This is a genomic window from Enterobacter cloacae complex sp. P15RS (assembly GCF_014895905.1).
GTDB classification, from domain to species: domain Bacteria; phylum Pseudomonadota; class Gammaproteobacteria; order Enterobacterales; family Enterobacteriaceae; genus Enterobacter; species Enterobacter quasihormaechei.
On record NZ_JADBQL010000002.1, the window covers coordinates 56329 to 112970 of the forward strand.

Genomic DNA, 56642 nt, shown 5'->3' on the forward strand with positions numbered 1-56642 from the left:
CTGCTTTTGCCCTCGACGTGGCTGATGCCTTTGATGGCCGCCTGCATGGTCAACACCCCCAGATTATTCACATTGAGCTTCGTCCACGACTGCGAAATTTCCATATAGCGGAGCCAGTTGATCGCCGCCCCGGCAACCACGTTGTCTTTCACAATGGCATCCGCCGTGTCCTGGTCGATGCGCAGCGTCATCGGCCCCGGGTTGGTCAGCCAGCCATCTTTAATGATCCATTTTTCATTGTCCAGCCAGAACGGCAGCGCGCCGCTCACCGGGCCGGACATGGCAAACTGCTTCGGATTTACCGCGCTTATCAGTTCGCTGGAGGAAATATTATCCACGCGCAGCAAAGCCGGATCGTGCTGCGGCATTCTCAGCTGCTGCATGGTGATTTTCCCGCCGAGCGCTTCGACCTTCACGTTGGTGAGCAGGAGCGGGTTTGCTTCGGTCCACGGATAATCGCCCTGGAGATCCGCAGTGATATTTCGGGCCGTGACCAGGTTTTTCACCTCGCTGATACGTAACGTTACCGGCCCCCGCGTGCCCAGCGACCAGGTGCCCTGGCTCAGGCGGAACGGCAGGACAAAGTCAACGCCGTTAATCTCGTTATCCGGCATCCACGCGCTGCCCGCTTTCAGCACCCCGTGCCCACCTGCCTCAAAGCCCTGATCGGGCGCCGCCGAGAAGGCCACCTGAGCGTACATTTCGCCGCCGCGCAGGGTCATTTTCCACTCTGGCGGGATCAGCGGCTGGAACACCGTAAGGGACTGTTTTGGCCACCAGGCCTGACCGCGAAGGCGTTCGCCATCCCAGCGGCCATTTACCCGTACCGGGCCGATGTCGTCCGCGTGAAGATCTCCTTTAAACTGGAACACCGTCGGGTCTGTCCCCTCAACGCTGAAGGTCAATACGGACGGGGGCAGCACGCTTCCGCCCGAGAAGCTCGTTTGCCCGGCATTGAGCGCGAGCGCGCCGCTAAAGCCAGGGTTAGCCGGGTCGCGCGACCAGCGCACCGGGCGATCCAGCACCAGGCGCGGTTTGCTGACCAGCATCGTGCCATACTGCAATTTGTCAAACCCCGTGGAAAGATCCGTCAGCTCAATAACGTTGTCGCGCCACTCCCCGGTTCCCCGGACATCCCAGCGCGCGTTCATCGGCGTGAAGTTCCCTTTCCCCCAGTAGCGCCACTGCCACAGACCATTATCGGGTAAAAAGTCGTTAGCCTGCCCGTCCAGATGCAGTTCAAAATCGCCCATTTCGTTTTCATGCGCCCGCAGAATGGCTTGCAGGCGGCCATCCACGCCCTTTTGGGTCAGCTTCACGCCCGCCAACGGCCAGCGGATCTCATCGATATCCAGCGAGTCAATGATGCGCCCGCGCGAGCGCAATAATGCGCCGGGCTCAAACGTAAGCTGCGGATCGTAAAGGCTGCCGGTCAGTTTCGCCGGGAGTCTGGCATACAGGATCAGATCGTTTTGCTTGGCTTCCCCGCTCAGATGCAGCGGCATCGCGCTGTTTTCCATGCTGAGGGAGCCGGGACCGATATTCAGCACCGCGTTGCCCTTACCCGCATCCCCCTGGGTCAGCACGTTGAGGCGCCCCGTGAAGGTGGCGTTCTCCAGCCCCTGCTGCCAGTTATCCACCTTCAGACCGACGCGTCCGCTCATCGGCATACCGGAGGCTGACAAGTTCCAGCGTCCGTCGCTGATCGTTAGCTGCTGGGCGGTAATCTGCCACGGTAAATCGAGCAGCGGCTCGGGGTTCTCCCGCGCCATCACTACCAGCTGGCCCTGATTGCCCTCCCAGTCCAGATCGGCATCGACCAACGAGGATAACTGTGGCACGTTAAAGGTGGCGACCGTATGCCCCTTCACCGGCACGCCGTCCGGCACCAGCGGCAGGGTAAATTCACCCACCAGCTTCACGGGCTGAGGCTGGTCCGGCAGCTGTATATCGAACTGGCTTACAGAAAGCGTCTGGCCGCGCAGCTGCCCCTTAATACTCACCTGCTCCCCCTTATAGGTGATGTCCTGGCGGGCTGGGGTCAGGGAGGCATGCAGCTCACCTTCCCACTGCTGCCAGGGGGAAAGGGTAAAGCGGTGGATGGTCAGCCAGGTGTTGGGCAGGATGGCCTGCCACTGTGCCAGCGTTTTCGGCGCCACCGTCGAAGGCGCTGATTGCGGTATTTTGCTCAGGCAGACAGAGTTGAGTTCAAGCGCGCCGATATCCAGATCCCAGCGGCTTGGATGTGACAGGGTCACGTTTTCGACGCGGGCAATTTCGCACTCTTCTACCAGATAGCGAAGATCGGGAATAATCAGGGCGTGGCGCGTTAGCCGCGGGCTTTTTTCAAATGCGATGCGCGTTCCAACGGGAAGCCAGATCCCGGCGAGCGTGGGCACCCACTGGGCGAGCGTCATCAGCAGCGTCAGCGGCACGATTAACAGCAGCAGTAATAGCGCGATTGCGGCTTTGTATTTACCCTTCATGGGCAGTTAATATCCTGATTTTGCGAAATAAATAAGCCGTTCTTGCCGCTCATTGTCGCATGTTTAGCCAGTCAGTTGAAGGTTATGCCATTTTTAAGAGTAGATGCTCTACAATAATTCATAGAACTTATTGATTTCAATGAATTTTGAAAAATTGTAAGATAATTTTAAACATGCTAACGTGGTTCCAAAATCACTGGAGAAAGTCTTATGAAACTCGCGGTATATAGCACAAAGCTGTACGACAAAAAGTATCTGCAACATGTTAACGAGACGTACGGTTTCGATCTTGAATTTTTCGACTTTCTGCTGACTGAAAAGACGGCTAAAACCGCCCACGGCTGCGAAGGCGTATGTATCTTCGTTAACGATGATGGTAGCCGACCGGTGCTGGAAGAGTTGAAAAAACAGGGCGTGAAATACATTGCCCTGCGCTGCGCGGGCTTTAACAACGTCGATCTTGATGCCGCCAAAGAGCTGGGCCTGAAGGTCGTGCGCGTCCCGGCCTATTCTCCGGAAGCGGTGGCAGAGCACGCCGTCGGCATGATGATGTCGCTCAACCGTCGTATTCACCGCGCCTATCAGCGTACCCGTGATGCTAACTTCTCTCTGGAAGGGCTGACCGGCTTCACCATGTACGGTAAAACCGCTGGCGTGATCGGTACCGGAAAAATCGGCGTGGCCGCCCTTCGCATCCTGAAAGGTTTCGGCATGCGCCTGCTGGCGTTCGATCCGTACCCAAGCGCCGCTGCGCTGGAGTTGGGGGTGGAGTATGTCGATCTGAAAACGCTTTTCTCCCAGTCGGACGTCATCTCCCTGCACTGCCCGCTGACGCCTGAAAACTATCACCTGCTTAACCAGTCGGCGTTCGACCAGATGAAAGACGGCGTGATGATCATTAACACCAGCCGCGGCGGACTGATCGACTCTCAGGCCGCTATCGAAGCGTTGAAAACGCAAAAAATCGGCGCGTTGGGTATGGACGTGTATGAGAACGAACGGGATCTGTTCTTTGAGGATAAATCTAACGACGTGATCCAGGACGACGTATTCCGTCGCCTGTCGGCCTGCCACAACGTGTTGTTTACCGGACACCAGGCGTTTCTGACCGCCGAAGCGCTGATCAGCATTTCGGAAACCACGCTGGGCAATTTACAGCAGCTTGATAAGGGCGAACCGTGCCCTAACGCGATCGTTTAAGACCTTCAGGCCGGGCGGCGGTGACCTCTGCCCGGCCAATAATAAGCCCATCGGAAAAATAACAGTGCCCCGGCGTGTATAGGGGCTATTTCGTTTGAAATAAATAATGACCCTATAAAATAAACCTATAACTGTTTTCAGGAACCCTTCTACACTTTAAGCGGATATATCGGTAATAAGATTAATATAAGTCAATTTTATTACGTTCTTAAATGCTGGGCTATTTACTTAGCCTTCACACATTTTTGCCATTAGCAGAGGAGTCTGAAATATGGCATTCGTAACAACGAAAGATGGTGTCAGTATTTATTACAAAGACTGGGGTCCGAAAGAGGCGCAGCCTATTGTTTTCCATCACGGCTGGCCGCTGAGCGCCGATGACTGGGATAACCAGATGCTCTTTTTCCTTGCCGAAGGCTTCCGCGTCATCGCCATCGACCGTCGTGGTCATGGTCGTTCCGATCAGGTGAGTGAAGGTCACGATATGGATCATTATGCCTCCGACGCATCGGCCGTGGTTGAAAGCCTCGATCTGCGTAATGCCGTGCACGTCGGCCACTCCACCGGCGGAGGTCAGGTCGCCAGATACGTGGCGAAGTACGGTCAGCCTCAGGGGCGAGTGGCCAAAGCGGTACTGGTTAGCGCCGTTCCACCGCTGATGGTTAAAACCGACGCTAACCCCGGCGGAACGCCCATTGAGGTGTTCGACGGCTTCCGCCAGGCGCTGGCAGCTAACCGCGCCCAGTTTTACCTCGACGTCGCCAGCGGTCCGTTCTATGGATTTAACCGGGACGGAGCAGACGTTTCGCAGGGCACGATCCAGAACTGGTGGCGTCAGGGTATGATCGGTAGCGCCAAAGCCCACTATGAAGGCATTAAGGCGTTTTCAGAGACCGACCAGACGGACGATCTCAAAGCCATCACGGTTCCTGTCCTTGTGTTGCAGGGTGACGACGATCAGGTCGTACCGTATAAAAATGCCGCCCTTCTACAGGACAAGCTGCTCGCAAACAGCGAACTTAAAATTTATCCAGGCTTCCCGCACGGGATGCATACCACGCATGCCGATACCATAAACGCCGATATCCTGGCATTTATTCGCTCATAAAGACGATGATTCTCCATAAAAAACCGGGCGCTATGCCCGGTTCTCTTTCACGGTTATAGAAAAGGCCACATGAGCGACCATTTCAGGAAAAGACGATTACAGGAGTTTGATTTTAACCTCATACCCCTCAAGGCCTGTCATGGCCTTACGCGCAGTAAACTCAATTTCAGACACTTCCTGCCCTGTTTTTTTTCGTAGCTCTGCAATTTTTTTGGCTATAAGCGCTGAAATTTCTTCTTCTGCCTTTTGCGTCATTGCGTCAACTTTCATGTTTACCTCTTGCGACCGTTTACTGTTTCCATTTTCTAACTGGCTTTTACCATAAGCTTATGTAAAGCGTAGACTATCTGCGTTACGTCTGCTGCCTTCACCTCCAGGTGAGCCTTGCATTTAAAATATGCATTTAGATTGCATTATTTCTTCAAGGTGTTATTGTCCCAACGCCTTAGAGCACATAAACATAAGAAAAGATTTGACTCAAACTCGCCCCGCATCAGGGGCATTTTTTTGGGAGTAAATAAGCAAAAACCCGCCATAAGCGGGTTTGCGTGTTAATCGTAAAGATTATTTGAAAACTTCCGCTACGGCCTGGAAGTTCGGGCCATGCTCACGAGCAGCAATGATGACGTAGTATTTCCCGCCCTTCTCGTCTGCCAGTTTTGAGAGTTTTTCATGAAGATCTGAAGGTGAAGAAATTTGTCCACCAGAAGCCCCTACAGATACGTTACCCAGATATTCCAGTTTGAAGTGGTGCGCTTCATCCTTGGAAATCATATCTGCCGCAGATGCGCCAAAGCTTGCTACCGTTAAAGCCAATACAGTCCCTAATAGTGCTTTTTTCATATCATTCCTCCTGTTGATGAATCTATATATTTAACATTAGCACCAAATATGTAAATGATCCGTATCAATTTTGTAGATGGAATGAGCGATAAGAAGCGCGCCATTGATCATGATTACCGGCCATCGCTGACGCGTAAACTGCGGGCGCAGCAGGTTCATCTACTATACTGACCGGGGTAGTTATCACTTATCTGCCCGGTTGCGCATAAAGCAACTCAAACTCACCTGTACCATGACCATCAGGAGAACAATATGCACACGAGTAAAACCCTGAAAAGGCTGCTAGCCGTATCAGCAGTTGCAGCAATGTTCAGCACCGTTGGCGTACACGCTCAGACGACAGGCGCCGCGCAGACTAGCGCTGCGGGCCAGGCTCAATCAGACGCCAAACTCAGCGCCGACGACGAAAATGCGTTGAAGGACATGGCGCAGGCAAATATCAACGAAGTTGCCGCCGCCAGGCTCGCCCTCGACAAGGCTCAAACCAGCGACGTGAAAACATTCGCCCAGAAAATGGTCGACGATCACGGCGCCGCCCTGACCAAAGTCCAGGCCGTGGCCCAGAAAAAGGGCGTAGAGCTGCCGACCGAGCCCGACGCCGCGCATAAGGCCCTGACGTCGAGGCTGGAAAACCAGCGCGGTGACGCCTTTGACAAGATGTATATGGAATACGCCGGTGTGAAAGACCACCAGAACGTGCTGTCGAAGCTACAGAGCGACGCCAGTAAAATCAGCGATCCGGATGTGAAGGCCCTGGCCAATGAGCACACTCCGGTCGTTGAGCAGCACCTGAAGTCCGCAGAGCAGATGTCCACGCGCGCCGGGGCATCAGCCGATAAATAAGCGCGCCGGTAAAACGGCAGAGGCAAAATAAAGTGGGGCCCGCAGGCCCCACGCTTATTTCCCCCTTCCCGGGCAACACTATTCAGGCAGCGCGTAAACCACTACCTGGTCTCCTACCTGGTCCTTCAGGATCGTGTTTCCGCCCGCCACGAATGCCACGTACTGGCGGCCTTTATATTCATAGACGGACGGGTTCGCTACCGCCGGGGCTTCTGCCTGATCGGACCACAGCTCTTCACCGGTTTCCACCGAGTAGGCGCGCACTTTGGCATCCATAGAGGCACCGATGAAGATCACGCCGCCCGCCGTCACGGCCGGGCCACCAATGGTAGGCGAACCCCAGCTTTCCGGCATGAAGAAGCCATACTGCTGGGAGGCGCCAACCGGACGACGCCATTTCACATCGCCCGTGTGCATATCCAGCGCCACGATTTCGCCAAACGGCGGCTTCCAGCACGGCATGCCCAGCCAGTTGCTCGCCACCAGCAGACGCATGCCGTACGGGGCGCCTTCCTGTGGGGCAAAACCGCTTTCGTTGCCGGAGTCTTTGTCTGCGTTATCGTAATCTTCACGGCTGTAAAGCTTCACGTACTGGACGATATGCGAAGTATTGACGATGGCGATCTGTTTTTGCGGATCGAACGCCACCCCGCCCCACTGCACGCCGCCGGCGCTATCGGGATAGGTGAGCGTGCCTTCGCCTTTGGTGGTCGGCGGGGTGTACATTCCCTCATAGGTCAGGTTATCCCACAGGCGGGAACACTGGCCGCCACCGACGATATCCGCCAGCTTCCAGATTTCCGGCTTTTTCGACTGGTCGAGCAGCGGCGCAGGTTTGGTCGGGAACGGCTGCGTAGGCGAGAGCACTTCGCCCTGCACCGAACCATCGCCCTGCGGAACCGGACGCTCTTCGATAGGCCATACGTCCTCTCCCGTCAGGCGGTTAACCACAAACAGGAAGCCCTGCTTGGTGGCCTGAACCAGCGCCGGGATCTGTTTGCCGTCTACGGTGATATCCATCAGCGTTGGCGCGGAGTTGATGTCGTAGTCCCAGACGTCGTGGTGTACCCACTGGCGAGACCAGACCACTTTACCGGTGTTGATGTCCAGCGCGGTGGTGGAGGTGCCAAGCGGAATAGCGTCGACGCGGTTACCGCCCCAGTAGTTGGGAGACGGAGACGAGACCGGGAGATAGACCAGGCCGTTGGCCTCATCGGCAGACATGTGCGTCCAGACGTTGGCCGTACCGGTACGCTTGCGGATCTCTTCCGGGATCGCGTCAAAGGTCCATTCACGCTCGCCGGTCTGGGCGTTGAATGAAAATACGGTACCAGGAGGCGCTTCGGCATAGGCCCAGTCTTTCCCGGCCCAGCCTACCAGCAGATGGTTGCCGACGACGGTTGGCGGTTGCAGGACTGAGAGCGGATACTTGGCGTTAACGGTGTTCCACTGGTTCAGATCCAGCACGCCGTTGTCCGCAAAGCCGCTGCACGGTTTGCCTGAATCGGCGTCCAGCGCAAAGAGCTTGCCGTCAACGGTACCCATATAGACGATTTTCTGGCATGCCTGACCGTTCACCGGTTGTTTTGCCTGCCAGTAGGAAACGCCGCGGTTTTTAAGCACCGGCTGGGTCAGCGCCTTGCGCGACGATTTGGTGTCATAGTGCCACTTCTCTTTACCCGTGCCCGGATCCAGCGCAATCAGGCGATCGAAAGGGGTGCCGATATAGAGCGTGTCATTAGCGAAAATGGGCGTTGCGGACCATACGGTCGCCGGCGTATCGCCTTTGCCATCCGAGACGTCGCCGGTATGGAACTCCCACACTTTCGTTAATTTACCGACGTTATCCGCCGTGATCTGGGTTAATGGGCTGTATTTCTGCGCGTTAAGCTGCCCATGGAAGCTGTCCCAGGTGGCGGTGCCGGGCACCAGCGGCGTTGCTGGCTGGCTCGCCGAGGCGACTTTTTGCCCGCCACCGTTGCCGGTTGAGGCATCGTCTGTGGTTTTTGTGGTCCCGGGTGCCTGCTGATCGGCGGCATCAATGTTGAGCGAGTCCTGGGTCCCCTGAGAGGCCTCAGCGGCTTTATCCTGCGCCTGAAGCGCGAACGGAGCGACCAGCAGCGCCAGCGCCGTCATACCGACTTTTATGAAGGGATAATGCTTATCGTTATGCACGGGCGGCTCCTCAGGTTCGGACGGAATGTTTGTAACGGGCGGAATTGCTGCTCAGCATAATCAGACCGATCAGGCCGACCACCATGGCTGCCGTTATGATGTACTGGTGCAGCAGCGCGGCGGCAAAACCAATACCCACTAACACGACCAGGGTGATAATCATCATGAAAACACGCGCCCCGCGCCCCGATGCCGCACGTAACATAAAGGTCAGTATCGCCAGCACCGCGCTGGCAATGGCCACGCCCAGTGCGCCAATGGTGCCTGTGACGCCGGTGAGCGGCGTCCACCAGGCGTATAGCGCCACCGCGAAGCCTATTATCGCGGCCAGCAGCAGCAAAATACTGCCGACGCGCGAAGATTGAGAATGCAACATACCAGGGATCCCCCTCTAAAAAATGCAAAATGGACCAACGTAAGGCGTTTTCGTGGATATATGCCCCTGCGGTTCGCGCGTGCAATCGCTATTAAAACAATGCGGCGTGAAGAACGGCGGCATATTTCACTAAACGTTACTGAGTATAGAAGAGGATTTTTTTAAGGGACGTTTATCCGACGCGTGAACATGGCCTCCTGAGTATTTGCAGGGTGTTTTCCGCGGCTGGCACAAAGTGGACAGGCTCATGCTGAAGGTCCGCTATGAGCGGGAAGCGGAGCATCAGTCGCGATATGTTGTCATTATTCCGGTTGGCAGACTTTATTAAGGCATGACTTGTGTTAATTTCAATTATCCCTGCTACTGCTTAGGTTAAATTATGCAATCAAACTATGAAGTAATTGAAACAGTACCTCTTCCAGAAGATTTTTGCCGTTTACGCATCATCGCCGGATTGACTCCCCGACCACTTGAATTGGCAAAACGCGCACTTCCTGCAAGCTGTTATGGAGTACACATTGTGTGTGCCGGAAATGCTGTAGGGATGGGGCGTATTGTTGGCGATGGTGCCCTGAACTTCGAGATCGTTGATATTGCTGTTGACCCGGAGCATCAGGGAAAAGGTTTGGGACGAGAAATCATGCAAAATTTAATGTTATGGTTTGAACAGCATGTGCCCGCCGGTGCCTATATTACCCTGATAGCCGATGTTCCCGCGCTATATGAAAAGTTCGGTTTTAAGAACGTTCGGCCTGAAAGCGAAGGCATGGCTCTGATTTGGGGACACTAGTAGTCATCCCCATTTGGAAATTTAACGGAAATGGTTAAGCTTTTTAGAAACATGCTTAAGGGATAGCCAAAAAAATGATTGTTAACTGTATGGTCTACCGTTCAGGCCGCCCCGCCGAAACCGTGGATATCGAGGATATCAGCGAAATCATCCAGGATACCGATGCGTTTATCTGGCTGGGGCTTTGGCAGCCTGAACCGGCGTTTATGTATAAAGTCCAGGAGGAGTTCGGTCTGCACGATCTGGCCGTTGAGGATGCGCTTAACGCGCATCAGCGGCCTAAGATAGAGCGTTATGGCAGCTCGGCATTTATCGTTGTAAAGACCGTCAGTGGACAGGGTGACAACATTGAGTTTGGCGAAACGCATTTATTTGTGGGGCGAAACTTTCTTGTTACGGTGCGCCACGGTGCTTCAGAGAGCTATGCGCCTATACGCGCCCGTGCTGCTGACGCCCCGGACATGCTTTCGTACGGTCCGGCGTATCCGCTTTACTGTATTCTGGATTTCATTGTTGACAGTTATGCAGAGCTGACTGCACGCCTCAACACCAAAATTGGTGATATAGAAGCGACACTTTTTCACAGTGAATTTGACCGTGAAGCTATTCAGGACGTGTATTCCCTCCGCCGTAATCTGCTCGGGCTTCGCAACGCCGCTCAGCCAGTAGAAGAAATCTGTACCGAGCTTATCCGCATACATGAAGAACTTATTCCAAAACCCCTCAGGGCGTATTTCAGAGATATTCAGGATCACGCAAGCCATGTAGTCACGGATGTAAATGACATGCGTGAACTGCTTAGCAGCGCGATGCACGTTAACCTGGCACTGGTTTCAGTGCAGCAAAACGAAGTTGTGAAGAAACTGGCCGGCTGGGGGGCCATACTCGTGATCCCGACGGTAGTCTTCAGCATGTATGGTATGAACTTCGACAATATGCCGGAACTGAAGACGCTCTATGGCTATCCGGCTACGATCGCTGTCACGCTGGGCGCCTGTGTATTACTGTGGCTACGACTTAAACGCTCTCGCTGGCTTTAATTGATAAGCCGTCCGATCGTTTTTGGTGCCGTGGAGTAACGTAAAGCCTCACGCTTATGTCGATTATGCCACGGCACCAGACCCTATCCGTTAATTCCCCTGCATATGTCGGTACATTCCTGTTCATTGAGATCCGGGTTCGCCCGCTCCATCGTTTATAAAATCCTGAAAAACGAGGCTATCACAGGGCAAGTTCACTCGTTATTCTAAATTATCAAGCCGCATCGATAATTATTATATTCGTTTATGATTTATTGAGCTCAGGTGTGAATTTATATTGAGGAACGTAAGCAATACTTTTTTAGACAAGGATGATTAATATGAAAAGGGTTTTTATGACGGCTGCATTAACGGGTTTATTTGTCAGTAATAACCTGTATGCAGGCGAAAGCTATCTGGTCTATAACCCACACAATATTGCGGTATTTGAAGTGCGTTTCTTTAATGTTGGCGACGGCCCCTTTATGCCGGACTGGCCGAATGCGTCTGAGTCAACCTGGGATCTTGGCCAGCAGCAAAAAGAAAAAATACTTGATGCCATGCGTTACTGGGCTGAGGTTATTACCCCCAGCCCAGGGCAACTGCCCGCCATTATCAATGTGGGGACGTTTAACGATGAGAATGCCGCAGGTTCCAGCGATTCAGTTACCGACGGCATCATGAGTCTGACGCAGTTGCAGGGAGCATTGAACGGCATTGATACCGGAGAGCTGACCTTTGGCTCCCATGCCCAGTTCATCATGGGCAAACTGGATTTTGATAACGTTCCCTATGTGCCTGCGCAGCTGCCGCGCACTGGAAAGGCCGATCTGGTCAGCGTCGCTGTCCATGAGCTGGCCCATGGCCTGGGAATATCCAATATGGTTACCGATCTGCGAGGCAGTGGGACATTCACGCCCGCTTTTGATACCGTGCCTTTTGGCTCCTGGACCAGCCATCTGCGTGATGACCGTGGCAATCCTGCCCGACCAGGGCAGGTAATATTGTGTAATGGATGCAATAACACCTGGGATCCACAAGGCTTTGATGTACGGCGCGATAAAGGCTATTTCACCGGCAGGCACGTGGATGAAGTACTTGCAGGCGCCATGCCTGGCGTACCGGTGAAAATGTTAGCAGACGACGGTTCCGTCGATGATAACTACATGAGCCATATCGAGCTGAAAAACAGCATGATGAGCCATCAGAACTACCGCAATTACACAACGTTTATGGAAGCGGAACTGGCATTGCTGCAAGATATGGGATATCAGATTGACCGTCGTAACTTTTTCGGTTTTTCGCTGTATGGCAACGGGCAAACTCTCATTAACCGCAATGGTTATTTTCTGCGTAATCAGCAGGCGGATGGCTATCTGGCGGGGCAATATAATACCGCTAATCTGGGGGTTGGCCTGCATGTGTATGGCAGTAATAACCATATCTTTCAACAAGCGGACCTGTTGACATCAGGGAGTGGCGGCGCGGGCATCCGTATAGATGGGCAAAATAACACCCTGAGCATTGAACCCGGAGTACGGGTGTATGCCGATGGCGAAAATGGCCGTGGGGTGATGTTTGCCTACGGTAAACAGCACAACCTTATTCAACGTGGCGACGTTCAGGCACTGGGAGCCCGTGGCGTCGCTATCAGTTTTGATTTTGGCAATAACCTCCTGGGTAACGACGTGGATTATCGTGGATCCTGGCTTCATATCGTGGACGGCTATTACGATGCGTTATTACCCGAGTTGCAGGGAGCGCTGGTAGATAATGCCGACATCAGCGGACGGGTTGCCGGTAAAGGCGCGGCGATTTATATTTCACCGAACGCGCTGGTCGGTAATATAAATATATTAACGGGTGCCCGGCTGGAAGGTGATATTTATTCGGACTACGCCCAGCGGGATGACGATGGCCAACAGCGGTTAACACAGCTTTCCTTCGGTCGGAAGGCCAATGTGTATGGCCAAGCGACGGAAGCTGCTGATGCTGATTTCAGCTTTACTTACTGCGGAAACATTGAAGGTATCAATAATCTGGCTCTGGACGCGCACGGAGGGAAAACCTCGCTTAATGGCGATTTTCAGATTTACAGCATGACTATCGCGCCAGGTGCCAGCCTGTCCGGCAACGCCAGCTACACGCTTAATGAGGAAGGCCGCTTTGTAAATAACGGGATCCTTGCGCCGGGTAATTCCCTTGGGCAAATCACTATATCCGGTGCTTATCAACAGGGTGATACCGGACAGTTGTTGTTGGAAGTCGACGGACGCGGCAGACATGATACTCTGCGAGTGAACGGCCACGCACAATTTGACGGTCAACTGACGTTTGCGCCGCAGCCGGACTGGTACGCCACAAACTGGCGTCTGAATACGCAAGATTTGCTAAAAACAGACTCTTCCGGCGGCAATTTCAGTGCCGTGAACAGCGTGCTCCGCTCACCCACGCTAACGCTGCAAACCACGCCTCAGGGAAAGAATGGCTGGCAGCTCTCAATGCTGCGCGCTTCAAACGCATACAGCCGGTATGCGCAGGACGCTAATGCGCGGCAGGTAGGGCAAGCACTGGATAAAATTGTGGCAGAAGCTAAGTCGGATATTCAACCGCTGTACCGTACTCTGGATTTCTCCGCCACTGATGGCAGGAGTATCAGCAATGCCTTGCCGCAACTTTCTGCGGGCGCCTACAGCGCCATGTTCGCAAGTTCCCTTCACCGTGAACAACAGATAGCGCGGATCGTTGGCGGGCCGAATCCTGTGGCTATGCCGAAGCAACTGGCGGCAGGCGAATGGCGCAGCTTTGCTATCCCCTTTGGCGGCGGCTTCTGGCAACAACGTCAGGGTGACAGTGTAGGGTATGACGCCAGCAGTTATGGCATTGTATTCGGTGCTGAAAAACAAAACGATCAGAATCTCAACTGGATTTATGGCTTCCATGGTGCGGTCAGCGGCCAGTCGGTGACGGTGAAATCACCGGAAACCGCAACCGGAAAAACCACTGCTTTCGATCTGGGTATTCATGCTCGTTACGGCGCCGAAAGGTCCGAAGGAATGTATTTATTCGGCACTGGCCGATTGGGTATTGAAGACAGCTGGCTGGACAGAAACATTCATGTAGAAACTTACGGAGCAAGCCACCATGCCACCTGGACCGGATTGTCAGGCTCTGTTTCGGCCGGCGGGGGCTATCGATGGGCGCTAAATAATAATGTGAACGCCGGACCGGTAACTTCATTGAATTACACCACATTACATCGTCCCGGCGTGAAGGAAAGCGGCAATGACGGCAGCCGACTGATGCTGGGTTCGCAGACCTTCGATTCTCTGAGATCAAGTATCGGGGTGAATAGTAACTGGAATGTCCCCCTCGCTTCAGGGGCGTCGATAGCAGCTGAGTTGCAGCTTACCTGGGATCATGAACTGCTTGATGGCAACGTAGTGCAACACGCCTCTTTCGCCAACTATCGAAGCTCAGGGTTTAGTACCCGGAATCAGGTGACTGGCCGTGACGCTCTGGGCGTTAAGGCGGGTATGAGCTATAAAATCAACGCTGATGTCGAATTGGGCATCGGGGTTGAAAGCGAAATGTTTCGTTCTGGCTATGACTCGATCGCAGGTAATCTTTCAGCCACCTGGCGTTTCTGATGTCTGAGGACGAGAAAATAACAGGGCTGGTAATTTAACTCACCGTATCCCCGGCGTTGCCGGGGTATTTTTGAAGGTTTTTGATATCAGAAATGGCTTGTGTCTCCCTGGCCATGCTCACCTGAGCCTTCAACCCGCTTAAGCTGGATCTCTTCACCACGTTGCCAGGCATCAGCTCCCTTAGCAACGGGATGCGCCACAATACCCTCACGTTCTTGTTTGATGGCTTGCGTGCTCACGTCAAAGCGTCGATCTCTGTCCGCCAGGAGTTTGGGGTCTAACTGCCCTTCCCCGGTAAAGCCCATCATCAGAGCCGGAATGCCGAGCGGCAGCTTTTTATCGCGGTCGGTATGCCAGGTATGCCAGGTCTTCCCGTAGGTGTTCACAATTTTGCTCATCAATGCTTTGTCAGCCACTGCCGGTAAGCCGGGAGCAATCAGACTGCCGGATTTCACTTCATATTGATGGCTGTGCCACAATTTTTTTTCTTCCGGCGGTAGTGTGTTAAACAAACGCTCACTAATGATGTACTCAACGCCCATTAAACGGGCATCTTTGGTGTTTCCGTCATAGATCACCGCCTGCATCACGTCTTCATTCAAGACGGTTACATAATGATGGGCTTCCATCTGGCCATTTTTATCCCCGCTATAAAAATGGAAACCGTCCAGGTAGGCACTCATTGCATCAATGGGCGGACGGGACTGGATAAGCTGCGCACCGGCTTCAAGCGTGCTCGTCCCGACGGAGGTTTTTACACCCGGAACAGGCGTATTTGAAGGGGTGTTGTTCGCGCCGCAACCCACTAAAGTCAGGCTCGACAATAATAAAAGCGATAATGGTTTCATTGACCCTCCCTGTAAAAGTCACTTTACTGAAAGTAGTACATTAGCGCAGACACGCCAGGCGAATTTTTATTAAACCACCGGGCAAACTGGCGTACCTTCCGTTTAAACTGATTTTCTGAAATAAATAATGTAGAGCTGTCAGTTACCCTACGAAAATAAACATCATGCGTCATCTGTTCAGGAATGCATCAACGGCGTTCTGTTGTGAATGTCCTTTTATTGGCACAAAACAGCCGTTAACATTCATCGAATCCTCAGTAAATCTGAATAGCGGGTCGTGTACCGCGGCGAAAGCATTTCACGCTTCATCTGCCATTGCTGCTGTATGCCCTGCCCGGCAAAGTAAAGCGTTCCCTTTCCATCTTTCGCGTTCAGGCGATCCAGCACTTCCATCAACTTTTCACTTCCGGCACGCGGCGCGCTGTTGTCAAACAAATTGAGCTGGGCAACCCCCTGGCTGAAGAAGTCTCCGAGCATAATGCCGGCTTTCTGGTAGCGGTGCCCCTCCTTCCAGATTTTGTCGAGGCACTTTACCGCAGCGCTGATAATGTCGCGGGAGTCCTGAGTGGGCGTGAGAAGCGTCATTGAGGCACTGTTGCCGTAATAGGGTTCGTTCAGCGCGAATGGGGAGGTCTTTACGAACGCCGAGATAAAGCGGCAATACTGGTGCTCGCCGCGTAACTTCTCAGCGCCACGGGCCGCATAGCTGCATATAGCCTGACGCACCTGCTCATATTCTGACACGCGTTCACCGAATGACCGGCTACAGACGATCTCCTGCTTTGCCGGTGCAAACTCTTCCAGGTCGAGGCACGGCTCGCCGCGCAGCTCCCGGACCGTTCGCTCCAGCACCACATTGAAGTGCTTGCGGATAATCCATGTGCTCTGCTCTGAGAGATCCAGCGCCGTTTTGATGCCCATCGCGTTGAGCTTCTTGCTGATGCGCCTGCCCACGCCCCACACGTCCTCTACAGGCACGATAGCCAACAGCCGGCGCTGGCGGTCGATATTGGATAAGTCAACTACCCCACCCGTCTGCTGCTGCCATTTCTTCGCCGCGTGATTTGCCAGCTTCGCCAGCGTCTTCGTCTGGGCTATACCCACGCCGATCCTCAGGTGCGTACGCTTCAAAACCGTTTCGCGGATCTCCTTGCCAAAATCAGTCAGGTCCCGGCAGTTTCGAACCCCGGTGAGGTCACAAAAGGCTTCGTCAATGGAATATATTTCGACGCGCGGGCTTATTTCTTCCAGCGTGGTCATAACCCGGCTGGACATGTCAGCGTAAAGTTCATAGTTACTGCTGAAGCAAACCACGCCGGCGCGCCGGAACAGGTCTTTCTGCTTAAAGTATGGCGCCCCCATAGTAACGCCAGCGGCTTTGGCCTCTGCGCTGCGCGCTATCACGCAACCGTCGTTATTTGAGAGGACAACCACCGGTCGACCTCTCAAATCTGGCCTGAATACCGTCTCGCATGATGCATAGAATGAATTCACATCACAGAGCGCAAACATATCAGCTGGCCGATTTAACAATAAAAGTGACCACGCCGAAGACGTCCAGCGTGTCTTCACTGCCAACGATAATCGGCGAATAAGCGCTGTTCATCGGATTGAGTTGAACATGAGGCCGCAGTTGCAGGCGCTTAACGGTAAATTCCCCTTCTACCGCGGCGATAACAATATCTCCGTGCTCGGCCGTTCGGGAACTATCGACCACCAGCAAATCGCCGTCGCTTATTCCCCCTTCAATCATCGAATCACCCGCGGCTTTAACGAAATATGTCGAGCTGGGGTGGGCAACCAGAAGTTCATTAAGATCAATGCGCTGCTCCACATAGTCGGCAGCCGGGCTTGGGAATCCGCACTGAACTAAATCGCTGAAAAGTGGAAGCGCGACAATCTCACGCAGTTCTGTAGGTCTGATAAATTCCATTACGCATACCTCTACTACTGTTTTTATATACAGTAGTTTTGTTTTGAAGCGCACGCAAGCCAGCTGAACCGTAGCGACTGTTTAAACCTTCACCGTTTCGTTTGTAAGTTTCTCTCTGGCTTCAAATTATAGTTTTTGTAAATTTTACGATTAAACGCTTCGACTGCTCGTTTTAAACGCTAAATGAATAGATTGTCATCAACTCAGACAAAATGAAGAGCGGCATGGCATTTCTTTAGCCAGAATGCTGTTTGACTGTACCCATATACAGTAGTATTTTTACGTGCAGGCAGAATCGCACAATTAATATTCATAGGGAAAAAATAATGTTTGTTGAACTGGTTTATGACAAGCGAAACGTACAGGGGCTGGAGGGAGCCAGGGAGATAATTCTGGCTGAACTGACAAAACGTGTGCACCGGATTTTTCCTGATGCCAGCGTGACGGTTAAGCCGATGCAGGCGAACGGCCTGAATAGCGATGCCAGCAAAAGCGACCGGGAAAAGCTGAACCGTATGCTTGAGGAGATGTTTGAAGAGTCGGACATGTGGCTGACGCAAGAGTAACCAGCGTTTAGCGACAGGGAAACCGCTATGGCATATGGCCAGGTTTCCCTCTCATCGACGTACAATAAACGCAGGGCAGGTGTTTATTAATATTGCTTCATTGTGTTGACTGGCGCCCTTTCTGACCAGTCAGGCTTTTCACCAGACATAAAAAAACCCGCCAAAGCGGGTTAAGTAGTGGTGACAGCTCAAAGGTATTTTTTCTTTAAATCTTCAAGCCTGCTGTTATCTTGCTCTGTAAAACCAGATGCATCAAACAGCGCCTCTTTATCTGCACCATTCACTCTCGTTACCGTAACTGTGAAGACGGCGTCAGCTGGAGCATCAACCTGACCCCATTCAGAGAACTTATTCGGAGCCAAAGCCCAGGTAGCTTCTTCATTCGGTTCCAGCCCACCAGCAATTTCGTAGTTGAAATCTTTTTCCAGCCACGGGACTGAGCGTCCATCACTGGCTATAACCCCATGGAAGAACACCCGGGAAATCGCTTTATCAGTATTGTTTTTCACAACAAGTTTAATTACAGGCTGTGGTTTGCCGTACTCCTCAGGCTCCAGGGTAAATCGAGATGATAAAACCTGCACTTTTTTTAGCTCTTCTTTGGCCTTTCCGGAGTCAGCTTTTTTCTGTTCCAGCTCTTTGATTTCCTGAAGCGCCTGCTCTTTCTGCTTGAGTTCTCGCTCGGCAGTTACTTGCTGAGCATAAGAGATGATTTCCTCAGCTGTTTTGCCAGACAAAGGTTCGCGCATCTTCTTACTTAAGTCTTCTTTGTCACTCTCTGAAGATGCATGCATTAGGTCAGCCATATTGATGTTACTAAAAGCGACAACTTTTAAGGCACTATCAAATTCCTCCCGTTTATTCTCCGGAAGTGACTCTCTGACTTTTGCTATTGATGATTTCATTGCGTCATCAGTTGATGAATCAATTTTGGGTTTATCGCACCCAGCAAGTAGGCAAGAGAGTAATAAAACGCCAATAATTTTTTTCATGTCCCTATTCCATCAGTAAATATTCGGAACAATCCTATCAGGAATTAACTCAACGACAAAACATGCATAACGAGCATTAATGTGATTTCGCGGCATTCCAGCTAAGGCCGCCCGGTTCTGTTTCCACCCTAAAAAGCCCTTAAGCACTTAATCCACGGTTCTCCAGCATCGGTTCAATCTTCGGATCGTGCCCACGCCAGTTCCGGTAAAGTTCAGCTAAATCAGTACTATTTCCGCGCGACAAAATCGCCTCGCGGAATGTCTGTCCGTTTTCGCGCGTCAAACCGCCCTGCTCGACAAACCACTGGTAGCCATCGTCCGCCAGCATCTGCGTCCACAGGTAGGCGTAATACCCCGCCGCGTAGCCGCCGCCGAAGATATGGGCGAAATAGCTGCTGCGATAGCGCGGCGGTACGGCAGGAAGATCCAGCCCCTCTTTTTTCAACGCGGCGGCTTCAAAGGCTTCCACGTCCTCAACCGGCGCCTGAATGCCGTGCCAGTTCATATCCAGCAGCGCGGCGCTCAGCAGCTCCGTCATGTCATAACCCTTGTTAAACTGGGTCGCGTTGAGCATTTTTTCCCGCAGCGCATCCGGCATCGGCTCGCCGGTTTGGTAGTGACGGGCAAAGTGTGCAAACACCTGCGGATGGCTGGCCCAGTGTTCATTGATTTGCGACGGGAATTCAACAAAATCACGCGGCGTGTTGGTGCCAGAAAGCGTGGCATAGCGCTGGCTGGCAAACAGGCCATGCAGCGTGTGGCCAAACTCGTGGAACAGGGTAATCACATCGTCCCAGGAGATCAGCGCGGTCTGCCCGTTAGCCGGTTTTTGATAGTTGCAGACGTTATAAATCACCGGACGCGCGGCAAACTCGTAAGATTGCTCAACGAAATTTCCCATCCAGGCGCCGCCTGCTTTGGAATCACGCGCGAAGAAGTCGCCGTAGAACAGCGCCATGCCTTCACCCGTATGATCGAAAATCTCCCACACGCGCACGTCCGGGTGATAGACCGGGATATCGAAACGCTCGACAAAGCGAATGCCGAACAGCTGCGTGGCGGTCCAGAATACGCCATCCTCCAGTACGGTATTAAGCGCGAAATAGGGTTTAATCTGCGATTCGTCCAGCGCATATTTCGCTGAGCGCACGTGTTCGGCATAAAACGCCCAGTCCCAGGCCTGCACCGAAAAACCGCCCTGCTCGTCGTCAATAACCTTCTGAATATCTGCCTGCTCCAGCGCGGCCCTGTTGCGCGCCGCAGGAACTATCCCGCGCATGAATTCGAGCGCAGCATCCGGCGTTTTCGCCATCTGGTCGGCAATGCTCCAGCTGGCATAGTTTTCAAAACCGAGCAGCTGCGCCTGCCTTGCCCGTAATGCGGTAAGCCGACGGATCAGGTCGCGCGTATCGTTTTCGTCGCCTTTCTGAGTGCGTTCCCAGCCCGCATTAAACAGCTTTTTCCGCGTCTCGCGCTGCGTGAGTGCTGCCAGCGCGGGCTGTTGCGTGGTATTCAAAAGCGGGATCAGCCAGCGATCCGTCAGCCCTTTTTCTGCGGCAGCGTGAGCGGCGGCGTCTCTCTCCTCCGCGCTGAGCCCGTCAAGATGTTGAACATCGTCCACCACCAGCCCGCCCGCCTTGTTTGCAGCCAGCAGGCGCTGGTTGAACTGGCTGGTCAGGGTGGCGGCTTCGGTATTCAGGGCTTTCAGCTCGGCTTTTTCATCGGCGTTCAGTCGCGCGCCCGCCAGAACAAAGTGCTGATAGGTCTCCTCTGTCAGCCGACGGGATTCAGCATCCAGCGTGTCGCGATCCTGCCAGACGGCTTCCACGCGGGCGAAAAGCGTATCGTTTAGCCAGATATCGTTCGCCAGCCCGGCCAGTTCGGTAGAGAACTGCTCGTCCAGCGCCTGGAGATCATCGTTGGTGTGTGCGGACGTCATGGCGAAGAACACGCTGCTAACGCGCGACAGCATGGCCCCGCTCTTTTCCAGCGCCAGCACGGTGTTATCGAAATCCGGCGCGGCGCGCTGCGCGATAATCGCGTCAATGTCAGCACGCTTGAGGCGCATTGCTTCATCAAACGCTGGGCGATAGTGGCTGTCTTCTATCACATCAAAACGCGGGGCCTGATAAGGCAGCAGGCTCACGTCAAAGAAAGGGTTGTTGACCGACATCGTTTACTCCTGAGCACGGTATTTCTCACCAGAGTAGGCCAGCCTGCCCCGGCCTGCAATGACGTCATACAAATGTTGCCTTAACGACCCGCCCGAGAGCGTGCTATGGTAGTACAACACAAAAAGCGTTGAGGAACAGTGAGATGATTATTTTAGTTACCGGGGCGACGGCAGGTTTTGGTGAAAGCATCACGCGTCGCTTCGTCGCCAACGGACACAAGGTGATTGCAACGGGTCGTCGTCAGGAGCGTTTGCAGGAGCTGAAAGACGATCTGGGCGACAGCATCCTGACCGCGCAGCTGGACGTGCGCAACCGTGCCGCCATTGAAGAGATGATTGCAAACCTGCCTGCCGAATGGCGTGACATCGACGTGCTGGTCAATAACGCCGGCCTGGCGCTGGGCATGGAGCCTGCCCACAAAGCCAGCGTGGAAGACTGGGAAAACATGATCGACACCAACAACAAAGGCCTGGTGTACATGACCCGCGCCGTGCTGCCGGGCATGGTTGAACGTAATCGTGGTCATATCATTAATATCGGTTCCACCGCAGGCAGCTGGCCTTACGCGGGCGGCAACGTCTATGGCGCAACCAAGGCCTTTGTACGCCAGTTCAGCCTGAACCTGCGCACCGACCTGCACGGTACCGCCATCCGCGTGACCGACGTTGAGCCGGGCCTGGTAGGCGGAACGGAATTCTCCAACGTGCGCTTCAAGGGTGACGACGCGAAAGCGGATAAAACCTATGAAAATGCAAATGCGCTGACGCCGGAAGATATCACCGAAACCGTCTGGTGGGTCGCGACGCTGCCGAAGCATGTCAACATCAATACTGTTGAGATGATGCCCGTCAGCCAGACCTATGCCGGACTCAGCGTACATCGCGGGTAATTCACCCTTCCCGGCCTGCGGGCCGGGTATGTGATGACGGGTAAAAGAATGGTAGTATGTTCAGGTTAACTCTCTGAGAAATCACAACCCATGGCCGCTGAATCGCAACTTAATCCTACCCAGCCCGTTAATCAGCAAATTTATCGCATCTTACGCCGTGATATTGTTCGCTGCCTGATCCCGCCGGGAACGCCGCTCTCAGAAAAAGAGGTTTCGGTACGTTTTGACGTTTCCCGTCAGCCCGTGCGCGAGGCGTTTATTAAGCTTGCAGAAAACGGCCTTATTCAGATCCGCCCTCAGCGCGGCAGCTACGTGAATAAAATTTCGCTTTCGCAGGTGCGTAACGGCTGTTTTGTTCGCCAGGCCATCGAGTGTGCCGTTGTGCGCCGCGCCGCGTCGCTCATCAACGACAACCAGTGTTACCAGCTGGAGCAAAACCTGCATCAGCAGCGCATTGCTATCGATCGCAAACAGTTAAACGACTTTTTCCAGCTGGACGATGAGTTTCACCAGAAACTGGCGCAGATTGCCGAGTGCCAGCTCGCGTGGGATACCGTCGAAAACATCAAGGCCACCATCGACCGCGTGCGATATATGAGCCTCGACCACGTGTCTCCGCCAGAAATGCTGCTGCGCCAGCATCACGATATTTTCAGCGCGCTGGAAAAACGCGACGCGGAAGCCGTAGATAAAGCAATGACGCTTCACCTCCAGGAAATTAGCGAGTCGGTTCAGTTAATTCGTCAGGAAAACAGCGAGTGGTTTAGCGAAGAATAAAACCTCGCCGCCCCCTTTCGGTTGCGGCGAAGCAATTAGCGAACCACTAATACCGGAATAGTGGCGTAGCGCAGGATAGTTTCAGCATTCGAACCCAGCAGATGCGTTGTGATACTCGGATTTTTCGATCCGATAACGATAACATCATATTTCCCCTCTTTGCTGAGCTTGATGATTTCATCCCGTACGTTGCCGAAGCGTACTTCACAGTCAATATTGTCCGGGGACATATCAAAGAGCCGTTTCAGCGCTTTCATTTTCTTATCAGACTCGGCGGTCATATACTCTTCGAATTTCTTAATATCGGCATTGAACCCCCGCAGTAACGAACGGCTGCTGTTAGGAAGAATGTTGACCAGGGTGATGGTCGCGCCTTCCGTCTTCGCGAGGTTGGCCGCATGGCGTACCGCTTTGTCGCTCAAGTCCATTTCAAACACGTCAACAGGCATCAAAATTTTCTTATACATAAGCCTGACTCCTTTTCCAGTGAAGGGTTATTTTCTGCTTCCAGAATGGCATTGCGGAGATAAACAAAGCCTAAACACTTGCATCCTGAAATTATCAATTAAGGAAAATAACTGTCCGCTTTGTAAAGCGGTGTCCTGAACCGTCAACGCCATCATGAAATAAGAAAAAAGTGTGAGCTTGATCAAAAGCAAATAATTTCGTTTAAGAGAGGCGTATTAATAGTGCCCCGTGAACGGCAGTCGTTGAATTAGCGCCGTAACGGATAAGTGAGAGAGGAGAAAATACCATGATGACATACGACCGTAACCGAAATGCAATCACCACCGGCAGCCGCGTCATGATTAGCGGCACAGGCCAGTTCGGCGTGATTAAAGCGATCCACAGCGACGGTCTTAATGCCGAGCAGGTGCGTCGTAATAAAACGGTTGAAGTGGACGGATGCGAAGGTAAGTTCGAACCGATTGAGCTGATTCGCCTGGGGATGCACTAAGCCGTGCCCCGACATGCCGCCGCGAACGGCGGCATGTCATAGCGTTAAAGCTGAGCGGCGTACTCCGCAACCGTAGCCTTCGCGCCTTTTTGCAGCAACATCTGATAGGCCTGCATGACCGCCGCCACAAACACCGCGTCCTTCGGCAGCTCGTTACCGAAAATAGACTCAATGCCCAACAGCGCATTAACGCGGCTTTCCCCTTCAGGGCTACCGTTTACCGCCGCCTGAATCACCGCCAGCTGCGGATCGCTCACCTCAATCGCGTTACCCTGCTCATCCACACCGCCGACATAACGCATCCAGCCCGCCACGCCCAGGGCCAGCAGCGGGAAAGGCTTCTGGTGGACAAGGTGCCAGCGCACGGAATCGAGCATGCGCTGCGGCAATTTCTGGCTGCCGTCCATGGCGATCTGCCAGGTGCGGTGGCGCAGTGCCGGATTGCTGTAGCGCGCGATCAGCTGGTCGGCATAACGACCTAAATCCACGCCTTTCACTTTCAGCGTCGGCGCCTGCTCTTTCAGCATCAGCGCATGCGCGGCGATACGGTAATGTTCATCTTCCATGCAGTCATTAATGTGCTGATAACCGGCCAGGTAGCCAAGATAGGCCAGGAACGAGTGGCTGCCGTTAAGCATTCTCAGCTTCATCTCTTCAAACGGAATGACATCAGAAACCAGTTCCGCACCGGCCTTTTCCCACTCAGGACGGCCTGCAACGAAATTGTCTTCAATCACCCACTGGCGGAACGGCTCGCAGGCCACGCCTGCCGGATCGCGTACGCCAGTCAGCTGCTCGATTTTATCCAGCGTGTCGGCCGTGACGGCGGGTACAATACGATCCACCATGGTTGACGGGAAGGTGACGTTCGCTTCGATCCAGTCTGCCAGTTTGCCATCAACAGCGCGCGCGTAGGCACAGGTCACATTGCGCATCACGTGGCCGTTCTCCGGCATGTTATCGCAGGACATCACGCTGAATGCCGGTAGCCCCGCCGCCTTGCGACGCGCCAGCGCTTCCACCACCACGCCCGGTGCAGATTTTGGCTGATGCGGGTTTTGCAGGTCTGCAACGATTAACGGATGATCGAGCATCAGTTGTCCGGTTGCCGGGGAGTGGCAATACCCTTTCTCGGTGATAGTGAGCGACACAATGGCAACCTGCGGCTCGCACAGGGCCGCCAGCACGGTTTCCAGCCCGTCGACCTGCGCATGGAGCGCGGTTTTAACGACGCCGACCACGCGTGCCGTCCAGGCATCGGCAGACATTTCTGCCACGGTATAAAGATTATCCTGTGCCTTCAGATCGGCGATCTGCTGTTCGCCGCCAATCAGGTTAACTTCGCAGTAACCCCAGTCGCTGCCCTGTTCTGCGGCGAGTATGTCGGTGTACACCGCCTGGTGCGCGCGGTGAAACGCGCCAAATCCTAAATGAACAATGCGTGCCTTAAGGCTGCTGCGATCGTACTGCGGACGCGTTGCCTTCGCCTGTAATAACCGGTTTTCCATGATTGAGACTCGTTAATTAATGAAAGCTGTGATTCGCTGCCGCTTGCTTAACAAAGCGGCAGCGCCTGCTGACTACACCAACTAGAATGGCAGCCGGAGTCAAAAAACGCTGCCATTAACCATACTGATACGTCGTTTTCAGATCTTGATTTACATTAACTTTTCGCCATGTGGTGTGACATCAGATAAAAGTTGTGTGACAGGTAGCGCAAGATGTAAACCATTAGCGACGGGAAGAGAGCGCGCCGTAGGCTACCGACCCCTTATGAGACGCTTCTGCCGCATCTTCCGCTTCACTCAGATCGCGATCGCGCACTTCCGGCATCAGCAAAGCGGAGAGCAACCCAATCAGCGAGTACGCCACCAGCATCGCCACAATCGGCCACCAGGACCCGGTCATGTTGCAGAAGATCCCCGCCAGCACCGGACCAAAGCCTACGGCCACCAGCCCACCCGCCTCTTTCGAGATCGCCATGCGGGTAAAGCGGTTCCGCGAACCAAACATCTCTGCCATGGTGATGTTTTCCAGCGCAAACAGCCCGAGCACCGCAAAGTTATGAATAACGATGATAGAGAGCATGATCACGCCCGGCGCGTAACTTTTATCGACGATGATCGACAGCATCGGATAAGCCAGTATGATGGCTGAAATATTAAGGAGGATATACGGCAGACGGCGCCCCACTTTATCGGACAGCCAGCCCAGCAGCGGGATGGTGAGGAAGCCGAGAATCGAACTGATCATCAGCGCATCGGTTGGGATCGCCTTATCAAACAACAGCGTCTGCACCAGATACCCGGCAAGAAACGTCTGAATCAGACCTGAGTTCCCGGCCTGACCAAAGCGCAGCCCCGTCGCCAGCCAGAACGATTTGCTCTTAAACATCGCGCCTAATGAGGTATCCTGCGCCGCCGCCGGCGCAACGGTTTCGGCGTCGTTAACCTTCTCAAACACCGGACTCTCTTTAAGGTTCATACGCAGCCAGATGGCGAAGATCATCACCACGACGCTGGCGAGGAACGGCACGCGCCAGCCCCAGGCAATAAGCTCTTCACGATCGAGGGCAAAGAACATGACGGCCCAGATCGCCGTGGCGCTCAGCGTTCCGCAGTTGGTTCCCATGGCGACCAGCGAGGAGATGATGCCGCGTTTCCCCTTCGGCGCGTACTCCGCCAGCATGGTCCCTGCGCCGGAGATTTCCGCCCCCGCGCCCAGCCCCTGAATAATACGCAGCGTCACCAGCAGCACCGGTGCGAAAATCCCGATCTGTGCGTAGGTTGGCAATACGCCAATTAAGGTGGTGCAGATCCCCATCATGGTGATGGTGATAAACAGCACCTTTTTACGGCCAATTCTGTCCCCCATTCTGCCGAAGATAAATGCCCCGACGATACGCGCGATGTAGCCAGCGCCGTAGGTCCCCATCGCCAGGATCAGCGCCATGGCCGCAGACTGTTCAGGGAAGAAGATTTCATGGAACACCAGCGCGGCGCCAAGGGAGTAGAGCTGGAAATCCATAAACTCCAGGGCGGTGCCCAGCCAGCCAGATACGGCGGCCTTCACCAGGTCTGACGTACTTCTTTGAGGTTGTGCTTGAGTCATAATGGCTATCTCTGAAAGGTAAGATGCGTACCACTTAGAGCCTGTCTTCGCAGGCTCTTAACCGCGTGATTTTTATTGGTCGAACGTGAGCAAGACTTTGCAGCACTGCCGCTGATCTTTTTCAAACAGTTCGATGGCGTCTGTAACGTGGTGATAGTCAAATGTGTGGGTGACCAGTTTTTCAGGGTCGATCAGCCCTTTTTCCAGCCAGTCGATAACGACCGGGAATTTGTTGGCATTCAGGCGCGACGAGAAAATTGACAGCTCTTTGCCGGTGATCCCCTGCTGCACGATCTGGCTCGGGTCGCTGGAGAAGCCCATCAGCACGATGCGTGCCGCCGGGGAAGCCAGCATAATCGCTTCCTGCAAAATGGAGGGATGACAGGCAGCATCGATGATCAACGTCGGCTTGATCCCTTTTTCATCCAGCGCGGCCTGTAGCGATTGCTCTCCGTTGTTGAAGACCCAGTCTGCACCGCTGCGCTGCGCCATCGCCAGCCGCTCATCAATACGATCCACCACGATGACCTGCTTCACCTTGTAAACGCCCTTCAGCGCCTGCACGGTGACGAGCCCCATTGGGCCTGCACCGTAGATCAGCGCCACGTCCTGTTCGGTGGGTTTCGCCTGCCCCGTGACGTTAGCGGCAATGGTGAAGGGCTCAACCATCACCGCGTGTTTGTCTGGGATCGCAGCCGGAATGTGCCAGGCGTTTTTTGCCGGCACAACGGCGTATTCGCTGAAGCCACCGTCGCGATGGACGCCCAGCACCACCAGCGAGGTGCACACGTTCGGTTTTCCGACGGAACACGGGTAGCAGTGCCCGCAGCTGATCACCGGATCAACCGAGACGCGCTGGCCCAGCCGGGAGCTTTCCACGCCTTCGCCAATCGCGTCTATTTCGCCAAAGAATTCGTGACCAATGACGCGCGGATATTTCGCAAACGGGTTATGCCCGCGATAGATATGGCTGTCAGAACCACAGATCCCGGCCAGCCTGATTTTGACGCGGACTTCCCCTGCGCCCGGCAACGGGAGGGGACGCTCTTCAATCACCAGCGCATTGGGCTGTTGGATCACTACGCTTTTCATCATTCGCTCCTCGTTTACCAGTTCCATAGGGTGCCGTCTTCCAGGCGGGCCACCGGCAGATAGGCCGGATCGTACGGGTATTTCGCCGCCAGCTTCTCGTCGAACTCGATGCCCAGCCCTGGCTTGTCACCCGGGTGCATATAGCCGTTATCAAAGCGCCAGCTGTGCGGGAACACTTCCAGCATCTGCTCTGAGTACCCCATATACTCCTGCACGCCGAAATTCGGTACCCACAGGTCAAAATGCAGCGCCGCGGCGTGGCAAATCGGCGACAGATCCGACGGGCCGTGTGAACCGGTACGCACCTGATAGAGTGAGGCAAAATCCGCAATACGACGCATCCCGGTGATACCGCCCGCGTGGGTTATGGTGGTGCGGATATAGTCAATGAGCTGCTCTTCAATCAGCTGCTTGCAGTCCCAGATGCTGTTAAACACCTCACCCACGGCAATCGGCGTGACGGTGTGTTGGCGGATAAGGCGGAAACATTCCTGGTTTTCAGCGGGAGTCGGATCTTCCATCCAGAACATGCGGAACTCTTCAATACTCTTGCCGAACCGCGCCGCTTCGATTGGCGTCAAACGGTGGTGCATGTCGTGGAGGAGATGTTCGTTGAAGCCAAACTGGCTACGCACGGCATCAAACAGTTTTGGCGTGAAATCGAGATATTTCTCGGTGGACCACAGCTGCTCGTCTGGCCAGTCGCCTTTGGTTGCAGGCTCATACGCCAGCCCTTTTCCTTTAGACATACCATAGGTGGTTTTCATCCCCGGCACGCCGCACTGCACGCGGATGGCCTTAAAACCCATCTCTTTATGGCGGGCGTAGTCTTCCAGCACGTCATCAATGGTGTGCCCGGTGGTGTGACAATAGACCATCACCCCTTCGCGGGATGCGCCACCCAGCAGCTGGTAGAGCGGCATGTTCGCGGCTTTCGCTTTGATGTCCCACAGCGCCATATCCACGGCGGAAATCGCGGACATGGTGACCGGACCACGGCGCCAGTAGGCCCCTTTATAAAAGAATTGCCAGATATCTTCGATGCGGTGCGCATCGCGGCCAATCAGCTGTGGGCAAAGGTGATCTTTCAGGTAGGAGGCAACGGAAAGTTCACGTCCGTTCAGCGTGGCATCACCCAGGCCGACAATGCCCTGATCGGTCGTGATTTTAAGGGTGACAAAGTTACGCCCCGGGCAGGTGACAAATACTTCAGCCCCGACAATCTTCATAATCCATTTCCTTACATCTTCGTTGTGATGCAGGAAATTTACGCAACTACACTACTACCATACAAGTATAATGATCATAAAATCAGCGGACGATCACATTATAAGGACGCTTATGCGCGTCCCCAGCCGGCCACGATGATCAACATGCCGCACAGGGCAACCACTGCGCCAGCCCAGTCGTACAGGCTTAGCCTGACGCCATCGACAATGCGCAGCCACAGCAGCGCGGTACAGACGTACACCCCGCCGTAGGCCGCGTAAACCCGCCCGCTGGCGGCCGGATGCAGGGTTAGCAGCCAGACGAAAAGGGCCAGCGCCACTCCGGCAGGGATCAGCAGCAGTGCGGAAGCGCCCCGCTTCAGCCAGAGCCACGGCAAAAAGCATCCGATGATTTCACACAGCGCGGTCGCGAAAAAAAGCAGCGTCGTTTTGAACATTTTTCTCGTTTCGTGAGGATTGATTTAGATATCATACGCGATAATGCTCTCATCGTTCCCATACCTGCGGCGCGGGTATGACACCCTTTCGGATTGGTGTAGAATCCAACGGGGTAATCCGATTTTCTGCACCCGTTTAAAGGAAACGCTATGACTACATTAAGCAAACGCCTTTGTCTGACAGCCGCACTGGCGCTGTCCTCGTTCGCCTTTGCCGCAACGGCATCAGCCGAAACCAGCAAGCTCATCATTGAGTCTGGTGACAGCGCGCAAAGCCGTCAGAACGCCGCCATGGACAAAGAACAATGGAATGACACCCGCAGCCTGCGTCAGAAAGTGAATAAACGCGCTGAAAAAGAGTGGGATAAAGAGGATGTGGCGTTTGACGCGCGCGATAAGTGCCAGCAAAGTGCCAACGTCAACGCTTACTGGGAGCCTAACACCCTGCGCTGCCTGGATCGTCGTACTGGCCGCACGGTAGCACCGTAATGTCGAGGCTGTGTGACGTGAAGCTCCGTCCGCTGGAGCGCGAAGATTTACGCTTTGTTCACCAGCTCGACAACAATGCCAGCGTGATGCGCTACTGGTTTGAAGAGCCTTACGAGGCCTTTGTTGAGCTGTCCGATCTTTATGACAAGCATATCCACGACCAGAGCGAACGCCGGTTTGTGGTGGAGTGCGAAGGTGAAAAAGCCGGGCTGGTTGAACTGGTTGAGATCAACCACGTCCACCGTCGGGCGGAATTTCAGATCATTATTTCACCGGAACACCAGGGGAAAGGTCTTGCTTCGCGGGCGGCAAAGCTGGCGATGGATTACGGATTTAACGTCCTGAATCTCTACAAGCTTTACCTGATCGTCGATAAAGAGAACGAAAAAGCGATTCATATCTACCGTAAGCTGGGCTTTATGGTAGAAGGTGAACTGATCCATGAGTTCTTTATTAACGGCGAATACCGTAACACCATCCGCATGTGCATTTTCCAGCATCAGCATCTGGCCGGACATAAGTCCTCCTCTGCCAGCCTGCTTAAACCGACCGCGCAGTAACCTGCGCGGTTTTATTCTCAATAATATTCAATGCTGTTTTTGATGGTGTACTTGCGCTCAACGGCAGGTTTGACGCTGTCGTCGACGATCGCCAGTTCACAGCTCACCGGGTTGTTGTGGCGATCGTACTCGCAACTCTGCTTTACATTGCCCATCGGTTTATCGTTCAACAGGCTTACCGCCGTATAATCCATACGCTTGTGCAGATCTTTCGACGGCGTTGCCTGGACCGATAAACGCTGGTTGCCGGACACCGTGGTTTTACCCAGCGGGTAGCCGTCAGCGTCATACTGATACTTTACTTCCATCTCTTTGCTGTGCGCGGCAACCACAAACCCGTTATCGTCGGTGTCCCACGTCACCCCGGCCGATGGCAGTTCCGCCAGCTGACATTTCCCCTGCAACTTCACCTTCTGCTGCTGGGTTTCAGCATCGACGTAGTAGTTCGCATCCAGCACCAGCGCAACGCCCGTGTTAGCCTCCAGATCGTGCAGTTCAAGCGTATCGAAACACCCTTCCGTCGACATCGTGCCGGTCACGCGTTTGGAGACTTCACCTTTGTCGTTGAACAGCGTCTGGGTAAAATCTTTCACCGGGCCGCGAAGAGGATCAAAGTCAAACTCGTTTGAAAAACTCGCCATCTCCGGCGTAAATGACAGCGGCGCGGTGTTGTTGTCGCATCCCACCAGTACCGTTGCCAGTAGCGTTATCGCTGCGTATTTCTTCACATCATTTACCGTTCAGAGAGAGATACAATCATATTAGCAAATACAGGAACTTACATAACAGCACTTCATCTGCCTCTTTGCGCTGTGTGAATCCCTCATTTGCATTGACGAGCCTTGTCAAAGTGGCTACTTTGAGCGCGCAAGATTCCACACAATTATAAAATCAGATTAATAAATTTCGGGTTAACATCATGATTTACGACTGTTTTTTGTACTATGACGAAGATATGTTGCTCGACATCAGATTACATACGCTCGCTGATGTCGTTGACCGTTTTGTCATAGTTGAAGCAACACACTCTTTTACGGGCATACCGCGAAAGTTGCATTTCGATATGACTAAGTTTGCCAAATTCAAAGACAAAATTATTTACGTGCCTTTTGACGCGCAGCCTATTTTAAACAGTGCAGACAATACCCAGGTTGATGCCTGGGCAAATGAAGCAGCGCTTCGCAACTCCATTATGAACGGATTAAAAGACGCGGCAGACAACGACCTGATTCTGGTGTCAGACGTTGACGAAATTTTCTCTCCCGACACGGTCAGGGCCATTAATCCTCGCGCGCTCTGCACGACTATTCATCAAAACGTATTCAACTATCAGTTTAATCTACAGGTTCACAACACGGATGGCACGCCGAGAAAATGTACGTTGCCCCGCGCGACGTCCTATTACAACCTGAAGCATTTCTTCCACGGTGAGCCTGAATCTTTCAGAAACTGGAAGCGTGCCCGCAAAGATAAAAACTGGTCATGGTTTAAATGGAACTGGTTAAAAATCAATAATAAGATTGTGAAAGATGGCGGCTGGCATTTCTCATGGGTAATGACCCCAGAAAGAATTTCCGAAAAAATGTCTACCATTTCTCACACCGAATACGATCTGCCGGAATTTAATAACCCGGAACATATCATGAAGGTTATCAGCAACGCTGAGGATATCTGGGGACGAGACCGAAAACTGGTCAAGCAAGAGGTATCAAAACGCAACCTGCCTGCTTATCTGGTAGACAATCAGCAGCAGTATTCGCAATTTATTTTATGAAGCAGGCAGGGCTCCAGGACAATTCAGAAAGAGACACACTAAAACAAAAGCTTACCCTAATCCTGCTATGCTTATTATCTACACAGTGAAAAGGAGCTACAGATGAAACGGTTACCCTGGATTACCGCCCTGCTGTTAATGAGTGCTTCACCTGCGATTCTTGCGGCCCCGGACTCCTGCGAGCACGTGAAAAGCGACATTCAGCAGAAGATTATCAACAACGGCGTGCCGGAGTCTGGCTTTACCCTGAACATCGTTCCGAACGATCAGGCCGATCAGCCGGATGCGCAGGTCGTTGGGCATTGTGCCAACGATACCTTCAAAATTCTGTACACCCGTACCAGCAGCGGCAATTACCCGGTAAGCGGGGCGGGAACGCAGGAGAATGCGCCTACTGAGCCGCAATGATTTTGCCACTCAATTCCCCTGATTTGACGAGGATTAATATTTAATACCTCCAAATAAGTAACACTCCCCCCATCATTAGCCCAGTTGTAGTCACGGGTGAAAATAATTATTACCAATGATGGGGTGAGTCATGTCCGAAGTTGAACATCACGGCGGGATAAGCCGTCGAGCTCTGGTTAAATCCACTGCCATAGGATCGCTGGCGCTTGCCGCCGGTGGGATCGCATTACCTTTCGGTTTGAAAAGCGCCGCCGCCGCAGTGCAAACCGCCGTGCAGCCCGCGGAAGACAAAGTCGTTTGGGGCGCCTGCTCGGTGAACTGCGGGAGCCGCTGCGCGCTGCGTCTGCACGTACGCGATGACGAAGTTTATTGGGTTGAAACGGATAACACCGGCGAGGATATTTACGGCAACCATCAGGTTCGCGCCTGCCTGCGCGGTCGTTCTATCCGCCGTCGTATTAACCATCCTGACCGTCTGAACTATCCGATGAAACGCGTGGGCAAACGCGGAGAAGGTAAGTTTGAGCGTATCACCTGGGAAGAAGCGCTGGACACCATCGCCGCCAGCCTGAAAGGCGTGGTCGAAAAATACGGCAACGAAGCGGTCTACATTAATTACTCCTCAGGGATCGTAGGCGGAAATATCACCCGCTCCTCCCCTTACGCCTCCCTGGTAGCGCGCCTGATGAACTGCTACGGCGGCTTCCTTAGCCACTACGGCACCTACAGCACCGCGCAGATCGCCTGCGCCATGCCCTACACATACGGCAGCAACGACGGCAACAGCACCTCGGATATTGAAAACACCAAACTGGTGGTGATGTTCGGCAATAATCCGGCGGAAACGCGCATGAGCGGCGGCGGGATAACCTACTACCTCGAACAGGCACGCGAACGCTCTAACGCGCGGATGATCGTTATCGATCCGCGCTACACCGACACCGCCGCAGGGCGTGAAGACGAGTGGATCCCCATTCGTCCGGGCACCGATGCCGCGCTGGTGGCGGGTATTGCGTGGGTGCTGATTACTGAAAACCTCGTCGATCAGCCTTTCCTCGATAAATACTGCGTGGGTTATGACGAAAAAACCCTGCCGGAAGGCGCACCTGCTAATGGTCATTACAAAGCCTATATTCTCGGCCAGGGTGATGACAAAACCGCGAAAACTCCGGAGTGGGCGTCGCGCATTACGGGCATCCCCGCCGATCGCATTATTAAGCTGGCCCGTGAAATCGGTTCGGCGAAACCGGCCTACATTTGCCAGGGCTGGGGCCCGCAGCGTCAGGCCAACGGGGAGCAAACCTCCCGCGCCATCGCCATGCTGCCGATCCTGACCGGCAACGTCGGCATTAGCGGCGGCAACAGCGGCGCGCGCGAATCGACCTACACCATCACCATCGAACGCATGCCGCTACCGGAGAATCCGGTGAAAACGCAAATCTCCTGCTTTAGCTGGACGGATGCCATTGTCCGTGGCCCGGAGATGACCGCCCTGCGCGACGGCGTGCGCGGCAAGGATAAGCTCGATGTGCCGATCAAGTTTATCTGGAACTACGCGGGTAACACCCTCATCAACCAGCACTCCGATATCAACAAAACCCACGACATTTTGCAGGATGAGAGTAAGTGCGAAACGATCGTCGTCATCGACAACTTCATGACCTCGTCCGCGAAGTATGCCGATATTGTTCTGCCGGACCTGATGACCGTTGAGCAGGAAGATATCATCCCCAACGATTACGCCGGCAACATGGGCTACCTGATTTTCCTCCAGCCGGTTACCGCCCCGAAGTTCGAGCGCAAGCCCATCTACTGGATCATGAGCGAAGTGGCGAAACGCCTCGGACCGGATATCCATCAGAAATTCACCGAAGGCCGTTCGCAGGAGCAGTGGCTGCATTATCTGTACGCCAAAATGGTCGCCAGAGATCCCCAACTGCCGTCCTACGACGCGCTGAAGAAAATGGGTATTTATAAGCGCAAAGATCCGAATGGACACTTTGTGGCCTATAAAAAATTCCGTGACGATCCGGACGCCAATCCACTCAAAACCCCGTCGGGGAAAATCGAAATCTACTCCAGCAAGCTGGCGGATATTGCGGCAACCTGGGAGCTGCAAAAAGACGAAACCATTACCCCGCTGCCGGTTTATACCTCAACTTTCGAAGGCTGGGACGCGCCCGAGCGCAGTAAATTCCCGCTGCAACTGTTCGGCTTCCACTTTAAAGCCCGCACCCACTCCAGCTACGGCAACGTGGATGTACTCCAGGCCGCCTGTCGCCAGGAGGTGTGGCTTAACCCCGTGGACGCCGGGAAGCGCGGCATTAAAAACGGGGACATGGTGCGCGTGTTTAACGACCGCGGCGAAGTGCGCATTGCCGCCAAAGTCACGCCGCGCATCATGCCCGGCGTGAGTGCGATGGGCCAGGGCGCCTGGCACGATGCCAACATGAACGGCGATCGCGTCGATCGCGGGTCTTGCATCAACACCCTGACCACGCACCGCCCGTCACCGCTGGCGAAAGGCAACCCGCAGCACACGAACCTGGTGCAGATCGAGAAGGCATAAGGAATAGACAATGACAACCCAGTATGGATTTTTTATTGATTCCAGCCGTTGCACCGGGTGCAAAACCTGCGAGCTGGCCTGCAAGGATTACAAAGACCTGACCCCGGACGTCAGCTTCCGTCGTATTTATGAATACGCGGGCGGCGACTGGCAGGAGGATAACGGCGTCTGGCATCAGAATGTCTTTGCCTATTACCTGTCGATTGCCTGCAACCACTGCGAAGATCCGGCCTGTACCAAGGTCTGTCCGAGCGGGGCAATGCACAAGCGCGACGACGGCTTTGTGGTGGTGGACGAGGACGTCTGCATCGGCTGTCGCTACTGCCACATGGCCTGCCCGTACGGCGCACCGCAGTACAACGCCGCCAAAGGCCATATGACCAAGTGCGACGGCTGCCACAGCCGCGTCGCGGACGGCAAAAAGCCCATCTGCGTCGAGTCCTGCCCGCTGCGCGCGCTGGACTTTGGCCCGATTGAGGATCTGCGCAAAAAACACGGCCAGCTTGCTGCCGTCGCGCCGCTGCCGTCTGCACACTTCACGAAGCCGAGTATTGTGATCAAACCTAACGCCAACAGCCGTCCGACGGGTGACACCACCGGCTACCTGGCAAACCCGAAGGAGGTGTGAGATGGGAAGTGGATGGCATGAATGGCCGCTGGTAATCTTCACCGTTTTCGGGCAGTGCGTGGCCGGCGCGCTAATCGTGATGGGTTTCGCCTGGCTGAATGAAAAAGAGGAAGCGGCTAAACGGCGCATCGTGCGCAGCATGTTTTTTCTCTGGGTAGTGATGGGTATTGGGTTTATGGCCTCGGTACTGCACCTCGGCTCCCCGCTGCGCGCCTTCAACTTGCTTAACCGCGTGGGAGCGTCAGCGCTGAGTAATGAGATCGCAGCGGGTTCGATCTTCTTTGCCGTGGGCGGTTTCTGGTGGCTGGTATCGGTTATCGGTAAAATGCCCCCTGCTTTAGGCAAAATCTGGCTGGTGGTCAGTCAACTCCTGGGGGTCGTTTTTGTCTGGGCGATGACCCGGGTCTATCAGATTGATACCGTTCCGACCTGGTATACGGGCTACACCACGCTGGCCTTCTTCCTGACGATGGCGCTTGCTGGTCCGCTGCTGGCCGCGCTGCTGCTGCGGGTTGCAAACGTGACATATAAAGGTACCGTTGCCGCCTCCGTCAGCGTGCTGGCGCTGCTCGTCTGCGTGGCGGTCGTCGTGTTGCAAAGCAATGCGCTGGCGACGATCCAGAGTTCCATTCAGCAGGCCAGCGCCCTGCTGCCGGATTATGGTTCGCTTCAGGTCTGGCGCATCGCGCTGCTGACGGCGGGCTTAGGCTGCTGGATCTGCCCGCTGATTCGGCGTCAGGAGCCGAAAACGCTCGGTCTGTTGACAGGTTTTGTGCTGGTGGCGCTGGGTGAACTTATTGGCCGTGGGCTATTTTATGGTCTGCATATGACCGCAGGGTTAGTGATTGCAGGTTAACACAGGCGCGCGGGACCGCCCGCGCGCAAGTAAGGAAAGTTGTAATGAATGACGTCTCACATCGCGAATCGTTCGCGTTCAGCGCCCGGGTACTGGGCGCGCTGTTTTATTTTGCCCCGGACAGCGAACAGACTGCGCCGCTGGTGAGCGCCCTGACCGCCGGTGACTGGGTGCAGGACTGGCCGCTGCCGGAAGAAAGCCTGCTGCCCGTCGCCGCTGCGTTTAAAGCCCCGTCGGACGAAGCGTTGAAGCACGCGTGGCAGCGTCTGTTTATTGGCCCATATGCCCTGCCCGCTCCTCCGTGGGGCTCCGTCTGGCTCGATCGCGAGTCCGTGCTGTTTGGCGATTCGACCCTCGCGTTGCGTCAGTGGATGCGTGAAAACAATATCGCCTTTGAAATGCAGCAGAATGAGCCGGAAGATCACTTCGGCACGCTGCTGCTGCTGGCGGCGTGGCTTGCCGAGAACGGTCGCGACACAGAACGCGACCAGCTTCTGGCCTGGCATCTGCTGCCGTGGAGCACGCGTTTCCTGACCGTATTCGTTGAAAACGCGGCCCATCCTTTCTACGCGGCGCTGGGTAAACTGGCTCAACTGACCCTGGCAGACTGGCAGTCCACTTTGCTGATCCCGATTGCAGAAAAAACGCTGTACCGATAACAGCGCCTGGCTTGCACATCCGTTGTGCTAGCCAGTTTCGCACATTTTTGCTGCAACACCACGTCGCAACTGCTATACTGTATATAATTACAGTACCGGAGGCGCAAAATGGCTGTTGAAACAAAATTTGTTGTCGTAAGAAAGGGTGAAGAGAAAATGACATTTGCCAGTAAGAAAGAGGCTGACGCTCACGACAAACTGCTCGATATGGCAGAAGCGTTCACCGACTGGCTGTTGCAAAGCGAAATGCAATTGGATGAAACGCAGGCGGAGAACCTTGGGCTGTATCTCGCCGAGCAGAAAGAAGCTGTTCAGCATATCCTGCGTACCAGCAAGCTTCCCGAGCGCGATGCTGCAACGGATAAAACAGCGGCGGATGCGGATGGCAGTAAAAAAATCCGTGCCGTTAAAGCGGCCTGATCGTCAGAATCCCCATCACTTGTCCTGCCACCGTGAGCTGGAAACGGCTCACGGCTTTAATATTATCGGCTTACAGAACGTCGCGCTGGATATTTTGCCTTTAATTCATCCAGCGTCACCATGAGAAGGGCCTGTTATCTCGATTTGTCCGCCTCAACATTTACGCTAACGTTCAGCCTTTTTGCTTCAATGGTTAACATTTTTTGGGCCAAAGCCATATCACCCCCGTGCACTTTATCTATAAGATTTTGTACAAGGGTCATCATCAGGAAATGTTTATTCGCGGGACAGAAATCTGTCATAGTGATTCCGTTATCCTTCAGGCGTTGATGCGCAACCGTCTCTGTCTCTGCAATTATTTCAGCAACTTTCTCATGCATGATGTCGATCTGCTCGAAAACAATGCCGTTAATCATTTCAATCTGTTCTGGCGTAAAATTCGGTTCCATCAATTCCCCTCGTCAGGCGTAGGTTAAAAACACGTGCATCACACGGTGAGCGCTTCGGAATGGCGCGGTAAATTATCACATAACTCTTGCAACTCATTGATCAGCCTTGCCAGGTGGAAACCATCGCACACGGAGTGATGGACCTGAACGGCGAAAGGCAACAAGACTTTTCCATCCTGGTTATAGTATTTTCCAAAGGTGAACATGGGTGCAAAAAAGTTCTGCATGTTAGCCACGTTGATATTAAAACTGGTAAAGCTCGCCCATGGAATATCCGATATGAAGAATATATTTTCCCGGGACTCTTCCTTAGGCCAGTAGGCAAGATTATCACCATAGCGAGAAACGTCTTCTGCATAAACGTTCTGAAAGTGATGAATATTCCCGTCGAAGTGACTCCACAACGATGAAAACGTCTCCGTTTCTTTATGGAAAAGGGTATAGCTTGGATGCACCTCCTTCCATATTACAAGTTCATTATCCTTCATAGCCATACGGAACTCAGAATGGCGGTTAACGACTGTGGCAATAATAGAAATAATCGAAGGATAAAATTTCCAGCCAACCTGTTTGATATGTTTCAGCAGCGCCGTAATATCCAGCTGAACCGTTTGGTTAATCGTGCATTGAGCAAAGCTCTGAAAGACTTCAAAATGCTCTTTCCTTGCCCAACTTGATAAATCTACAGCCGTATATTCTGGCGTTAATTTTGTCATTTCTTAGCCTTAATTGAGCAGCGCTATATAAAAGAGTAGCGTAACACAAACCCAGGAGCTGTATAGACGGCAGCGCAGAGGCACCCCTAAATTTTCAGCGTATCGATTACCGCTCTCAGCGCCGGGGAGACGTTGCGGTGCGGGTAATAGAGGTAAAGCCCGTCCATCCGCAGACTGTAGCGCTGCAAGACCCTTATCAGCGTCCCGCGCTCCAGATCGTCAGCCACCAGCTCTACCGGGACATAGGCCAGCCCGAGTCCCAGCCGCGCGGCTTCGGCTTCCATATAGCTGTCCGAAAAGGCCCATTGTCCTTCCGGGCGGTGAGCAATACTTTTTCCGTCCTGAATGAGCTCCCATTGATAGTGGCGACCGTCGGCGAACTGATAGGCAATGCAGGGATGCGAAGTCAGATCAGCAGGCACCTGCGGGAAACCATAGCGCCGGAAATGCGCCGGGGCGGCAACCACGGCCATCTCCATATCGGGCGTAATGCGCACGGCAATCATACCTTGCCCCACCTCCGGCCCCAGCCGGACGCCCGCATCGAACCGTTCGGCAATAATGTCCACGAACCGGCTTTCATTCATTAATTCCAGTCGAATATCCGGGTAACGCTGTTTGAATATAGCGAGCTTTGGCAGCAGACATTTTTCAATGGCGTGCTGGCTGGCATTAATGCGCACCGTGCCGGAGGGCGTCTGGCGGTAGTGTGCCAGTCTGGTTAGCCCGGTATCGAGCGCATCAAAGGCGGAGCCGGCAGTCTGGTAAAGCTGTTCTCCGGCGTGGGTTAGCGACAGCTTGCGCGTGGTACGCACCAGAAGCTGAACGCCCAGCCGCTCTTCCAGCTCCCGAACCGATCGGCTGATCCCGGATTGTGCCAGCCCGAGCCGCTGTGCGGCTGCCGTGAAGCTCCCCTCCCGCACCACCTGGATAAACAGATACAGCTCATTGTAGTTCTCTCGCTTTGCCATTACGCCTCGCGAACCTATAACAAAATGATATTAATTCTAGCAGACCCTGGCCTCTAATCAGCACTATTACTGCTAATTATAATGACCGCATAACAACAACACACGGTATCTCTTATGAAAACATTCACCCAAAAACTATCCGTTGCGCTGCTGCTATGCGCATCATTAAGTGGAGTGACAACAATGAGTTATGCAGAAACGCTAAATCCAAACGCCCCCGTTTCCATGGTGACTACCTGGGATAAAACCTTCGCCGAGAGCGATAAAGTCATTCACCGCAAGGTGACGTTCCAGACCCGATACGGGATCACTCTGGTGGGCGATCTGTATCTTCCTAAGAACCGCGGCGACCAGAAGCTGGCGGCGATTGCCGTCAGCGGGCCGTTCGGTGCGGTTAAAGAGCAATCCAGCGGTCTGTACGCCCAGACCCTGGCTGAACAGGGGTTCGTAACCCTGGCCTTCGACCCATCCTATACGGGTGAAAGTGGCGGCCAGCCGCGTAACGTTGCCTCCCCTGATATCAACACCGAAGACTTTAGCGCCGCAGTTGATTTCCTGGGGCTCCAGAAAGAAGTCGACCGTAATCGTATCGGCATTCTCGGCATTTGCGGCTGGGGCGGTATGGCGCTGAACGCGGCATCCATGGATACCCGCGTGAAGGCGGTCGCCACCAGCGTAATGTACGATATGAGCCGCGCGATGGGTCACGGCGTGGGCGACGGGAAAGATCGCTATTCAGCGGCTGACCGTCGGGCCGTGTTGGAGTATCTGAACGCCCAGCGCTGGAAAGATGCCGAGAGCGGCACTTTCGCCCATGGCGGTCATGATATTAATGTCGATAAGAACGGTAAGGTGACGGCAGCCGAGCGTATTCTGCCGGAAGCATTGCCCGCCGATCCGCATCCGGTACTGAAAGAGTTCTACGACTACTACCGTATGCCGCGCGGCTTCCATGCCCGTTCCGTAAACTCCACCGGCGCATGGACCGCGACCATGCCGTTGTCCTTTATGAATATGCCGCTGCTGAGCTATGCCGGGGAGATCGCCATCCCGACGCTGATCGTGACCGGTGAAAACGCGCATTCTCGCTATTTTGCGGAAGATGCGTTTAAGGCCATTGGCAGCAAACAGAAAGAGCTGGTGATTGTTCCGGGTGCAAACCATTTTGATCTCTACGATAACGTCGCAGGAAAAATCCCGTTCGCGCAGTTTGAGCAGTTCTTCAAAACCAGTCTGAAATAAGCTCCCAGCCCCCGGCAATCACGGGGGCGGTATTTTTGCCCGTCAGTCTGCTCGCGACATCAGCAGTAAGGCATTATATTAACAGGGTTATTTTATTTAATTACAAAACCGCGAATATCTCCCGTTGAATTAATAATTAAGCAATATCCTGGTCAGCCAGCGATATCGCTTTGTTAGCTTGAGGAATCAGGCAAAGCTCAAACCGGAGGTATTCTTTGCTGATTAAGTTAAAGAAAGAACGAACGCATCAGGAGGATCGCCGTCTTGCTCTCTGGCTGGCCACCTCCGCAGGACTGCTGAATGCCATTGCGCTGGGCGCGTTTGGCTTTTTTCCCTCACACATGACCGGCAATACCTCACAACTCTCCAGCGAAGTCTCCTCCACCGACCTCAACGATATTCTTTTTTTTGGCGCCATTATTCTGTCGTTTGTCACGGGTGCCATCGTTGCGCGGATGATTGTTATCTGGGGAATTATCCATAACGTCAGGCTGGTATTCAGCCAGGTTCTTTTTGTTGAAGGGATATTACTGGCCGGGGTATCTCTGTACGAAATGTATTTTCACTCCTTCGCCACGAATCAGGAGATTATTATTTTCCTGTGCGGGCTGATGGGCATCCATAATTCCACCTCCACTCAGCTCTCCGGTGGTCGGGTGAGATCCACGCACATTACCGGCACGCTGACCGATGCGGGCATTTCGCTGGCCTCCGTTATGGTCGCCATGCTACGCCGGGATTATTCTAAAGACACGGCTGCGCAAAAGAGCCAGCTCAAGACCCATTTAACCACCCTTTTCTCGTTTATTACCGGAGGGATCGCAGGGCTGATCCTGTTCAGAGAATTTGGATTCCACGCGATGCTGGCGCTGGGGCTAATGCTGGTATTCATCGCCGCCTTTTCGATCGTTCGCATCTCCTGGCGCGTGCGAAAGGTGCGCGCCGCCCTCGGTCGTTAAAGTTTATTAATGAGTCTTAGGTGACATTGTCACTTAAGACTCGCTTCTTTAAGACTATTCTGCCTGCCCGCTGACAGCCCTTATGCCATAAGGCTTAACCCAGGTTGTCACTAATTTCATAGGGTTACTGTTTTACCCCCTTCGCTGGAACCCTTCCGCTTCGCTTGCTATAGGTGAAGTACCCCTGCCGAAACATGGCATAACAACAGGCAACCGCAACCGGTGGTTGCTATAACGCATGCGCACAGGGAGACACACCGCAATGCACCCACTACTCAAACGTTCTCTGCTTTTTGTCGGCGCCATAATCGTGGTTCTCGCTCTCCTCACCTGGGGAATTGGGCTGGATACGATCAAGGCGCGCCAGGTTGACCTGATCTACCTCGGGCAACAGCATTTAATTTTGGTTTTCTCCTCAATGTTCTTTGCCCTGCTGGTCGGTATTCCAAGCGGCATCCTGCTGAGCCGTCCGGCGGCACGGGGTATCGCCGAATACGTGATGCAAATCTTTAACGTGGGCAACACCCTGCCGCCGCTGGCCGTTCTGGCGCTGGCGATGGTGGTGATTGGCATCGGCGATAAACCGGCCATTATCGCCCTCTTTCTGGCCTCTCTGCTGCCGATTGTGCGCAACACCTATGCCGGGCTGTGCTCTGTTCCCGCGTCACTGCTGGAGGCGGCAAACGGCATCGGCATGACCCGGTGGCAGCGCCTGCGTCAGGTCGAAATCCCTAACGCCTGGCCGGTGATGCTTTCAGGTATTCGTATTGCTACGGCGATTAACGTTGGTACCGCGCCGCTGGCATTCCTGATCGGTGCCAGCAGCTACGGCGAGCTGATTTTCCCGGGTATTTATCTGAATGACTTCCCGACGCTGATCCTGGGCGCGGCGGCCACCGCCCTGTTCGCCCTGATTCTGGATACGCTGCTGGCGGCACTGGGTCGACTGCTGAGCCCGCATCTCGCACGATAATTATAACAAGGAGCTTCTATGAGACTGTTTTCCGGCCTGACGGCGTTGTGCGCCGCCGCGCTCTTCACCAGCCAGGCGCTCGCTGCGCCGCTGATCCTGGCGACCAAGAGCTTTACCGAGCAGCACATTCTCTCGGCCATGACCGTGCAGTATCTGCAAAAGAAAGGGTTTCAGGTGCAGCCGCAGACCAATATTGCGACGGTGATATCCCGAAACGCGATGATCAACAAACAAATCGATATGACCTGGGAGTACACCGGTACGTCGCTGATCATCTTCAACCACATCAACAAACGCATGTCGCCGCAGGAGTCTTACGAGACGGTGAAACGTCTTGACGCGAAGCACGGTCTGGTGTGGCTCAAACCTGCCGACATGAACAACACCTATGCCTTTGCCATGCAGCGCAAGCGCGCCGAGGCTGAACATATCAACACCATGTCTGAGATGGTGGCAAAGATTGAGCAGATCCGTAAAACCGATCCGGATAACAACTGGCTGCTGGGACTTGACCTGGAGTTTGCCGGGCGTAGCGACGGGATGAAACCGTTACAGGCGGCCTACAACGTGACGCTGGACCGCCCGCAGATCCGCCAGATGGATCCGGGACTGGTCTATAACGCGGTGCGCGACGGGTTTGTCGATGCGGGGCTGATCTACACCACCGACGGGCGCGTGAAGGGCTTCGATCTCAAAGTGCTGGAAGACGATAAAGGCTTCTTCCCGAGTTACGCCGTGACGCCGGTTGTACGTAAAGACACGCTGGAGGCGAACCCGGGGCTGGAGGAGGCGCTGAACACCCTCTCTGCCCAGCTGAATAACGACGTTATCACCGAACTGAATAAAAAGGTGGATATCGACCATCAGTCACCGCAGCAGGTCGCCCGAGATTTCCTGCGTAGCAAACAGTTGCTGTAGGAGGCGCTATGGAGACGATTCACTATATTTTCGACAACTGGGACTATCTCTTAACCCTGACGCTGCAACACCTGTGGCTGGTCGCGTTGGCCGTGGGCCTGGCGATTATCATCGGCGTGCCGCTGGGCATTTTGATTGTTCGCCATAAATGGCTGGCAACACCCGTGCTGGGGATCGCCACCATCGTGCTCACCATCCCGTCTATTGCGCTTTTCGGCCTGATGATCCCGCTCTTTTCGCTGGTCGGTCAGGGCATTGGCGCCCTGCCCGCAATAACGGCGGTGTTTCTCTACTCGCTGCTGCCGATTGTGCGTAACACCCACACGGCGCTCGACAGCCTGCCCCCCGGCCTGCGTGAAGCGGGACGCGGCATCGGCATGACCTTCTGGCAGCGTCTGCGCTGGGTGGAAATCCCGATGGCGCTGCCGGTCATTTTTGGCGGCATCCGCACCGCCGTGGTGATGAACATTGGCGTCATGGCGATTGCCGCCGTGATTGGCGCGGGCGGTCTGGGCCTGCTGCTGCTTAACGGTATTGGCGGGAGTGATATTCGTATGTTGATTGCGGGCGCGCTGATGATTTGTCTTTTAGCGATTGTGCTCGACTGGTTGCTGCACCGTTTGCAGGTGGTACTGACTCCGAAGGGGATTCGATAATGATAAAACTGGAAAACCTCACCAAACAATTTTCACAGAAACACGGCCAGACGTTTAAGGCCGTCGACAACGTCAACCTGAACGTGCCTGAAGGGGAAATGTGCGTGCTGCTCGGCCCGTCCGGCTGCGGCAAAACCACGACCCTGAAGATGATTAACCGTCTTATTACGCCCAGCAGCGGGACGATCCTGATTAACGGCGAAGACACCAGCGGGATGGACACCGTGACGTTGCGCCGCAACATTGGCTACGTGATCCAGCAGATTGGCCTGTTCCCGAACATGACCATCGAAGAGAACATTACCGTTGTACCGCGAATGCTGGGCTGGGACAAAGCGCGCTGTAAATCCCGTGCCGAGGAGCTGATGGATATGGTGGCAATGGATCCGCATAAATTCCTTCACCGCTATCCGCGTGAAATGTCCGGCGGCCAGCAGCAGCGCATCGGCGTCATCCGCGCGCTGGCAGCGGATCCGCCGGTCCTGCTGATGGATGAACCGTTCGGTGCGGTCGACCCGATCAACCGCGAGGTGATCCAGAACCAGTTCCTGGAGATGCAGCGCAAGCTGAAAAAGACCGTGATGCTGGTGAGTCACGATATTGACGAAGCGCTGAAGCTGGGCGACCGTATCGCCGTTTTCCGTCAGGGACGTATCGTGCAGTGCGCCAGCCCGGACGAGCTGCTGGCGAAGCCGGCGAATGAGTTTGTCGGTTCGTTTGTGGGCCAGGACCGGACGCTGAAACGTCTGCTGCTGGTATCAGCGGGTGACGTCACCGATCAGCAGCCGACCATTACGGTACGCGAATCAACGCCGCTGTCGGAGGCCTTCGCCACCATGGATGATAACGATATTCGCGCCATTACCGTGGTTGATGAGCACGGAAAACCGCTGGGCTTTGTGAAGCGCCGCGAAGCGCGTCACGCCAGCGGCGCCTGCGCCGACATTCTGCACCCGTTCCGCATGACCGGGAAAGCCGAAGACAACCTGCGCGTGGTGCTTTCTCGCCTGTATGAAAGCAACACCAGCTGGATGCCGATTGTGGACGAAGACGGGCGCTATAACGGCGAGATATCTCAGGACTATATTGCGGAGTATTTGAGTTCAGGACGTACGCGCCGGGCGTTGAATATTCATAGCGACACTTAATCCTGTATGCCGGGCAATGCCCGGCTTTTTTTCGCACGCATACCTTTTGCTAACCTCACGTTTTCCCATCACAATATTGTTTTGTCCTCACGTAATTGCGACCCATGCAACGTCTTCACGCTTACCCCGACATCCGCGCGATGTTTCGCCGACTCCTGATCGCTACCGTCACCGGCGTGCTGGCGGCGCTGGCCGTTGCGGCGTTTCGCCACAGCATGTATCTGCTGGAGTGGCTGTTTCTCAGCAACGAAAGCGGAAGCCTGGTGAACGCCGCTGCCGCGTTATCGCCCTGGCGTCGCGCGCTCACGCCTACGCTGGGTGGTCTGGCCGCCGGAATGCTGCTGTGGGGATGGCAGCGCATGACGGCACAACGTCCCCACGCCCCGACCGATTATATGGAGGCGCTGGAAACGGGTGATGGCCAGTTTGATTACGGCGCCAGTCTGGTGAAATCGTTCGCCTCGCTGCTGGTGGTCGCCAGCGGGAGCGCCATTGGCCGGGAAGGTGCCATGATCCTGCTCGCCGCCCTCGCCGCCTCCTTTTTTGCACAACGCTGTACGCCGAAATCTGAATGGAAACTGTGGATCGCCTGCGGCGCCGCCGCCGGGATGGCCAGCGCCTATCATGCGCCGCTGGCGGGCAGCCTGTTTATCGCAGAGATCCTGTTTGGCACGCTGATGCTGGCTTCCCTCGGCCCGGTAGTGATTGCCGCCGTGGTAGGCCTGCTCACCACACGTCTGTTAAGCCCCGGCGCAAATACGCTTTATGCGGTGCACCTGAGTGAGACATCAATGGCGGCAGATTATGCGTTGATAGTTGGCGTGGGTCTGCTGGCGGGCGTTTGCGGTCCGCTGCTGATGTGGCTGATGGGGTTTAGCCACGCGCTGTTTCTGCGTCTTAAGCTCTCGCCGCCGTGGCAGCTGGCGCTGGGCGGGCTGATCGTCGGGCTGCTGTCGCTGCTGACGCCAAAGGTATGGGGGAATGGCTACAGCGTGGTTCAGGCATTTTTGCAGTCGCCGCCGCTGCTGTCGGTGATTGCCGGCATCTTTATCTGCAAGCTGCTGGCGGTGCTGGCAAGCAGCGGGTCCGGCGCGCCGGGAGGCGTATTCACGCCAACCCTGTTCGTCGGTATGGCAACGGGAATGCTGTTTGCGCAGATAGTTGCGCTGTGGTTTCCTGGGGCTGAGACGGCGATCCTGCTTGGGCTGGCGGGTATGGCGACGCTGCTCGCCGCCACCACGCATGCGCCAATCATGTCAGCATTGATGGTATGTGAAATGACCGGGCAGTATTTTTTACTCCCCGGTTTGCTGGTTGCCTGTGTTGTGGCGTCGGTATTGTCGAGAACGTTACGCCACGACTCGATCTACGGACAGCATACCGCCGAAAGCCGAGAGATCGATGTAGTGCGCTAGTTCGCGCTGCTCTGCGCGAGGCAGATAAGGCAGTTCGCCCACCAGCGGGCCAGGCAGTTTTTTGCTCAGTACGTCGATGATTTCAGCGTAGTGTGCAAGGCCCGGATTGATCCGGTTCGCCACCCAGCCAATCAGCGGCAGGCCGTCATTGGCGATAGCCTGCGCCGTCAGCAGGGCATGGTTGATGCACCCTTCCTGAATGCCCACGACCATAATCACCGGCAACTGCTCCTGCACCACCCACTCGGAAAGGGGACGTAAATCGTTCATCAGGCTGCGCCAGCCGCCGGTCCCTTCAACGACAACGTGGTCAACCTTTTCGCTCAGATTCGCCAGACCATCTGAAAGCAGGCTGTAGTTGATCGGCCCGCTATGAGCGACGCTGCTTTCCTCCTCGCTCAACGCGATAGGATTGACGGCATCATAAGGCAGTTCCAGAGACGAGACGCTTTGCAGAACCAGGGCGTCCTTATTACGCAGCCCTTCTGGCGTCTCTTTACTGCCTTTTGCAACCGGCTTGTATCCTGCAACGCGTTTACCGCTCGCCGCCAGGGCCTGGAGTAACGCGCGGGATACGACGGTCTTCCCGACAGAAGTATCCGTACCAGTAATAAAGAAACGCTTAAGCATGACTCATTCCACCTCTTGGGTATGCTTCAAAAAATATAAACCAGGTAAATAATTCAGTGGAGAAAGTCTACGGGAAGCGTGCGCTACCCGGCTTGAGATAGCGCAATTTTTCGTACATCTCTGGAAAAGAGTTAGCCCTGAAGCAAACGAATCAGTAATGAGCCGTTGTACATGGCATCTTTAACCAGTGCGGCACCGGCCATCGTGCCCTGGTTGGAAAATTGCGTACTTTCGACCACGATATTTTTGCTGTATGCGGGAAGCGACTGCTGGTTGATACAGGCGGAAATCGCCGGGAAGAGAATATCCGCCGCCTGGCTGAGCGGGGAGCCTATGAGTATTTTTTGCGGATTAAACAGGTTCACCATAATCGCCAGGATGCGCCCGACATTATTGCCTACGCCGGTAATGATGTCCTTCGCCAGCAGATCGCCCTGCCTTGCCGCAGTGCACAGTGCGTCGACGCTCAGCGGCTGTCCGTGCAGCGTGGAGCTCATCGACTGGCTGAGCCGCACCTGCGCCAGCTCCAGCACGCTTTCCACGCTGGCAATCGTCTCCAGACAGCCATGGTTACCGCAGTAGCAGCGTTTTCCGTACGGATCGACCTGCGTATGGCCGATCTCCACCAGGCTACTGCTGCCAGCGTGTAAAAGACGCCCGTCGGTGATCACCCCCGCTCCAACGTTGTGATCAATCACAACCTGAATGACGTCGCGCGCGCCGCGCGAGGCGCCAAACAGCGCCTCCGCCATCGTCCAGGCGCTGATATCATGCTGAATGTAGACCGGCACACCGGTATGGCTTTCCAGCACTTCACCCAGCGGCATCTCTTTCACGTTCTCGTAAAAGGGCATGCGGTGCACAATGCCATTTTCGGTATCAATAATTCCCGGCAGGGTGATCGCAATCGCCGTTAAGCGTTCAAGACGCTGCTGGTGGCGTATAAAGAACTGGTCGATATGGGACAGAATGGCATCGAGGAGAGGTTGCTCTGCATCGAGCGGAAGGTCCAGCCGGTCTTCCACCACCATCTTGCTGCTGAGGTCGCGCAGCGCGAGGAAGATTTCCCCGCGGCTGATGCGCATCGACAGGTAGTGCCAGGCTTCCGTTTCCACCACCAGCCCTACCGCCGGACGGCCACGGCTGCCCGGCTCCTGAATTTCCGTCTCCTGAACCAGATGGGCTTCCAGCATTTCGCGGACAATCTTGGTAATACTGGCGGGTGCCAGTTGTGCCAGGCGCGAAAGATCGATACGCGAAACCGGACCAAGCTGATCAATCAGGCGATAAACGGCGCCCGCGTTGGTCTGCTTGATCTGATCGATATGCCCTGGCTGACTATCAGCAACCACCTCGTACTCCCTTATTTTCGAGCTTCGAAATAAACTGAGGGCTATGGTGAAGCACTTCAATGGCCGACGTCAAATTTTTACTTAGCCATGTGATTTACTGCACATTTTTGCCCACTTTTCCCTATAAATATTGCCCGTGAGAAGCGGTAATTAATTGTGCCTTGAAACGCTGTGCCGCATGGCTCTGTTCATGATGTTTAGACCACACCAGCCACATTTCCGAGACCGCATCCTGCTCGACAATCTTCACCCAGCGCATCTCCGGCAGCTGCACCCGCTTAAACGAGGCCGGGAGAATCGACACGCCAAGCCCTGCGGCAACGAGCCCAATGATCGTCATGGCTTCCCCCACCTCCTGCGCGATAGTCGGAACAAGGCCATATCGCCGCATCAGACCCAGAATATCGTCGTACAGCCCGGTTCCCACCTGGGGGTCAAAAAAGACGAACGGCTCTTTCGCCAGTTCAGCCAACGTGACGCCAGGCCGGGCGGCGAGAGGATGGTCGCTGGGGATCATCGCCATCAGCGGTTCTCGCAGGATCACCTGCCACGCCAGAGTATCAGGCAACTGCGTGTTCCGCATCAGTCCCAGGTCGAGCGAACCTTCGTTCAGCGGCGCGATTTGCTCCCGGGTATTTATTTCACGCGTCTGAATATGCACATCCGGAAAGTGACGGCGAAACGATGAGAGCGTTTGTGAAACAGCGCTGATAAAGGGGGCCGAGGAGGTAAACCCGATGCGCAGCTCCCCCGTCTCACCGAGATAAAGCCGTTCCGCTCTGGCGGCGGCGTCTTCCACCATGCTCAGGATCTGTCGGCTATCGGTGAGGAACTGTTTTCCCGCTGCCGTCAGGCTCACGCTACGGTTGGTTCGCGCCAGCAGACGCGCCCCCACCTGCTGCTCCAGGATCTGAATCTGCTGGCTTAGCGGTGGCTGAGAGATATTCAGCCTTGCCGCCGCGCGGCCAAAATGCAGCTCTTCGGCGACGGCGACAAAATAGCGGAGGTGACGCAGCTCGATATTCATATTTTTAAAGTATCATTTGAGATTATTAATATATTAGACAGAATATTTACATTTTCCTACTCTGATCTCGTGGTCATACCCGTCACCAGAAACCACGGGGATGTTTAAGCAAGGATTATGTGTGAGCCGTACAACGACTATTGATATCGCGCCGGCCAGCGACATTGATGATTTACCCGCAGCACCGCAGCCGGTTCAGTTTATTAAGCGTGGTACCCCCCAGTTTATGCGCGTCACGCTGGCGCTCTTCTCAGCGGGTCTCGCTACCTTTGCCCTGCTCTACTGCGTTCAGCCGATCCTGCCGGTTCTGTCGCATGAGTTTGGCGTGTCGCCAGCCAGCAGCAGTATCTCCCTTTCCATTTCCACCGGAATGCTGGCGATTGGTCTGTTGTTTACCGGTCCACTTTCGGATGCTATCGGACGTAAGCAGGTCATGGTAACGGCGTTAATGCTGGCCTCCGTGTGTACCTTGCTTTCTACCATGATGACCAGCTGGCACGGTATTCTGGTCATGCGCGCGCTGATTGGGCTCTCTCTCAGCGGCGTGGCGGCGGTCGGGATGACCTATCTCAGCGAAGAGATCCACCCGAGTTTCGTGGCCTTCTCAATGGGGCTGTATATTAGCGGGAACTCTATCGGCGGGATGAGTGGACGCCTGCTGAGCGGTGTGTTTACGGATTTCTTTAGCTGGCGCATTGCGCTGGCCGTCATCGGCTGCTTCGCGCTCGCTTCGGCGCTGATGTTCTGGAAAATTTTGCCGGAATCGCGCCATTTCCGCCCGACCTCCCTGCGTCCGAAGACGCTGTTTATCAACTTCCGTCTGCACTGGCGCGACAAAGGTTTGCCGCGACTGTTTCTGATGGGATTCCTGCTGATGGGGTCATTCGTCACGCTGTTTAACTATATTGGCTACCGGCTGATGCTCTCGCCGTGGCATCTCAACCAGGCATTGGTGGGTTTGCTCTCTGTGGCGTATCTCACCGGGACGTGGAGTTCACCAAAAGCCGGCGCCATGACCGCTCGCTTTGGCCGCGGGCCGGTGATGCTGGTTTCCACTGCCGTGATGTTGTTCGGGCTGCTGATGACACTGTTCTCCTCCCTGTGGCTGATTTTTGCCGGGATGCTGCTCTTCTCTGCCGGCTTCTTTGCCGCGCACTCCGTTGCCAGCAGCTGGATTGGCCCGCGCGCGCGCCGCGCCAAAGGTCAGGCGTCGTCGCTGTATCTGTTTAGCTATTACCTGGGTTCCAGCATCGCCGGAACCCTCGGCGGCGTGTTCTGGCATCACTACGGCTGGAACGGCGTGGGCGGGTTTATCGCCCTGATGCTGTGCGCGGCGCTGCTGGTGGGCGCGAGCCTGCATCAACGTCTGCATTAACATTCACCCCTCTTCGTGTTTAAATCGAGCCGATGCTAATTTTTGTCATCGGCTGATTCAGACACGAGGACTTCATGAAAAACAATAACTATCAACAACTCACCCGCACCTTCCAGCGTCTCTCCCGCTTCTCGCACCTCTCCTCCATCGCCAGCTGGGACATGTTCACCATGATGCCGCCCGGCGGCAGCGCCGCGCGCGGTGAAGCGCTGGCGGAGATGAGCGTCCTGCAACATCAGATCCTGACCGATAAAAAAGTGGGTGAATGGCTGGCTGCGGCGGCTGAAGAAGATCTGAACGACGTAGAGCAGGCCAACCTGCGTGAAATGACGCGCCACTACCAGCAGGCCACCTTACTGCCGGAATCGCTGGTAGAGGCAAAATCGCTGGCAGGCAGCAAGTGTGAACACGCCTGGCGCACTCAGCGTCCGGCCAACGACTGGCAGGGCTTTTCAGCCAACCTGAAAGAGGTGGTGAAGCTCAGTCGTGAAGAAGCTCGCCTGCGCGCCGAGGCCAAAGGCTGCACACCTTACGACGCGCTGCTGGATATTTTTGAACCCGACATGACCAGCGCCCGCCTGGATGTGCTGTTTGGCGATATGAAGTCGTGGCTGCCGGACCTGCTGGCAAAGGTTGTGGAAAAACAGGCTCAGCGATCGTTCGTTCCGCCACAGGGTCCCTTCCCGACCGCCACGCAGCGCGAGCTGGGCCTGGAAGCGATGAAAATGCTTGGCTTCGATTTTAACGGCGGTCGTCTGGACGTTAGCGCCCACCCGTTCTGCGGCGGCGTGCCGGAAGATGTGCGTATCACCACGCGTTACGATGAAGACGAGTTGCTCAGCGCGCTTTTCGGCGTGATCCACGAAACCGGACATGCCCGCTACGAGCAAAACCTTCCCCGAGCGTGGGCCGGGCAGCCCGTTGCGCTGGCGCGCTCTACGGCGATCCACGAATCCCAGAGTCTGTTCTTTGAGATGCAGCTGGGCCGCAGCGAGGCATTCCTCAAGCATCTGCTTCCGGCGGTCCATGCCCGTTTCGGCAGTCAGGCGGCGTTCAGTGAAGAGAATTTCATTGCCTGGAACCAGCGCGTGAAGCCGGGATACATTCGCGTGGATGCGGATGAAGTGAGCTACCCGGCGCACGTGGTGCTGCGCTATGAGATCGAGCGCGCGCTGATCAACGGCGAAATCGAAGTCGACGATATTCCCGCCCTGTGGGATGAGAAAATGCAGGCCTGGCTTGGGCTATCCACCAAGGATAATTATCGCAACGGCTGTATGCAGGATATCCACTGGACCGACGGCGGTTTTGGCTACTTCCCGTCTTACACGCTGGGGGCAATGTATGCGGCACAGCTCTTCCATGCCGCCAAAAATGCATTGCCTGGGTTGCAGGCATCCATTGCCGGAGGCGATTTCTCGGCGCTGTTTGACTGGCTGCGTCAGAACATCTGGCAGCACGGCAGCCGCTTCAGCACGTCGCAGTTAATCACTCAGGCTACGGGTGAGGATTTGAACATCCGCTACTTCCGCGAACACCTGACTTCCCGCTACCTGTAACCGAACGCGCCGGGGTGAAGCCCCGGCGTTGTACATACGGTTACACGCCGATACCAATCACTCACGGAAACCTCGAATTTACAGGGATATAGTTCTTTCAACGGCCCCGCAGTGGGGTTAAATGAAAAACCAAATTCGAGGGTATGAAAATGAAAAAAGTATTAGCTCTGGTTGTTGCCGCTGCTATGGGTCTGTCTTCTGCTGCATTCGCGGCTGAAACTACCGCCACCGCAGCGCCTGCGGCGACCACTTCTGCTCCGGCCAAAACGGTTCACCATAAAAAACATCACAAAGCGGCTAAACCTGCGGCAGAACAGAAAGCACAGGCGGCTAAAAAGCATCACAAAAAATCGGCAAAACCCGCGGTAGAACAGAAAGCACAGGCGGCTAAAAAGCATCACAAAAAAGCGGCAAAACACGAAGCGGCTAAACCTGCTGCACAGCCAGCAGCGTAAGAGTACAAGCTTAACCGTGCCCTTCGGGGCACGTTGGTAAACCGGCGCTGAACGGGTTTGAGGTCAGCGCCGTTTTTTTATCCGGAGGGCGTATGCTGCGGCGCTATCGGTTTGAGTTCATTCTTATCCTGCTAATCTTGTGCGCGCTCATCGCCAGCCACTTTTATCTTTCCTGAATGTAGCACGCTGATTTTACTCCCACTTTCTCGCTGTCGCGTCTATAGTATTTTCATAGGGTTCACTTTTAATAATCATAATTACCCCCACCAGAGTGTGATATGCGTAAATCTGTTGTGTTGTTACTGGGAACGTTTAGCCTTTTTGCTGGCTTTTCACATGCGGATGATGGTGACGCTGTCTCCATTAGCGCCAAAGAGGTAAAGACGCTGTTTTTTGGTCATGACGATCGTACGCGTGTCACCGATCCTACCGAAGCGCCCTGGGATGCCATCGGGCAACTGGAAACCGCCAGCGGCAATTTATGTACCGCAACGCTCATTACACCACGCCTTGCGCTGACGGCGGGTCATTGCCTGCTAATGCCGCCCGAGGGCAAACCGGATAAAGCGATCGCCCTGCGCTTTGTGTCGCAAAAAGGAATATGGCGCTACGAAATCCACGGTATTGAGGGGCGGGTGGATCCATCGCTCGGTAAACGCTTAAAACCGGATGGCGATGGCTGGATTGTGCCGCCCGGGGCGGCATCCTGGGATTTCGGTCTGATCGTTTTACGTTATCCGCCGTCCGGGATCGCTCCCCTACCGCTTTTTGATGGCGACAAAGACGCGCTCACCGCCGCCCTGAAGGCCGCCGACCGCAAAGTGACGCAGTCAGGCTACCCTGTTGATCACCTCGATTCGCTGTACACCCATACGGACTGCGTGGTGACGGGCTGGGCGCAAAACAGCGTGCTTTCGCATCAGTGCGATACGCTACCGGGTGATAGCGGATCGCCCCTGATGTTAAAAACCGCTAACGGCTGGCAGCTGATTGGCGTTCAGAGTTCAGCTCCGGCGGCGAAAGACCGCTGGCGCGCCGATAACCGGGCGTTGGCGGTGACCGGTTTTCGCGACAGGCTGGAAGCCCTGGCGCAGCAGTAGGTTACTCAGGCCAGTTTAATCATGATCATGCCGGCGAGCAGTAATACCAGCCCTATCCAGCCTTTATTGTTTAAACGCTGCCCGAACATAATCCAGCCTGCCGCCAGGGTGGCGGCAATACCGAAGCCGCCCCACAGCGCATAGGCCACGGAAAGATCGATGCCTTTTACCGCCTGTGACAGGGCGCTAAACGCCCCCAGCACTGCGGCAATCGATAGCAGGCCGTAAGCTTTACGACGAAAACCGTCGGAGAACTTCAGAAAGACGTTCGCAATAATTTCCAGAACGATCGCTAAACCCAGCCAGGCCGCGTGGATCCATTCAAACTGCTGCATGGGTCTGCTCCTTCTGCTGTTTTGTTGGCTTGCGCGTACCCGATTTAATCAGCACGATACCTGCCACCAGGGTCGTCAACCCGGCAATTTTCATTGTCGTCAGGGTTTCATCAAATATCATGACGCTGAACAGCGTAATCAATAAAATACCAATACCTTCCCACAGGGCGTATGCCACGCCCAGCGCGATTTTTTTAACCGCGAAGGAGAGGAAAATATAGGAAAGCGTAATCATGACTAGCATCAAAATAAATCCGGTGCTGCCATCACTCACGCTCGCCCATTTCATCGACAGGGTGCCGGTAATTTCAGCTACGATAGCCAGCGCTAATAAAATCCAGTAAAACATGTTTTTCTCCTGCTTGAGAATATAATCCATCGAGGCTCGCTGCGGACAACAAACCAAAAAATTGGGAATTAAATCAGTTAGCTAAGCGCATAGCGCCAGCTCAGGCAGAAGACGTGACTATAGCGCGGAACGCCAGTGTTGTTCACCGGAAAGCATGCAGAGGGAGGTTGAAAACAGAGCAGTGTTGTTTGAAAAATACGTCCTGAACAAATTGTCCATAAAATTACAATTATCCGCGGTGTTGCTTCTCGTCTTTGCGGATGAAAATTGTCCTCAGTAGTTGAACACGCCTGATTTGTATCATAAGCCAGGAATTTACTCAAAGCCTTTTCATTTCTTTACCCAGTCTGTTTGATTTTGGTTAGTTTTTTTAATCCGCTTTCCCCTCTATTATAAATAAAAAACTTTTCAGGAACGTTCATGGCCAAACCCATTATCACCCTCAACGGGCTTAAGATAGTCATCATGCTGGGCATGCTGGTGATCATTTTGACCGGCGTTCGTTTTGCGGCCGATATCATCGTGCCCTTTATCCTGGCGCTTTTTATCGCGGTGATCCTCAACCCGCTGGTGCAGCGGATGGTGCGGATGCGCATACCGCGCGTGCTGGCGATCAGCCTGCTTATCAGTATTATCATCGTTGCGATGGTGCTGTTAGTTGCCTATCTGGGAACATCCCTGAACGAGCTGGCGCGAACCCTACCGACATACCGTTCTTCCCTGGCGACCCCGCTGCTGCAAATTGAACCCTGGCTGCAACGCGCCGGCATTGAAGTCTCGGTTGAGGAGTTGCTTAAATACATTGATCCGAATGCTGCCATGACGATTGTCACCAGCCTGCTGGCACAGCTTTCCAACGCCATGACCTCCATTTTCCTGCTGTTCCTGACGGTCGTGTTTATGCTGCTGGAAGTCCCTCAGCTGCCTGCAAAGCTACAGCACATCATGGTGCGTCCGGTGGAAGGAATGGGCGCCATTCAGCGCGCGCTCGACAGCGTTTCACGCTATCTGGTGCTGAAAACGGCCATCAGTCTGGTGACGGGATTTGTGGTCTGGGGGATGCTCGCCGCGCTGGACGTGCGTTTCGCCTTTGTCTGGGGGCTGCTGGCCTTTGCCCTTAACTACATTCCTAACATCGGCTCCGTGCTGGCGGC

57 protein-coding genes (2 of these 57 only partly in view) are annotated in these 56642 nt (G+C 54.5%); 32 read left to right on the forward strand and 25 right to left on the reverse strand.

All coding sequences use genetic code 11. From position 1 onward, the window contains the following. Positions 1-2486: the 5' portion of a YdbH family protein gene (locus tag IM267_RS00970; protein ID WP_193032500.1), read on the reverse strand. The gene continues 154 nt to the left of window position 1, outside the view; 2486 of the gene's 2640 nt are visible here — the first part of the coding sequence; the start codon lies at positions 2484-2486; its stop codon lies beyond the left edge, outside the window. A 210-nt stretch (positions 2487-2696) separates the two neighbouring features. On the opposite strand from IM267_RS00970, the gene IM267_RS00975 reads away from it, so the two are divergent. Continuing rightward, positions 2697-3686, forward strand: a complete 990-nt coding sequence (locus IM267_RS00975) for a 2-hydroxyacid dehydrogenase (protein WP_193032501.1) — start codon at positions 2697-2699, stop codon at positions 3684-3686. Positions 3687-3957: 271 nt separating this feature from the next. Beyond that, entirely contained in the window at positions 3958-4794 is an 837-nt protein-coding gene (locus IM267_RS00980) for an alpha/beta fold hydrolase (RefSeq protein WP_047050820.1), read from the forward strand. Positions 4795-4890: 96 nt separating this feature from the next. On the opposite strand, the gene IM267_RS00985 is transcribed toward IM267_RS00980, so the two are convergent. Next, on the reverse strand, positions 4891-5064 hold the full coding sequence (locus IM267_RS00985; protein WP_193032502.1) for a GnsA/GnsB family addiction module toxin: 174 nt from the start codon (positions 5062-5064) through the stop codon (positions 4891-4893). A 294-nt stretch (positions 5065-5358) separates the two neighbouring features. Next, positions 5359-5637 (reverse strand): DUF1471 domain-containing protein, encoded by a 279-nt coding sequence (locus IM267_RS00990; RefSeq protein ID WP_063451437.1) that lies wholly within the window; start codon positions 5635-5637, stop codon positions 5359-5361. A 252-nt stretch (positions 5638-5889) separates the two neighbouring features. On the opposite strand from IM267_RS00990, the gene IM267_RS00995 reads away from it, so the two are divergent. Next, on the forward strand, positions 5890-6480 hold the full coding sequence (locus IM267_RS00995) for a DUF4142 domain-containing protein (RefSeq protein WP_063451438.1): 591 nt from the start codon (positions 5890-5892) through the stop codon (positions 6478-6480). A 78-nt stretch (positions 6481-6558) separates the two neighbouring features. On the opposite strand, the gene IM267_RS01000 is transcribed toward IM267_RS00995, so the two are convergent. Both IM267_RS01000 and IM267_RS01005 read right to left on the reverse strand, forming a co-directional pair. Further along, a complete protein-coding gene (locus IM267_RS01000) occupies positions 6559-8655 on the reverse strand; it encodes a pyrroloquinoline quinone-dependent dehydrogenase (protein WP_131637584.1) in 2097 nt (698 codons plus the stop codon). 10 nt (positions 8656-8665) lie between these two features. Continuing rightward, positions 8666-9031: a hypothetical protein gene (locus tag IM267_RS01005; RefSeq protein WP_063866809.1), complete on the reverse strand. Its 366-nt coding sequence runs from the start codon at positions 9029-9031 to the stop codon at positions 8666-8668. 379 nt (positions 9032-9410) lie between these two features. Here IM267_RS01005 and IM267_RS01010 point away from each other — a divergent pair, with 379 nt between their 5' ends. From IM267_RS01010 to IM267_RS01020, 3 genes are all read left to right on the forward strand, one after another. Next, positions 9411-9821 (forward strand): GNAT family N-acetyltransferase, encoded by a 411-nt coding sequence (locus IM267_RS01010; RefSeq protein WP_107535278.1) that lies wholly within the window; start codon positions 9411-9413, stop codon positions 9819-9821. Between the two features lie 74 nt (positions 9822-9895). Further along, positions 9896-10861 carry a magnesium and cobalt transport protein CorA gene (locus IM267_RS01015; protein WP_107535277.1) on the forward strand — a complete coding sequence of 322 codons (966 nt, stop codon included), beginning with the start codon at positions 9896-9898 and terminating at the stop codon, positions 10859-10861. A 320-nt stretch (positions 10862-11181) separates the two neighbouring features. Next, complete coding sequence (locus IM267_RS01020) at positions 11182-14490, forward strand: autotransporter domain-containing protein (protein WP_193032503.1); 3309 nt, start codon at positions 11182-11184, stop codon at positions 14488-14490. An 86-nt stretch (positions 14491-14576) separates the two neighbouring features. Here the strand turns inward: IM267_RS01020 and IM267_RS01025 are convergent, their stop codons facing one another. From IM267_RS01025 to IM267_RS01035, 3 genes are all read right to left on the reverse strand, one after another. Continuing rightward, positions 14577-15338 carry an OBAP family protein gene (locus IM267_RS01025; protein WP_107535275.1) on the reverse strand — a complete coding sequence of 254 codons (762 nt, stop codon included), beginning with the start codon at positions 15336-15338 and terminating at the stop codon, positions 14577-14579. 243 nt (positions 15339-15581) lie between these two features. Next, a complete protein-coding gene (locus IM267_RS01030) occupies positions 15582-16850 on the reverse strand; it encodes a Y-family DNA polymerase (protein ID WP_063451446.1) in 1269 nt (422 codons plus the stop codon). 1 nt (position 16851) lies between these two features. Beyond that, a complete protein-coding gene (locus IM267_RS01035; protein ID WP_063866815.1) occupies positions 16852-17271 on the reverse strand; it encodes a translesion error-prone DNA polymerase V autoproteolytic subunit in 420 nt (139 codons plus the stop codon). A 326-nt stretch (positions 17272-17597) separates the two neighbouring features. Between IM267_RS01035 and IM267_RS01040 the strand changes: the two genes are divergently transcribed. Further along, the gene (locus IM267_RS01040) at positions 17598-17837 is read left to right on the forward strand and encodes a DinI family protein (protein WP_006808847.1); all 240 of its coding nucleotides are present in this window, start codon (positions 17598-17600) and stop codon (positions 17835-17837) included. Between the two features lie 188 nt (positions 17838-18025). Here the strand turns inward: IM267_RS01040 and IM267_RS01045 are convergent, their stop codons facing one another. Further along, positions 18026-18829 (reverse strand): DUF6694 family lipoprotein, encoded by an 804-nt coding sequence (locus IM267_RS01045; RefSeq protein ID WP_107535272.1) that lies wholly within the window; start codon positions 18827-18829, stop codon positions 18026-18028. Positions 18830-18968: 139 nt separating this feature from the next. Then, positions 18969-21002 (reverse strand): peptidyl-dipeptidase Dcp, encoded by a 2034-nt coding sequence (gene dcp, locus IM267_RS01050; protein WP_193032504.1) that lies wholly within the window; start codon positions 21000-21002, stop codon positions 18969-18971. Positions 21003-21145: 143 nt separating this feature from the next. Here dcp and ydfG point away from each other — a divergent pair, with 143 nt between their 5' ends. Both ydfG and IM267_RS01060 read left to right on the forward strand, forming a co-directional pair. Continuing rightward, positions 21146-21892, forward strand: coding sequence for a bifunctional NADP-dependent 3-hydroxy acid dehydrogenase/3-hydroxypropionate dehydrogenase YdfG (gene ydfG, locus IM267_RS01055; RefSeq protein ID WP_063866818.1), 747 nt, complete (start codon positions 21146-21148; stop codon positions 21890-21892). A 90-nt stretch (positions 21893-21982) separates the two neighbouring features. Continuing rightward, on the forward strand, positions 21983-22669 hold the full coding sequence (locus IM267_RS01060; protein ID WP_063866819.1) for a GntR family transcriptional regulator: 687 nt from the start codon (positions 21983-21985) through the stop codon (positions 22667-22669). Positions 22670-22704: 35 nt separating this feature from the next. On the opposite strand, the gene IM267_RS01065 is transcribed toward IM267_RS01060, so the two are convergent. After that, a complete protein-coding gene (locus tag IM267_RS01065; RefSeq protein ID WP_107535270.1) occupies positions 22705-23136 on the reverse strand; it encodes a universal stress protein in 432 nt (143 codons plus the stop codon). Between the two features lie 287 nt (positions 23137-23423). Between IM267_RS01065 and ydfZ the strand changes: the two genes are divergently transcribed. Then, positions 23424-23627 carry a putative selenium delivery protein YdfZ gene (gene ydfZ, locus IM267_RS01070; protein WP_063451453.1) on the forward strand — a complete coding sequence of 68 codons (204 nt, stop codon included), beginning with the start codon at positions 23424-23426 and terminating at the stop codon, positions 23625-23627. Positions 23628-23671: 44 nt separating this feature from the next. Here the strand turns inward: ydfZ and IM267_RS01075 are convergent, their stop codons facing one another. The 5 genes from IM267_RS01075 to IM267_RS01095 all read right to left on the reverse strand — a co-directional run bounded on the left by IM267_RS01075 (position 23672) and on the right by IM267_RS01095 (position 29496). After that, entirely contained in the window at positions 23672-25135 is a 1464-nt protein-coding gene (locus IM267_RS01075; protein ID WP_193032505.1) for a mannitol dehydrogenase family protein, read from the reverse strand. Positions 25136-25358: 223 nt separating this feature from the next. Next, positions 25359-26738: an MFS transporter gene (locus IM267_RS01080; RefSeq protein WP_063866821.1), complete on the reverse strand. Its 1380-nt coding sequence runs from the start codon at positions 26736-26738 to the stop codon at positions 25359-25361. 72 nt (positions 26739-26810) lie between these two features. Beyond that, the gene (locus IM267_RS01085; protein ID WP_193032540.1) at positions 26811-27830 is read right to left on the reverse strand and encodes a Zn-dependent oxidoreductase; all 1020 of its coding nucleotides are present in this window, start codon (positions 27828-27830) and stop codon (positions 26811-26813) included. Between the two features lie 14 nt (positions 27831-27844). After that, on the reverse strand, positions 27845-29059 hold the full coding sequence (manD, locus tag IM267_RS01090) for a D-mannonate dehydratase ManD (RefSeq protein ID WP_193032506.1): 1215 nt from the start codon (positions 29057-29059) through the stop codon (positions 27845-27847). Between the two features lie 110 nt (positions 29060-29169). Then, positions 29170-29496: a YnfA family protein gene (locus tag IM267_RS01095; RefSeq protein WP_063451458.1), complete on the reverse strand. Its 327-nt coding sequence runs from the start codon at positions 29494-29496 to the stop codon at positions 29170-29172. A gap of 150 nt (positions 29497-29646) precedes the next feature. On the opposite strand from IM267_RS01095, the gene IM267_RS01100 reads away from it, so the two are divergent. Together IM267_RS01100 and speG are read left to right on the forward strand one after the other, a co-directional pair. Further along, on the forward strand, positions 29647-29985 hold the full coding sequence (locus IM267_RS01100) for a DUF1283 family protein (RefSeq protein WP_063451459.1): 339 nt from the start codon (positions 29647-29649) through the stop codon (positions 29983-29985). Then, positions 29985-30545, forward strand: a complete 561-nt coding sequence (gene speG / locus IM267_RS01105; RefSeq protein ID WP_063451460.1) for a spermidine N1-acetyltransferase — start codon at positions 29985-29987, stop codon at positions 30543-30545. Before IM267_RS01100 ends, speG begins: the two co-directional genes overlap by 1 nt. Positions 30546-30562: 17 nt before the next feature. Here speG and IM267_RS01110 read toward each other — a convergent pair whose 3' ends face one another. Continuing rightward, positions 30563-31273 carry a YnfC family lipoprotein gene (locus tag IM267_RS01110; protein WP_193032507.1) on the reverse strand — a complete coding sequence of 237 codons (711 nt, stop codon included), beginning with the start codon at positions 31271-31273 and terminating at the stop codon, positions 30563-30565. 191 nt (positions 31274-31464) lie between these two features. Here IM267_RS01110 and IM267_RS01115 point away from each other — a divergent pair, with 191 nt between their 5' ends. The 7 genes from IM267_RS01115 (at position 31465) to IM267_RS01145 (ending at position 37859) form a co-directional block, all read left to right on the forward strand. Further along, entirely contained in the window at positions 31465-32319 is an 855-nt protein-coding gene (locus IM267_RS01115; protein WP_193032508.1) for a benzoate transporter, read from the forward strand. Between the two features lie 102 nt (positions 32320-32421). Continuing rightward, positions 32422-32727, forward strand: a complete 306-nt coding sequence (locus tag IM267_RS01120) for a DUF1161 domain-containing protein (RefSeq protein ID WP_193032509.1) — start codon at positions 32422-32424, stop codon at positions 32725-32727. A gap of 130 nt (positions 32728-32857) precedes the next feature. Next, positions 32858-35296 carry a selenate/tellurate reductase subunit YnfE gene (gene ynfE / locus IM267_RS01125; RefSeq protein ID WP_193032510.1) on the forward strand — a complete coding sequence of 813 codons (2439 nt, stop codon included), beginning with the start codon at positions 32858-32860 and terminating at the stop codon, positions 35294-35296. 10 nt (positions 35297-35306) lie between these two features. Next, entirely contained in the window at positions 35307-35924 is a 618-nt protein-coding gene (locus IM267_RS01130) for a DMSO/selenate family reductase complex B subunit (RefSeq protein ID WP_193032511.1), read from the forward strand. 1 nt (position 35925) lies between these two features. Then, positions 35926-36780: a dimethyl sulfoxide reductase anchor subunit family protein gene (locus tag IM267_RS01135; RefSeq protein ID WP_193032512.1), complete on the forward strand. Its 855-nt coding sequence runs from the start codon at positions 35926-35928 to the stop codon at positions 36778-36780. Positions 36781-36824: 44 nt separating this feature from the next. Beyond that, entirely contained in the window at positions 36825-37439 is a 615-nt protein-coding gene (gene dmsD, locus IM267_RS01140; RefSeq protein ID WP_193032513.1) for a Tat proofreading chaperone DmsD, read from the forward strand. Positions 37440-37547: 108 nt separating this feature from the next. Next, positions 37548-37859, forward strand: coding sequence for a YebG family protein (locus IM267_RS01145; RefSeq protein WP_193032514.1), 312 nt, complete (start codon positions 37548-37550; stop codon positions 37857-37859). A gap of 134 nt (positions 37860-37993) precedes the next feature. Here IM267_RS01145 and IM267_RS01150 read toward each other — a convergent pair whose 3' ends face one another. The 3 genes from IM267_RS01150 to IM267_RS01160 form a co-directional block, all read right to left on the reverse strand. After that, positions 37994-38308 (reverse strand): hypothetical protein, encoded by a 315-nt coding sequence (locus IM267_RS01150; RefSeq protein WP_063866831.1) that lies wholly within the window; start codon positions 38306-38308, stop codon positions 37994-37996. A gap of 38 nt (positions 38309-38346) precedes the next feature. Beyond that, positions 38347-39024, reverse strand: a complete 678-nt coding sequence (gene catA, locus IM267_RS01155) for a type A chloramphenicol O-acetyltransferase (protein WP_063866832.1) — start codon at positions 39022-39024, stop codon at positions 38347-38349. Between the two features lie 86 nt (positions 39025-39110). After that, positions 39111-39995 carry a LysR family transcriptional regulator gene (locus IM267_RS01160; protein ID WP_063866833.1) on the reverse strand — a complete coding sequence of 295 codons (885 nt, stop codon included), beginning with the start codon at positions 39993-39995 and terminating at the stop codon, positions 39111-39113. A 114-nt stretch (positions 39996-40109) separates the two neighbouring features. Between IM267_RS01160 and IM267_RS01165 the strand changes: the two genes are divergently transcribed. From IM267_RS01165 to clcB, 7 genes are all read left to right on the forward strand, one after another. Beyond that, complete coding sequence (locus IM267_RS01165; RefSeq protein WP_193032515.1) at positions 40110-41237, forward strand: alpha/beta hydrolase; 1128 nt, start codon at positions 40110-40112, stop codon at positions 41235-41237. Between the two features lie 215 nt (positions 41238-41452). Continuing rightward, positions 41453-42196, forward strand: coding sequence for a YoaK family protein (locus IM267_RS01170; RefSeq protein ID WP_193032516.1), 744 nt, complete (start codon positions 41453-41455; stop codon positions 42194-42196). 262 nt (positions 42197-42458) lie between these two features. Next, positions 42459-43169 carry an osmoprotectant ABC transporter permease OsmY gene (gene osmY, locus IM267_RS01175; RefSeq protein ID WP_193032517.1) on the forward strand — a complete coding sequence of 237 codons (711 nt, stop codon included), beginning with the start codon at positions 42459-42461 and terminating at the stop codon, positions 43167-43169. Positions 43170-43187: 18 nt separating this feature from the next. After that, positions 43188-44087, forward strand: a complete 900-nt coding sequence (osmX, locus tag IM267_RS01180; protein WP_193032518.1) for an osmoprotectant ABC transporter substrate-binding protein OsmX — start codon at positions 43188-43190, stop codon at positions 44085-44087. A gap of 8 nt (positions 44088-44095) precedes the next feature. Continuing rightward, entirely contained in the window at positions 44096-44743 is a 648-nt protein-coding gene (gene osmW / locus IM267_RS01185; RefSeq protein WP_063451473.1) for an osmoprotectant ABC transporter permease OsmW, read from the forward strand. After that, positions 44743-45891, forward strand: a complete 1149-nt coding sequence (gene osmV / locus IM267_RS01190; RefSeq protein ID WP_063451474.1) for an osmoprotectant ABC transporter ATP-binding protein OsmV — start codon at positions 44743-44745, stop codon at positions 45889-45891. Before osmW ends, osmV begins: the two co-directional genes overlap by 1 nt. A gap of 104 nt (positions 45892-45995) precedes the next feature. After that, positions 45996-47306, forward strand: coding sequence for a voltage-gated ClC-type chloride channel ClcB (gene clcB / locus IM267_RS01195; protein ID WP_193032519.1), 1311 nt, complete (start codon positions 45996-45998; stop codon positions 47304-47306). Here clcB and bioD read toward each other — a convergent pair. From bioD to IM267_RS01210, 3 genes are all read right to left on the reverse strand, one after another. Next, positions 47241-47936, reverse strand: coding sequence for a dethiobiotin synthase (gene bioD / locus IM267_RS01200; RefSeq protein ID WP_063451476.1), 696 nt, complete (start codon positions 47934-47936; stop codon positions 47241-47243). The two genes, clcB and bioD, sit on opposite strands and share 66 nt — an antisense overlap. A 131-nt stretch (positions 47937-48067) precedes the next feature. Then, the gene (mlc, locus tag IM267_RS01205; protein ID WP_193032520.1) at positions 48068-49288 is read right to left on the reverse strand and encodes a sugar metabolism global transcriptional regulator Mlc; all 1221 of its coding nucleotides are present in this window, start codon (positions 49286-49288) and stop codon (positions 48068-48070) included. Between the two features lie 121 nt (positions 49289-49409). Further along, complete coding sequence (locus IM267_RS01210) at positions 49410-50315, reverse strand: LysR family transcriptional regulator (protein WP_193032521.1); 906 nt, start codon at positions 50313-50315, stop codon at positions 49410-49412. A gap of 121 nt (positions 50316-50436) precedes the next feature. Between IM267_RS01210 and IM267_RS01215 the strand changes: the two genes are divergently transcribed. From IM267_RS01215 to IM267_RS01230, 5 genes are all read left to right on the forward strand, one after another. After that, positions 50437-51690, forward strand: a complete 1254-nt coding sequence (locus IM267_RS01215) for an MFS transporter (RefSeq protein WP_107535256.1) — start codon at positions 50437-50439, stop codon at positions 51688-51690. Between the two features lie 74 nt (positions 51691-51764). Further along, the gene (locus tag IM267_RS01220) at positions 51765-53249 is read left to right on the forward strand and encodes a carboxypeptidase M32 (protein ID WP_193032522.1); all 1485 of its coding nucleotides are present in this window, start codon (positions 51765-51767) and stop codon (positions 53247-53249) included. Between the two features lie 149 nt (positions 53250-53398). Continuing rightward, complete coding sequence (asr, locus tag IM267_RS01225) at positions 53399-53704, forward strand: acid resistance repetitive basic protein Asr (RefSeq protein WP_193032523.1); 306 nt, start codon at positions 53399-53401, stop codon at positions 53702-53704. A gap of 92 nt (positions 53705-53796) precedes the next feature. Beyond that, a complete protein-coding gene (locus IM267_RS21500; protein ID WP_057979992.1) occupies positions 53797-53880 on the forward strand; it encodes a hypothetical protein in 84 nt (27 codons plus the stop codon). A gap of 102 nt (positions 53881-53982) precedes the next feature. After that, positions 53983-54804 carry a serine protease gene (locus tag IM267_RS01230; protein WP_193032524.1) on the forward strand — a complete coding sequence of 274 codons (822 nt, stop codon included), beginning with the start codon at positions 53983-53985 and terminating at the stop codon, positions 54802-54804. 5 nt (positions 54805-54809) lie between these two features. Here IM267_RS01230 and mdtI read toward each other — a convergent pair whose 3' ends face one another. Beyond that, positions 54810-55139: a multidrug/spermidine efflux SMR transporter subunit MdtI gene (gene mdtI, locus IM267_RS01235; RefSeq protein ID WP_063866842.1), complete on the reverse strand. Its 330-nt coding sequence runs from the start codon at positions 55137-55139 to the stop codon at positions 54810-54812. Continuing rightward, positions 55126-55488, reverse strand: a complete 363-nt coding sequence (gene mdtJ, locus IM267_RS01240; RefSeq protein WP_063866843.1) for a multidrug/spermidine efflux SMR transporter subunit MdtJ — start codon at positions 55486-55488, stop codon at positions 55126-55128. Before mdtJ ends, mdtI begins: the two co-directional genes overlap by 14 nt. 420 nt (positions 55489-55908) lie before the next feature. On the opposite strand from mdtJ, the gene IM267_RS01245 reads away from it, so the two are divergent. Further along, a protein-coding gene (locus IM267_RS01245; RefSeq protein ID WP_063451487.1) for an AI-2E family transporter crosses the window boundary here: on the forward strand, positions 55909-56642 show its 5' portion. It continues 307 nt past the right edge of the window; the window shows 734 of its 1041 coding nt (coding positions 1-734); the start codon lies at positions 55909-55911; the stop codon falls past the right edge of the window.

Bases quoted from the DNA above. Each gene is read 5' to 3' on its own strand.
- ydfG (WP_063866818.1), top strand. From the start codon at position 21,146: ATGATTATTTTAGTTACCGGGGCGACGGCAGGTTTTGGTGAAAGCATC.
- IM267_RS00980 (WP_047050820.1), top strand. From the start codon at position 3,958: ATGGCATTCGTAACAACGAAAGATGGTGTCAGTATTTATTACAAAGAC.
- IM267_RS01045 (WP_107535272.1), bottom strand. From the start codon at position 18,829: ATGAAAAAAATTATTGGCGTTTTATTACTCTCTTGCCTACTTGCTGGG.
- IM267_RS01025 (WP_107535275.1), bottom strand. From the start codon at position 15,338: ATGAAACCATTATCGCTTTTATTATTGTCGAGCCTGACTTTAGTGGGT.
- mdtI (WP_063866842.1), bottom strand. From the start codon at position 55,139: ATGCAGCAGTTTGAATGGATCCACGCGGCCTGGCTGGGTTTAGCGATC.
- dcp (WP_193032504.1), bottom strand. From the start codon at position 21,002: ATGTCGGTCAACAACCCTTTCTTTGACGTGAGCCTGCTGCCTTATCAG.
- asr (WP_193032523.1), top strand. From the start codon at position 53,399: ATGAAAAAAGTATTAGCTCTGGTTGTTGCCGCTGCTATGGGTCTGTCT.
- IM267_RS01020 (WP_193032503.1), top strand. From the start codon at position 11,182: ATGAAAAGGGTTTTTATGACGGCTGCATTAACGGGTTTATTTGTCAGT.
- IM267_RS00985 (WP_193032502.1), bottom strand. From the start codon at position 5,064: ATGAAAGTTGACGCAATGACGCAAAAGGCAGAAGAAGAAATTTCAGCG.
- IM267_RS01015 (WP_107535277.1), top strand. From the start codon at position 9,896: ATGATTGTTAACTGTATGGTCTACCGTTCAGGCCGCCCCGCCGAAACC.
- speG (WP_063451460.1), top strand. From the start codon at position 29,985: ATGTCGAGGCTGTGTGACGTGAAGCTCCGTCCGCTGGAGCGCGAAGAT.
- osmW (WP_063451473.1), top strand. From the start codon at position 44,096: ATGGAGACGATTCACTATATTTTCGACAACTGGGACTATCTCTTAACC.
- IM267_RS01220 (WP_193032522.1), top strand. From the start codon at position 51,765: ATGAAAAACAATAACTATCAACAACTCACCCGCACCTTCCAGCGTCTC.
- dmsD (WP_193032513.1), top strand. From the start codon at position 36,825: ATGAATGACGTCTCACATCGCGAATCGTTCGCGTTCAGCGCCCGGGTA.
- IM267_RS21500 (WP_057979992.1), top strand. From the start codon at position 53,797: ATGCTGCGGCGCTATCGGTTTGAGTTCATTCTTATCCTGCTAATCTTG.
- clcB (WP_193032519.1), top strand. From the start codon at position 45,996: ATGCAACGTCTTCACGCTTACCCCGACATCCGCGCGATGTTTCGCCGA.
- osmX (WP_193032518.1), top strand. From the start codon at position 43,188: ATGAGACTGTTTTCCGGCCTGACGGCGTTGTGCGCCGCCGCGCTCTTC.
- IM267_RS01035 (WP_063866815.1), bottom strand. From the start codon at position 17,271: ATGGAATTTATCAGACCTACAGAACTGCGTGAGATTGTCGCGCTTCCA.
- IM267_RS01010 (WP_107535278.1), top strand. From the start codon at position 9,411: ATGCAATCAAACTATGAAGTAATTGAAACAGTACCTCTTCCAGAAGAT.
- IM267_RS01040 (WP_006808847.1), top strand. From the start codon at position 17,598: ATGTTTGTTGAACTGGTTTATGACAAGCGAAACGTACAGGGGCTGGAG.
- IM267_RS01210 (WP_193032521.1), bottom strand. From the start codon at position 50,315: ATGAATATCGAGCTGCGTCACCTCCGCTATTTTGTCGCCGTCGCCGAA.
- IM267_RS01230 (WP_193032524.1), top strand. From the start codon at position 53,983: ATGCGTAAATCTGTTGTGTTGTTACTGGGAACGTTTAGCCTTTTTGCT.
- IM267_RS00975 (WP_193032501.1), top strand. From the start codon at position 2,697: ATGAAACTCGCGGTATATAGCACAAAGCTGTACGACAAAAAGTATCTG.
- catA (WP_063866832.1), bottom strand. From the start codon at position 39,024: ATGACAAAATTAACGCCAGAATATACGGCTGTAGATTTATCAAGTTGG.
- manD (WP_193032506.1), bottom strand. From the start codon at position 29,059: ATGAAGATTGTCGGGGCTGAAGTATTTGTCACCTGCCCGGGGCGTAAC.
- mdtJ (WP_063866843.1), bottom strand. From the start codon at position 55,488: ATGTTTTACTGGATTTTATTAGCGCTGGCTATCGTAGCTGAAATTACC.
- IM267_RS01075 (WP_193032505.1), bottom strand. From the start codon at position 25,135: ATGGAAAACCGGTTATTACAGGCGAAGGCAACGCGTCCGCAGTACGAT.
- IM267_RS01065 (WP_107535270.1), bottom strand. From the start codon at position 23,136: ATGTATAAGAAAATTTTGATGCCTGTTGACGTGTTTGAAATGGACTTG.
- IM267_RS01145 (WP_193032514.1), top strand. From the start codon at position 37,548: ATGGCTGTTGAAACAAAATTTGTTGTCGTAAGAAAGGGTGAAGAGAAA.
- IM267_RS01130 (WP_193032511.1), top strand. From the start codon at position 35,307: ATGACAACCCAGTATGGATTTTTTATTGATTCCAGCCGTTGCACCGGG.
- IM267_RS01115 (WP_193032508.1), top strand. From the start codon at position 31,465: ATGATTTACGACTGTTTTTTGTACTATGACGAAGATATGTTGCTCGAC.
- IM267_RS01160 (WP_063866833.1), bottom strand. From the start codon at position 39,995: ATGGCAAAGCGAGAGAACTACAATGAGCTGTATCTGTTTATCCAGGTG.
- IM267_RS01095 (WP_063451458.1), bottom strand. From the start codon at position 29,496: ATGTTCAAAACGACGCTGCTTTTTTTCGCGACCGCGCTGTGTGAAATC.
- ynfE (WP_193032510.1), top strand. From the start codon at position 32,858: ATGTCCGAAGTTGAACATCACGGCGGGATAAGCCGTCGAGCTCTGGTT.
- bioD (WP_063451476.1), bottom strand. From the start codon at position 47,936: ATGCTTAAGCGTTTCTTTATTACTGGTACGGATACTTCTGTCGGGAAG.
- IM267_RS00990 (WP_063451437.1), bottom strand. From the start codon at position 5,637: ATGAAAAAAGCACTATTAGGGACTGTATTGGCTTTAACGGTAGCAAGC.
- IM267_RS01135 (WP_193032512.1), top strand. From the start codon at position 35,926: ATGGGAAGTGGATGGCATGAATGGCCGCTGGTAATCTTCACCGTTTTC.
- osmV (WP_063451474.1), top strand. From the start codon at position 44,743: ATGATAAAACTGGAAAACCTCACCAAACAATTTTCACAGAAACACGGC.
- IM267_RS01030 (WP_063451446.1), bottom strand. From the start codon at position 16,850: ATGTTTGCGCTCTGTGATGTGAATTCATTCTATGCATCATGCGAGACG.
- IM267_RS01005 (WP_063866809.1), bottom strand. From the start codon at position 9,031: ATGTTGCATTCTCAATCTTCGCGCGTCGGCAGTATTTTGCTGCTGCTG.
- IM267_RS01080 (WP_063866821.1), bottom strand. From the start codon at position 26,738: ATGACTCAAGCACAACCTCAAAGAAGTACGTCAGACCTGGTGAAGGCC.
- IM267_RS01085 (WP_193032540.1), bottom strand. From the start codon at position 27,830: ATGAAAAGCGTAGTGATCCAACAGCCCAATGCGCTGGTGATTGAAGAG.
- IM267_RS01150 (WP_063866831.1), bottom strand. From the start codon at position 38,308: ATGGAACCGAATTTTACGCCAGAACAGATTGAAATGATTAACGGCATT.
- IM267_RS01165 (WP_193032515.1), top strand. From the start codon at position 40,110: ATGAAAACATTCACCCAAAAACTATCCGTTGCGCTGCTGCTATGCGCA.
- IM267_RS01060 (WP_063866819.1), top strand. From the start codon at position 21,983: ATGGCCGCTGAATCGCAACTTAATCCTACCCAGCCCGTTAATCAGCAA.
- ydfZ (WP_063451453.1), top strand. From the start codon at position 23,424: ATGATGACATACGACCGTAACCGAAATGCAATCACCACCGGCAGCCGC.
- osmY (WP_193032517.1), top strand. From the start codon at position 42,459: ATGCACCCACTACTCAAACGTTCTCTGCTTTTTGTCGGCGCCATAATC.
- IM267_RS01120 (WP_193032509.1), top strand. From the start codon at position 32,422: ATGAAACGGTTACCCTGGATTACCGCCCTGCTGTTAATGAGTGCTTCA.
- IM267_RS01100 (WP_063451459.1), top strand. From the start codon at position 29,647: ATGACTACATTAAGCAAACGCCTTTGTCTGACAGCCGCACTGGCGCTG.
- IM267_RS00995 (WP_063451438.1), top strand. From the start codon at position 5,890: ATGCACACGAGTAAAACCCTGAAAAGGCTGCTAGCCGTATCAGCAGTT.